Below are 57,671 nucleotides of genomic sequence, written 5' to 3' on the forward strand. Positions count from 1 at the left end.
CATCCAATTATTGAATTGGTGTTTAGGCGCAAATAACTCGTGTCCCAGTGCGGTAGCAAACTAACATTATTTTCAATGAACTTTTTGACTCGTTACAAACATACGAGGCGCCAAGACGCTAAGCTTTGCGTTCTTAACTGTTAAAGCCGCAAAAAATCGAAAATTTGCATCAGCAAATTTTCTTGATATAAGTCATTGTAACACTTTGCGGCTTAGCAGCCTTAGCGGTGAATTCATTCGTTATTAATTTTCAACGTTCGGCAATATTTCCCAAACCACTTCACCTCAGTATAATCCGGTTTACCTTTTGGCCGGTATTCGTCTCCCGGTTTTGAAAGGTAATTTTTTTTTGCGTACCATTCCAGCTTCTGCGGTCGGCACCCCGCGTTTTTTCACTAATTTCGACGCCGACAAATCTGAATACATCCATGAAAAGATTTCAAACCTTTATGGCCCACGAGGCCCTGAACCTCTCCGTGGGTTACCTGGCGGGATTGCTCGCCTCTACCCTGGTCTCCAAGTTTTTCGTCAAACGCGGACTGGTCAACCTCTGGGGCCTCACCGCCAAGCGGGAAGCCCTGAGAAAGGACGATTACGAATGGCTGATGTTCGGCGCATCCTACTTTATCGGCCTGATCGTGCTGGTGGCGGTGCAGTACGGTATGCGTCGCCTCCGCGGTCAACGCACGGAGACGGAGGTGGAATAAAGAGCAGTGTTCCTCTTCGTTTAAACGCCTTCCAGAATACGGATGTAATTCGCCCGTTCGAAAGCGCTCGGATCGGCGATATTGCGCTGACTCATCAACCCTTTGAAGGCCTCAACGGATTCGAATTTCATCCGGCGCATCCAGGTGCGCAGATCATCGTGCATGGTTTCCAGATAGCCGATGCCGTATTTGTAGAGGGCGGAAGCCGTCATGGTCACATCTGCGCCGGCCAGCAGGTATTTAGCTACTTCGGTCGCGCTTTGCACCCCGGTGGTAGCCGCCAGGGAAGCATTGACCCTTCCCGAAAGCACGGATAACCAGAGCAGCGGTAAGCGGATCTCGCTCGCGTCACTGAATTCCAGACTGGGATTGACCTTTAGCTCGTAGATATTAAAATCCGGCTGGTAAAACCGGTTGAACAGAACGAGACCGTCCGCACCGGCCAGTGCCAGTTGCCGGGCCATATTTCCCATGGCGGAAAAGTACGGATTGAGCTTGACGGCTACCGGTATCTGCACATTGGCTTTGATACGCCGGACAATATCCAGATAGCGTTGTTCTACCGCCACTCCCTCCATTTCCAGGTCGGCTGGAATGTAGAATACATTGACTTCCAGGCCGTCGGCGCCGGCTTCTTCCATCAGTTGGGCGTATTCGATCCAGCCCGCATCCGTGATCCCGTTCAGGCTGCCGATGATCGGCATATCCACCTGTTCCTTTGCCTGCCGGATGATCTCCAGGTATTGATCCGATCCTACCCGGTAGTCATCCAGCCCGGGAAAGTAATCCTGGGCCTCCGGAAAGGAATTGGAGGTAGCGGCCAGCACCGATTCGTAATACGCCGACTCGCGCTTGATCTGCTCTTCAAAAAGGGAGAATAATACCACAGCGCCGGCTCCCATATCTTCCATCTGTACGATGTTGTCTACGTTTTCGGACAACGGACAGGCGGATACCACTATGGGGGAACGCAGTTTTAAACCGAGATAGTTAGTTTGTAGGTTCATTGTTTTATCGTGTTGTAGGGTTGAAGTGATCCGGGATTTCACCACCCAGGATCAACTCAACACCATTTTTTTAGGCTACCGGCGTAAATGAATCCGCCGTCCAGCTGGCCATATCTTCGTAGCTCTGCCACCGGATATTGACCAGCTCCTGGGCCAGTTTCATCAGTCGTTCTGCTTCTTCCGGATTGGTCCGACTCAGGATCTGATAGCGCAGTTCTTTGTAAGCGTATTCCTTCAGTGGAATGCTGGGTCGCGGAGAATCCAGCACGAACGGATTTTTACCGACTTTTCGCAGCGTGGGATTGTAGCGGATCAGAGGCCAGTGACCGGATTTGACGGCCAGATCCTGCTGGTCCAGCCCTTTATCCATCCGGATGCCGTGGGCAATACAGTGGCTGTAAGCCAGAATGAGCGATGGCCCGGGATAAGCTTCGGCTTCCCGCATAGCCAGCAGGGTCTGTTGTGGATTGGCGCCCATGGCGATCTGAGCGACGTAAACGTTACCGTAAGAGATCGCCTGCATGGCCAGGTCTTTTTTACCGACCCGTTTCCCGGCGGCCGCAAATTTGGCCGTTGCCGCCGTCGGAGTAGCCTTGGACATCTGCCCGCCCGTATTGGAATACACTTCGGTATCCAGCACCAGGACGTTGATATTTTTACCGCTGGCCAGGGCGTGATCCAAACCGGCGGAACCGATATCGTAAGCCCATCCGTCACCCCCCACCAGCCAGACCGACCGGCGAACGAGGTGATCGGCTACCGACAGCAACTGTTGAGCTTCCGAAGTCCCCATTTTCAACAAGGCAGTTTTAAGCTTACCGACGCGGTAACGCTGGGCCTGGATCTCCGATTCCAGTTCCTGCGAGCTGTGCAGAATGCGATCAACCAGTTTGGCATCCAGCAGATCGGATAGGCCTTCCAGCAGGTTGCGGGCCAGAGCGGTATGTTTATCGACCGTTACCCGCATGCCCAGACCGAATTCGGCATTGTCTTCGAAGAGCGAGTTGGACCAGGCCGGTCCCTGTCCGTGCCGGTTGGTCGTCCAAGGCGTGGTGGGCAGGTTGCCGCCGTAGATGGAAGAACAGCCCGTGGCGTTGGCCACGATCAGTCGGTCACCGAACAGCTGAGTCAGTAAGCGGACGTAGGGCGTTTCTCCGCAACCCGCACAGGCTCCGGAAAATTCGAATAAGGGTTCCAGGAACTGCGCCCCGCGGACCAGAGAAAAATCGATCTTGGCCCGGTCGTTCATCGGCAGGTTCTCAAAGAACTCGATATTTTCCCGTTCCCTTTCCAGGATCGGCGCTTTTTCCTCCATATTGATCGCCCGCTTTTTGGGGTCCTCCGGATGCACTACCGGGCAGGCTTCCACGCAAAGATTGCAACTCGTACAATCTTCCAGATAGACCTGTAGCGTATAGCGGGTTTCGGGAAATCCCCGGGCGTTGATCGGAGCCGACGCGAAGGCTTCAGGTGCATCTTCCAGATGGGTACTGTGGAAGAACTTGGCCCGGATCACAGAATGCGGACAGACGAAACTGCAATTTCCGCACTGGATACAGGCCTGGGCATCCCAGACAGGAATCTCATCCGCGATGTTCCGTTTTTCCCAACGGGTGGTGCCGCTGGGATAGGTGCCATCTTCCGGCAGCATACTAACCGGTAATTCGTCACCCCGGCCCTCCATCATCATCGCGGTCACTTCCCGCACGAAAGGAGGCGCTTCCGGAGCAACGATGGGCGGCAGCTCGCGCTTACTGGTTACCGCCGCCGGGACCGGCACTTCGTACAAATGACTGAGCGCCAGATCTACGGCCTGGAAGTTTTGCTCAATAACCGAACGGCCTTTTTTGAAATAGGTCTTTTCAATTGCCTTTTTGATGTAACCGATGGCTTCGTCTTTCGGCAATACCCCGGACAGCGCAAAAAAGCAGGTCTGCATGATGGTGTTGATCCGGGCGCCCATCCGGGCCTGTTGGGCCACTTTGGAGGCATCGATCACATAGAATTTCAACTGTTTTTCCAGGATCGCCGCCTGCACGGATCGGGGCAACTGTGCCCATACCTCATCCGCACCGAATGGGCTGTTCAGCAGAAAGGTTGCGCCCGGTTTGGCGAAAGCCAGCATTTCCACCTTATCGATGAAGTTGTACTTATGGCAGGCGATGAAATCCGCCCGGCGAATGAGGTATGGCGAACGGATCGGGTTTTTCCCGAATCTCAGGTGGGAAACCGTTTTGGCGCCCGATTTTTTGGAGTCGTATACAAAGTAGCCCTGAGCGTAAAGATCGGTATGGCCGCCGATGATCTTGATGGAATTTTTGTTGGCACCCACCGTTCCGTCGGCCCCCAACCCGAAAAAGAGGGCCTGCGTCATGGTCGGATCGACGAGCTCAAATTCCGGATCGTAGGGCAGACTGGTATGAGTGACATCATCCTGAATACCGATCGTAAAATGATTTTTCGGTTGTTCTTTATTGAGTTCTTCGAAGATCCCCCGCACCATTGCCGGAGTAAATTCTTTGGAAGACAGTCCGTAACGGCCACCGACGATCCTCGGGATCGCGGTAAGTCCTCCGTCCTGCATATCCTCCATATAGGCTGCGAGTACGTCCTGGTATAGCGGCTCGCCGATGGCTCCCGGTTCTTTGGTCCGGTCCAGCACCGCAATCTTGCGGACGGTGGCGGGTATTGCCTCCAGCAAGTGACGGATAGAGAATGGCCGGTACAAACGTACCTGCACCACTCCTACTTTCTTGCCTTTCGCCGCCAGGAACTCAGCCGTTTGGGCAGCAGTGTGAGCGCCGGAGCCCATTAAAATGATGACTCGTTCTGCATCCGGCGCTCCCGTATACTCGAAAAGATGATAAGATCGTCCCGTCAGATCGCCGAAACGCTGCATGGCATTCGCTACGATCCCGGGCGTTTTTTCGTAAAATGGATTGACGGTTTCCCGGGCCTGGAAATAGACATCCGGGTTTTGGGCAGTACCCCGGATGAAAGGCCGGTCCGGATTGAGCCCCCGCTTCCGGTGATCGAACACCCACCGGTCGTCGATCATGTCGCGGATCTGCTGGTCCGACAACAGGTGGATCTTGCTCACTTCGTGCGAAGTCCGGAATCCGTCAAAGAAATGCACGAAGGGGACCCTGGCTTCCAGGCTGGCTGTCTGACTAATAAGGGCCATATCGTGCGCTTCCTGCACCGAAGCCGACGCCAGTAGGCCAAAGCCCGTGGCGCGGGTGGCCATGACATCACTGTGATCGCCGAAAATAGACAGCGCCTGGGCCGCCAACGAACGAGCGGCAACGTGAAACACAGCCGTGGTCAATTCACCGGCGATCTTATACATATTTGGCAGCATCAGCATCAGTCCCTGCGAAGCCGTGAAGGTGGTCGTCAGGGCTCCCGTCTGTAAGGCGCCGTGGACGGCGCCGGCCGCCCCACCTTCACTTTGCATTTCCACCACCTCCGGCACATCGCCCCAGATATTCTTGATGCCTTTGGCAGCCCATTCGTCTGCATGTTCGGCCATCGGTGAGGACGGAGTGATCGGGTAAATTGCACATATTTCGTTCACCCGGTAAGCCACGTGCGCCGCCGCCTCGTTGCCGTCCAGGGTGACCATTTTATTTTCAGTTGTTGCCTTCATGATTTGAAGATTAGAATGTTCGGTAATTGGGACGCATCCCGGGACCACAGATCGGCTATCCGGCCAATTCGGTGATCATTTCAATAGCGTGGCAGGGGCACTGTTCGGAGCAAACCGCACAACCCGTGCACAGATCGTAATTGAACCGGTATTTGTTCCCCGGCCCCAACTTGATAACCGCCTCTTCCGGACAGGCACCGTAGCAGCCGTCGCATTCAAAGCAGTTACCGCAGGACAGACAGCGCATTGCTTCGTAGCGGGCCTCTTCTTCGGTCAGCCCGGCCACTACTTCCCGGAAATCCCGGGTGCGTTCCCGCACTTCGGTTTCGGCCTGGATGGCGTGCGGAGCGTAAGTCTTATACCAGAGATGAAGGCGTTCGTGGCCGATCAGGGGATTGGAGGCCGGTTTCCGATAGGGTTCGCCTCGCAACCAGCCGTCGATGAACCGGGCCGCTTTTTTACCGTGCCCGACCGCTACGGTCACCGTGCGTTCACTCGGCACCATATCGCCGCCGGCAAAGATGCCGGTGTGGCCGGTCATCATATCCGGTCCTACTTTGACCGTTCCGCCCCAGTCGAATTCGATGCCCGGTATTTTTTTCAGGAAATGTGTATCCGTATCCTGCCCAAGAGCAAGGATGAGCGCATCGGCTTCCAGGGTCTCAAATTCCCCGGTGCCTTCCGGACGGCCCTGCTCGTTGATCCGCATGACCTCTACCCGGAAGGAAGTCTCATCAATTTCCTTGATCGTTCGCAACCAGTTGATCTTTACGCCTTCGGCCAGCGCTTCGTCCGCTTCAAACTCGTGCGCGGGCATGTGTTCCCGGTCCCGGCGGTAAATGATCAGCGGATCGTAACCCAGGCGCTTTGCCACCCGGGCCGCATCCATGGCCGTGTTACCGCCACCGTAAATGGCCACCCGCCGGCCCAGTTTGGGCGCCTGGCCGGCCTCTACATCCTTCAGGAAGGTAAGGGCATCCAGGATCTGCCCCGCATCGCGGGCCGGGATGTCCACTTTTTTGGATAGGTGAGCGCCGACGGCGACGAACACGGCATCGAAATTACCTTCCTTACGGCGCAGCAGCACATCGTCTATTTTATCGTTCAGGTGAATCCTGATCCCCATTTCCACCAGGCGGTCCACTTCGCGGTCCAGAACGTTGCGCGGTAAACGATAGGGCGGTATCCCAAAATGCATCATACCTCCGGCGACCGGACCTGCCTCGAAGATCTCCACTTCGTGCCCCAGTCGGCGTAAATGATAGGCTGCCGACAGTCCACTGGGCCCCGCACCGATCACCATCACTCTTTTTCCGCTGTCCGGCGGCGGTACCGTCACCGACCAGCCCTCTTCGATCGCTTTATCCCCCAGGAAGCGTTCAATGGCGTGAATACTGACGGTCTGATCGATATGGGCCCGGTTGCAGGAATCTTCACAGGGGTGATAACATACCCGGCCGTGAATAGCCGGGAACGGGTTCTCTTCCACCAGCCGCTGCCAGGCTTCCCGGTACTTTCCGGACTGAGCCAGCCCCAGCCAGGCCTGAATGTTCTCCCCGGCCGGACAGGCGTGATTGCAGGGGGGTAAAAAATCCATATAGACCGGATGTTGCGTGCGTTGGGGCCCGGTACCCTTTTCGTGGGTGATCAGATCGGCCGGTGCCGTTAGATCGGGCCGGTGGGAATGATTCATATCATATTTCAATCAGTGAAAAAATGGAGTAGGCCACCCAGTAAGAGATTTCCCTGCCGGATCAGCCGGTTTGACCTCCAAGTTCTCAAATATGAATGGCCGATCGGATGAAAGCCATCAGTGAGTGGAGTGATTTAGATCATGACGGAGTGAAATTATTGCCAGTTTCGGTACTGATTGTTTCCGGTCTTTCAGCGCGAATAGAAGTGTGTACGGCCGGCCGATATGACCAAAATCCTGAGTGAATGGGCGGTTATTTTGAGTTCGACGCCTGCCTGCTAACCGGAGCGGGTGTCGCGGCACTTTACTCAGGGAAGTCCTCGATTCCCTACGCCAGCACCGGTATCCGATCAACCGGCGTTTCCCGCTGCCGGGATTGTCCCGAACATTGTGCTATCAACATTTCGAACCTATCAAAAACCTGTTTCATTTATGAAAACCTCATTTTTCAAATCCGCAGTATTCGCGGTACTAAGCCTGGTTATTTTATCCGCCTGCTCTGATAAAGACGAATATGTAGGCCCCACCGAAACCAATGATTCCGTGATCACGATCCCGTTCTTTGTACGGAATGATGCCAATGAGATGCCGAGTTCCGCCACGGACCTGATCTACGAAAGTCGCCTGAAGAACCCCGTAAACGCACCGGACGGTCACCAACTGACCTGGGGAGAATTCAGTACGGTCAGCGGCGTAGCCGAAGCCATTTGTCGGGAGAACGGCATTGAAGTACAGCTATCCCTGAGCGGACTGATCCCGAACGGCGTGTACACCATCTGGAACGTATTGTTCGAAGCACCGGGCATGGACCCAACGGATCCCATCCTGGGTCTCGATGCCCTCGGAGCAGCCGGTAAAGGTGACGGATCCGACAGTAAATTCGTAGCCTCCGCCACGGGGGAAGCCCAGATCACGATCCACTCACCGGGAGGTGACCTGTCTATGGTGAGCAACATTACTATAGGGAACTGCCCGCTCACGGACAATTTTGAATGGCATGTAGTCGGTGCGTACCACATTGACGGACAGACCTACGGACCGGACCTCGGACCGATCGGCACCGGCGTGGAGCAATTCGGATTTATTTTTAAGAACCAGAATTAAGCATCGAAGTCTAAAAACCGGTGGGACACAGCGTCTCCATCATCCGATACCTGATGGACACATCGGGAGCTAGCAAAAGAAATGTATCAGTAGGGTTTGTTTTATCAGTCAAAAAGGGAGCGTGGGTTGTTAAACCCACGCTCTGACTTTTTTTAGCAATTATGTGCTTTATCTTAAGGCACGATCACATCGGACTGATTCCGCAGGTTGATCTGCGGATCGTTAAACTCCGAGACGATCGCGATAATGTCTACTTCACCGGAAGGCACTTCATTAGCGGAGAAATTGGCCGCACTGCGGGTATAAAGCGCGATAGAGCCGGTTTCGTCCGTTACGGTAGTAGTGCCGGAAAAAGTACTACTGCCGCTGATCGTCGCCGTTTTGATCAATACCAGGGTCGATTCCCAGCTTTGGTCCCCTTCCATATTGTTCAGGATCTCATCGATCGTTACTTCGCGGGGCGTAGGCAGGGTGCCGTTACCGAAGCTGACGGCCTGACTGTTCGGTACGTTATTCACCTGCAGCAAGCCACTGTATTCCGATAATTCCTGATTGGAAACATTGATCTCCACTTCTTCTCCGAGTGCGAAGTCGTGGTTATCCGTAAAGCGGATCACGATACCGCCGCTGGTATCCTGCAGCACCAGGTTACGTCCGGTAATATTGTCACTGTCCCTATCCGAAATAACAATGCCGCGAATGGTTTTACCGGCCGGTGCCAGGGTAGCTCCGTTGGCGAAAGCTTCCCGCAGGGCCAGAGCCGTAGTGGCCTCCGGATCGCCACCGCTGTTGGTACCGCCGATCACGTCATCCAGGTTACGAATGATGATCTGCGGATCTCCAAATTGAGAAACTACGGCAATCACATCAACGGTTCCGGCAGGTAGCGCGGATCCCGAGAAATTGGCCGCACTCCGGGTATACATCTCAACACTCCCCGTTCCGTCGGTCACGGTAATGGAACCGTTGAACGTGCTGGAACCGCTCAGGGTGACGTCATTCAGGCGAACCAGGGTCGATTCCCAGGCTTCCGCATTGGCCAGCAATTCACTGACCGTGACTTCCCGCGGATCGGGCTGACTGGCCGGACCGATCAGCACCGCATTACCCAGCGGTACATTATTGACCTGCAACAAGGATTCAAACTCCGAAAGTTCCTGACCGGAAACGGTTACTTCCAGTTCATCGCCCAGAGAGAAATTATGGTTATCGGCAAAACGGATCACGATACCGGCGGTACCGTCCTGCAGCACCAGGTTGCGCCCCGTCCAGTTACCGGCATTGCCGTCGGAGATCACGATACCGCGGATCTTGGAATCATCCGGTGCCGTGGAACTACCTCCGTCAAATGCCGCCCGCAGAGCGCTGATGTTCATCAGTTCTCCACCGGTTGAAGCACCGCCGCAGCGTTCGCCGGTCATCTGAATATCGCTAGGATCCCGCAGTACCAGCTGGCGCGTGTTGCCGAAAATAGTCAGGATCGCGGTCAGGCTTCCGTTTCCACTGGGGCTTAATTCGTTCGCAAAATCAGCGTAGCCGCTGGTACGGACAATGATCTCATTGCCGTCACAATCCGACAGGGTCAGGTTAACGGACTGGCGATTGGCAATATCCGCATAGGGTACATCCGTATTGGCGTCGATGAACTGGACATTTTCGAATTTCACCAGAGTAGCCAGCAGATTATCCAACGTAGCCTGATTGTACAGTTCGTCAATCGTCACCACGGTCGGTTCTACCGTCAGTCCGCGCTCCGCTACGAAAACGTGCTCGGCGATCAGGTTCTCCTCAATGCCACTGTCCGGACTGCCGTTAAGCTGGTACAGGTTGTTGTAATCACCGATATACAGTCCCTGGCAATCCACCACCAGGCGCGTACCTACCGGAAAGTCGTTGAACAGACCGGTCGCATTCAAACGCAGAATGATCCCGCCGCTGGCATCCTGGATGGCGATCTGGCGGAACAGGTTACCGGATTGATCATCCGCGGCCACCACCCCTTCGATCAGCAGGGATTCTGTGATCAGCGTCGGATCGGCACCGAGCGTGTGCAGGGCCTTGAGCTCATCAATGGTCGCATTGGCCCGCAGATCGGTGAGGCCACCGACCGGCGGTTCGTCGAACTCGTGATCGACACAGGCGGCAAAACCGACCAGCAGGGCCGCCAGAAAGAGAAAACGGAAAGATAAAATGGAACGAATCATATATTTTGTTTTTCAGTAGTCTATAATGAATTTTGAGGTCGGGAGAATGTACGAAACCTCCCTCCGGCTCTTAATACCTGAACGCCAGGCTGATGAAATAATTCCGTCCGAAGCTGTAGAAATAGCGGCTTGGGAAACGGTTTACATCCTTGCCCTCGAAGTCGAAGCGAAACTGCTCATAGCCTCCGGTTACCAGATCGGTATTATCGAGGATATTATTTACCCCGACATTGAGGTACAAAAATACGTTATTGATCTTCCAGGATTTACCGCCGAAGAAATCCAGCGTATAGCCACTGTCTGCTTTTTCCTGGTAGATGATATCCTGCCAGAGCTGGGATTCGGGATCCACTACCTGCTGCTGGAATTCCGGGTTTTCCGTGTAGGAAACCGCTTCCAGGCTGCGGCGTTCGGGGTAGATATCGATGAAAGTATTGTTGAAGAAATTCAGGTTGAGGTTCGCAAACCAGTACTCTTTGCCTTCGTAGTTCAATCCGAAGGTATAGGCCTGCTGCGGACCGTTGGCGACGTAAAAGTTCTTCAGGTATTTGGTGCCGGTAGTGAACTTGGTACCGGAATTATCGATATAGATCTCCGTCGTGGGCCGGTTGGTGTAAATGTACTCCCCGAGCGCCGCCACCGCAGTGGTTTTCAGGCGAGGCAGTACCCGGATCTCGGCCGCCAGTTCCAGTCCCATGTGACGGGTATCGACACCGTTCATGATGTAATTCACGAAACCGCTGTTCGTCTCATCGTTACTCGGCGTGGGATCATCGAGGAACAGACTGCGGTTATATAACTGATCGCGGATCTGGGTGTAGTAACCCACCGCCCGTGCTTTCGCATAGGGCGCTTTCAGCAGGTAACCACCTTCCACCGCCAGGATCTTTTCGGGCATGAGGTTCTCCACCAGGTCATTCCGGGTACGCGGCGACTGGAAAGTGTAGCGGGCAAAAGGCGCCCGCTGCTGGTAGCTGCTGTTGGCAAACAGGTAGTTTCGTCCGTCAAGCTTGAAGGTCAGACCGCCCTTGGCGGCGTATTCCGTAAAGCTGGCGTGCTCGGATTCGCCCTGGGATCGATCCGGGAATTTACCGTTGCGGATCTGTCCGTCCCGCCAGATCTCGGATCTGCCCACCTGGCCGGCCAGAAAAAAGTCGATGCGGTTAAATGTAAAATCTCCCTGCAACCAGGCATTCGCCTTAGACACGTTGATGTGGTAATCATAACCGAACACATCTCCCTGGCGTACCAGTCCGTTGGGCCGATCCAGGTCATTCTGAATAAAGCTATTGTCACCCGTATCTTCGAATTCGGCAAATTTGTCGATGTTGACGTAAAAGTCGGCACCCAGCAGATCATCCAGCACCTTGAAGGACTTGTTGCGGAAAAACTGGTAGGTTACCCCTCCGTTCAGCGTCAGGTTCTCGGTGGCGGTGATCTCCAGGATGGAATTTAGAGTGGCCGTTTCGCTATCGTAGCGACGCTCTTCCACCACGTATTGTGCCCGCTTGCCGGTCACATCATTCCCATCGATACCGTCTACATTTTCGATGGTTTCGATATTGCTGCGGTTTACGTCGTAAAAACGGTGCCAGTCCAGCTGGCGGGCCGATTCATCGCGGCGCAGCACATCTTCCACCGCTACCGCCTGCTCATTGTCGATATAGCTGGGCAATTTGCGGTAGTAATCCGGCCGTGGGTCCCGGGCATTGTACCAGTCGAGCGCCGAAGAACCGTAGCGACCAAATTGGTAGGACATTGCCGTAGTGATGTGCGTTTTTTCGGACACATCCAGATCGTGGCGCAGGATCACCATCGGCTGGTGGGCATTGACCACCCGTGAATTGCGTTTTTCGCCGTTCTGGTAGCCCCAGTAGGAGTTGTAATAATTGGAACCGGCCAGATCGTACATCTCGGGCGTTGCCGCTCCGTTACGACCGCGGATCACCGGCGCGCCGAAAGCGGTCAGGTTGATCGAATGGTAATCGTTTATCTTTTTATCTACGGAAAGGAAATAGGAATAAGCATCGTAGAATGTGCCGTCTACATACCCTTCCTGTGCCCAACGCCGGCTGGCGGACAGCGAGACCGCCCAACCTCCGGGTAACAGTCCCGACGACCAGGTACCCATGATCCGGTTCCGGTAAGCACGGTTGGACAGGGCGTAGGAAACCCTCAGCTGTTTGCGCTGCCCCGCGGCCCGGGTATCGACGTAGTTGGCACCGCCGGCTCCGCCGAAAGCGAAACTGTTGGCATCCATACCCACTACCAGGGTCTGGTTGCGCAGCACATCGTTCAATCCTCCCCAGCGGCTCCAGAAAAGCCCGCCGCTCTCCACGTCATTGACGGGAGCGCCGTTGATCAGCATGGTGGTGTGATCCGAGCGATACCCGCGGATATTGAAGCGATAGGGGCCGAAATTATAGGCCGCCGCCGAAATAAAAACATCCCGGGAAGCCGTCAGCAGGCCCGAGATATTCTGTACGACCGCATCTTCATCGGTGGACAGGGTAATGGTCGGAATGATGTCCTCCGCTCCGATCTGGCCGATATTTTCTTCGGTATTCAGATAGAGGGTTCCCAGGTCGATCGCTCCCAGAGCGGGAATGTCCATACTTTTCTCCAAATCCCGGTACGAAGGCGCGGAAATGGAGATGGTCAACACCTTTTCGCTGGTAAGTACCGTGAATTCAAAAGCGCCGGTTTCGTCGGTATCGGTTTCCTGGGAAAACGCCCGGACGGTAGCCTGACCGATGGGCTCATTGGTTTGTTGGTCCACAATTTTCCCTTTGACGAGGACGGACTGGGCCCCGATCTCCGGGATCAGACCGAACGTCAAAAGAAAAAACAGTGCAGTGAGGAAATGTTTAGGCATAAAATAAGATTATCAGCCTACGGCAGGTAGGCGATTGTTATAGAATGAAAATCTTGGTCGATGAATGTTGCACAAGTGCTTGTATTCCAAGTCTGTTTAGCATTTGGAACGAAGACACTCGCGTTTACAGGATGGGAATTGATGGATCGCAATCCTCAATCTTTTTTTAAAAAGGCAGCCCAAAGGTAAGATTTCTTTTTAGCTTGATCCAGCAGAGCCCGTAAAATTTAACATAAACTTATTACCGCGCATCTTTCATTTTTTAGTCTAATGGTCCGACCTTTGCGTACGCAACACAGACTGCTGCCTATTTCCTACCCTATTCTGAAATACCCAAAAATATTCTGGTGTCGATCTTTTCGGAGATCCACGTTTAGCACATTGATTAAAATGATCCGAATGAAGTTTCTCAATAGTCTTTTCCTTTTTCTTGCCATCAGCAGCATTTCTCTGGCCCAAAAAAGCGTAAAAGTTGGCGCCATCGGTTTTTACAATTTCGAGAACCTGTTCGATACCGAGGACGAGCCCGGTAAATTCGATGAAGAGTTTACCCCGACGGGCAAACGCCTGTGGACCGATGATATCTATTGGGAGAAGCAGACCAATCTGGCCAAGGTAGTATCCGAACTGGGCACCGAGCTGAGCCCGGACGGCCTGGCCATCCTGGGCGTAGCCGAAGTGGAGAACCGCAAGGTGCTCGAAGACTTCGTGCAGCAGGACGCCATCAAAGACCGGAATTACCAGATCATCCACTACGAATCCCCGGATCGGCGGGGCATCGATGTGGGGCTGTTGTACCAAAGCAAATACTTCCAGGTAACGGAGAGCAAGGCCATCCCCCTGATGATCTACAACGATGCCGGTGAACGGGTATTCACCCGGGACATTTTGCTGGTTGGCGGTACTTTCGATGGTGATCCACTCTACGTTCTGGTCAACCACTGGCCTTCCCGCAGCGGGGGGGAAAGCGCCACGCGGGCCTTCCGCAACGCCGGTGCGCTGCGCAACAAGGAGATCAGCGATTCGCTCACGACCATCAATCCGGCCTCCAAAGTGATCATCATGGGCGACCTCAACGATGATCCGGTAAGTCCGAGTCTCAAAAAAGTGATCCGGGCGCAGGCTAAAGCCGACCGGGTGCGTCCCAAGGGATTTTACAACCCCATGTACGAATACTACAAAAAGGGATTCGGTACCCTGGCCTATCGCGACGCCTGGAGTCTGTTCGACCAGATCCTGTTGAATTACCCCATTGTGAGCGGTAAGGCCGATGGATACCGCTACTACCGGGCCCATATCCACAACCCGAGTTACCTGATCCAGAAAAAGGGGAAGTACAAGGGTTATCCGTTCCGTACTTTTGATTTTGATAATTACATGGGCGGCTATTCGGATCACTATCCGGTCTATGTGTATCTGGTCAAAGAAGTGGAATGATCGCGACGGGCGGAGGTGTGCTTCGGGCCGTTATCCTGAAAATTAGCCGGCACCTCCGCCCGCCCATCTTACTTCAGAAGTAAATCCACTAATGAACTACCAGTTTCTCCACGTGCCGCACCCCATCGGTGATCACTTCCAAAAAATAGATCCCCGGAGCCTGCCGGCTCAGATTGATCGGCGCTGCCCTCGAATCGGTGATGTCATCGGTCAGGATCTGACCGGCGGCATTGAATACCCGGATCCGGAAGGGCGGGTTCCACTCATCACTGAACCGAAGGCTGAACCATCCGCTGCTTGGATTGGGGAAAAGCAAAACTTCATTTGATCGGCCGGCGTCTTCCGGCAACTGATCGATCCACTCCGCGAGGGCATCCACATAAACCTGATCTACCAAGTTGCTGGCAATAGGCGGCATGCGGTGGACATCATCGCTGGCGTCCCGGATCCAGATCTCGGAGGTTGCGTGCGAACCCGGCTCCACAATATTCCGGCTGGGGTCCGAAAAGGAGCTGGCCGTCGGCGCATTGATCAGGTTCTGCAGGATCAGCGGGATATTGAGGCGCAGATCCATGTTGGTGGTAGCTACGCCCTGCAAGCGATGACAAAACGAGCAATTGGCATCCAGGTAGGATCGAACGCGCAATTGCAGATCAGCCGTTCCGTCATCAATTGCAAATGCTTTCGGCAGATCCTGCACAGCACCGACTTTATTCTGAAACAGCCCGAGCTGATCGAAGTATTCCAGCTGGTTCATACTCCGGTTCAGATGATCGTAATAGAACGTTCCGTTTAGCTGGTGGGTTTTAACTCCAAGCACGAAACCGGCGTTGGCATTGTGACAGCTCATACACTGCTCCCGGCTCGGAAAATCCCAGCGCTGGGAAAAAGAAGCGCCGTCTTCCTGCTCCACCATATAGTCTTCCGAAGTTCCACCTCCCAGCAGAAAGGCATCCGTACCCTGATCATTCCAGCGGTAGGTCAAACCGTACCCTCTTCCTCCTCTACCAATGATGAAAAAACGGGTTTCCAGTCGGGTGGAAGGGCCACCCTCCGTGGTAGTGCGCGGCAATTCAAAATGTTTAACAAATACCGTTCCTTCGGGAAAACTCCATTCCGTGCTTCGGTTGAAAAGAATGCGCTCCTGGTCCGTATCAAATGCACCATCGTTGGGTACGGCCATCCAGCGCTGCTTGCCGGCCCGGTCCGACCAGAGCGGGGCATTTACCCGGTAGGGAATGAGTCCCGGTGCGGGTGTTAGTTGTTGCAGGTCAGAGAAAACACCCAATTCGGAAAGTCGGGCCGGTGGTTCGGCGACTTCTGCCTGCCGGGTCAGCCGGAATATCTTTCCGGTATTGGACAGGTCATCTCCTTTAACGGTGATGAGAATTTCACCGTCGGGCATGGGAAAAATGCCCGAAATGCCCAGTCCGTCCGGCAGTACTACATCCTGCACCCATAGTGAAAGGAGAATATCCAGGGTCGGTTTTTCATTACTGCCCTTCAGAGTGATGGCCATCACTTTGTTTTCCACAAAATCCGCCAGCAGGTATTTTCCGTTCAGTTCCGGAAAAAGTGTACCGTGGTAAACGTTGCCGCCGATCACGCAGGAGCCGATCCCCCGTTCGTAAACGTAGAGAGGGGGCTTTTCCCGACCGATGAAATCGGCCGGCCGCTGCATATCATCCGAAGGCAATTCCCCTTCCAGGTAGGGCCACTGGAGGTTATCTCCCTTACTGACCATGCTAACCTCTTCCTGTTTGCCGCCGACATCAGCAAGCCATATCTTTTGGGTAAGCGGGTCATACTGCATACCGAATGGACTGCGAACCCCGATCGCATAAAATTCTTCCAGTATTCCTCCGTCGGGATCCTGCCAGGGATTGTCATTCGGAATGGAATAGCCCTGGGTAAAGGTTTCGCCCCATCCGGCGGGAGCGGCCTGATTGGGTACCGGCTGCCGCCGGATCGGATGGCTGCGGGTTGGGTCATTGTCGACATCGATGCGGATAATGCCGCTGAACAGGCCACCGTCGAGCCGCTGGGTAGATTCAGCCCGAAAATCGCCGTGCCCTTCATCGCCCAGCGAAACGTACAGAAAGCCGTCCGGGCCGAAGAACATTCCGCCACCGTTGTGCCAGGTACTACGGTCGTAATGCTGGATCAGTATTTCCTCCGAAGCCAGGTCAAATTGCTGCTGGTCCGCATCCCAGCGAAATTTGGATAAACGGTTAAAACCCCGCTCGTCCCAATCATCCGGTTCGGGTTTGGAACGATAGAACAGGAACAGTAACTGCTGGTCCGGCGCGGCGGGATCCCCGAATTTCGGGTGGAGTACCATACCGACCGTTCCGGCCTCCCCGCCTTTGAAGGCGCGGTCCTTGATATCCAGGATCATGGTTCTGGTCTGCTGTTCCACGGAGACCCGCCAAACTTCGCCCATCTTGCTCAGCACCAGGATATCTTCGCTGCCCGGAAAAGGCAGGATGCGCACCGGCGACTGGAAGGTAACGTCCGGCATGGGATCTTCCACCTTCCAGCCCAGGCCCACGTGGGGAGCTGATTCGGGGAAAACACCGTTCAGATAAGGCCCGATCGGGCCGGGTGGAGGAGCACTGGTTTCCAGGGAAAGAAAGAAGGATCCCAGTAAGAGCAGGACAAAAAGAGCGGTTACTGATCTTAACATGACAAAGCGGATGTATTGATCAAAAAGAGCAGGGGATAAAAACCAGCGGGCTATGGCAAGTAACTAATCCTGGCCGGGTAGAGCCAGCATTTCAAAGTGTTCCCGTTGCATCATATCTTCCCGCTTGATGGGAACTTTGCGACTGCCGGCCTCAAAATCTTCTATATAATACAACTGATAACCGAAGCGGGTTATTACATCGTACAGCTCTTCCCGTTCCTCCTGGTTAAGGCGTTTGTAGCATTCGGCCATGATAGCGGGGCGGTACTCCTCGATCAGGCGGGGAATCGTCTTGAGGATCTCTTTATCGTAACCTTCTGCATCTACTTTGATCAGCTGTAGGTTTTTTAACAGATCCGGATAGTGTTCAAACAGGTAGGATTCCAGTTCGATGCCTTCCACTTCGAGGGTATAATTGTGGTGGTGGCGACTGTTCTCGATCTGAGAAAGAAAACCTCCATTACAAAAGGAAGCGTCGGAATAGTTGAACTCAAATTTTCCGGCTTTTTCCGTAGCGGCGTAAGGCAGGGGAATGATATGGGTCAGATCGGAATTCAGACCGGCATTTTTCTGCAGGATCTTATAAACGTAGCGGTTGGGTTCCAGCGCCAGGACGGCTCCTTCCGGACCAACGGCCAGAGCCATCGGAACGGTAGTATCACCGGTGTGGGCGCCGATATCGATGATCAGACCACCGGGTTTTGTCAGCGAGCGGTAAAAGGCCAGATTCTCCGGAGTGATGGATTTTTCTTCTTCGAACGGATGTTGCCACTGCGCGTATTCAACGGTTCCCAGACCATCCAGCTCAAACTGCTTCAAGGTATAACCGTATTCCTGAAAAGTCTTTTTGAGCCGTCGCTTCTCCAGCTTCCGTTTGATAAATGATAGCATCTTCTTTGGATTTGAAGGGGCAAAGCTACGAAATATTTGGAGGTCTGGAACGGGAAATGAAGGGGAGGTTTGTATCCCAAATTGCACAGGCAGTTGCAGCGCATTGGACTATTTTCGGATCAATGGGATGAAAACACCTTGCGCTACCGTGTACCGATCTAATTAACCGATACGCAAAATAATCAGAACGGTGCGCTGCACCTGGGAAAATCCGGCCCCTCCTGGGCTGGAGATATGGCGGTGCGCTGCACCTAATTACTACCGCGTAGCGTCCTGGTCAAACGATATGAAAAATATTCAGGACGGTGCGCTGCACCTGGGAAAATCTGTCCCCTCTTGGGCTGGAGATATGGCGGTGCGCTGCACCTAATTACTACCGCGTAACGTCCTGGTTAAACGATATGAAAAATATTCTGGACGGTGCGCTGCACCTGGGAAAATCTGTCCCCTCTTGGGCTGGAGATATGACGGTGCGCTGCACCTATTACTACCGCGTAGCGTCCTGGTCAAACGATATGAAAAACCTTCAGGGCGGTGCGCTGCACCTGAGAAAGGCGGTCCCATACTGTTTTGTAGCTATGACGGCGTGCTGCACCTATTACGGAGCAATAGTTGGTAAAAGGAGGTGCAGCGCACCGTACTATTTTCAGCCCAAAGGGATGAAAATAGCTACAGCTACAGCGTAGCGTCCTAATCAATCAATTTGGAAAATATTCAGGACGCTACGCTGCATCTAGCGTTGTGTATTGGTTGGTAAAGTTAAGATAAACCCAAAGGGAAGCAATCTCTCCACTATACGCTACCCATTTACTGTCGCATAGCCACCACCGGATCCATATTGGAAGCCCGCAGGGCGGGGATAAATCCGGAGACCACTCCGATCATCACCGAAATGAATAGTCCCAGCATGATGTTGCCCGTATCGACATACAATTCAAAATCAATGATCTGGGTAAGGATCTTGGTGATGATGTAAACGAAGGTCAGCCCAATGAGTCCGCCGATGATACAAAGGATGATGGATTCGATGAGGAATTCCAGCAGGATAATATAGCGTTTGGCACCCAAAGCTTTTTTCACCCCAATGATCCCCGTACGTTCTTTAACGGAAACGAACATAATATTGGCGACACTGACCACGCCGACCAGGATAGCAAAAAGACCGATCACGATACCGAGCAGGTTCAGAACGCCGAAAAAGCTATCGAATACCGATGAGATCATGGAGAGTTCGTTCAGGGAGAAATCGTCGTCCTCGATGGGTTTCAGCCGGCGGTGTGCACGCAGCAGGCCGCGAGATTCGTCCTTAACGTCCACCAGATTGACGCCGTCCTCCGCTTTGATCGTCACGGTGGCGTCCCAGACGTTGGTGGCCTTCAGGTTGGCGAGACTGCGCCCGGAATTGTAGGAAACCAGGATACAATCGTCAAAATCCAGCGGGTTGATCAGATCATCTCCCGCCTGTTCGATCACGCCGATCACCTCGAATTCTTTACCCATCAGCTTGACGCGCTTACCGGTAGCTTCCAGGCCGCCGAAGAGTTCTTCCGCCACCTTAAAGCCCATGATGATCTTATTGCTGCCGTAATTGTATTCGGCCGGAGAGAAATAGCGCCCCGTTTCAAATTCGAGCTTGAACATATTGTCAAACTCCTGAGAGGCGGCGATCAGCACGGCCCGATCGACACTGCTGGATTTATACTTTACGGTCTTGAAACCGAGTACCACGTGGTAGGCGGTCAACTGGGCCAGTTTGGCGCGATCGTTCAACAATTCATAATCCTCGTAGGAAGGGTGCGGCCTTTTGATATAATCCCACCATTCTCCGCTCACATCCCGCCACGGCCACTTTTTGACGTAAATGACGTCATTGCCCAATTTGGCCATACTGCTCCGGACATTGTCTTCCAGGGAATCTACCGCCGAGAGTACGCCGATAATACAGAAAATTCCGATGGAAATACCCAGCAGCGAAAGGAAACTGCGCAGTTTATTGCCCCGCAACTGCCCTAACGCCTGTAATATACTTTCCCGGATTACTTTGAGTAAAATTTTCATAGGCCTTTTATTGACGGGCTGAAAGTAGAAAAACATCCAGCAACGAAACAAACCTTTCGATCAACATATCTATTTTATCTGCCAAAAATGTTCTTTTAATGGCCTTATAAACCTAGAAAATAGCGGATAATAATGGTAAATTCTTATTTTTGCCGTCCATTTCTGAAAATACAGTGAAATAATGAGGACAAAACTGTCGCACTTTGCTTTTGATCTTCCCCAGAAACTTATTGCTAAATATCCCGAAAAGAATCGTGATGAGTCGCGCTTGATGGTGGTACATAAAGACACTGGAAAGATTGAACACCGGATCTTTAAAGATATACTCGATTACTTTGATGACGGAGACGTCATGGTGTTTAACAACACAAAAGTTTTTCCGGCCCGTCTGTACGGCCGGAAGGAAAAAACCGGTGCCAAAATTGAGGTATTCCTGCTGCGGGAACTCAACAATGAAGCCCGTCTCTGGGACGTGCTCGTAGATCCGGCCCGGAAGATCCGGGTGGGCAACAAGCTGTATTTCAGTGACGAACACGACAATGACATTCTGGTAGCCGAGGTAGTGGACAACACCACCTCCCGCGGCCGTACCATCCGATTCCTGTACGACGGGACGGATGAGGAATTCCAGAAAGAACTGCACACCCTGGGCAACACGCCGCTGCCCAAGGAGATCGGCCGCCCGGCGGAAGAATCGGATAAGGAGCGCTACCAGACCATCTTCGCCAAGGAGTTGGGTGCCGTAGCTGCGCCGACTGCCGGCCTGCACTACAGCCGCGAACTGATGAAGCGCCTGGAGATCAAAGGGCTGGAATTTGCCGAGCTCACCCTCCATATCGGTCTGGGTACCTTCCGAAGTATCGATGTAGAAGACCTCTCCAAACACAAAATGGACGCGGAATACTACAAGATCACCCAACCGGCCGTGGATGTGGTGAATAAAGGCAAAGAGGGTAAGAAACGGGTGTGCGGCGTCGGCACGACGACCATGCGCGCGGTGGAATCTTCCGTATCTGCCGAATCCCTGCTGAAACCTTCCGAAGGCTGGACGAATAAATTCATTTATCCGCCTTATGACTTCCACATTGCCGACAGTATGGTGTCTAACTTCCACCTGCCGAAATCCAGCCTGCTGATCATGGTCTGCGCTTTCGGAGGTTTTGACCTGATCATGGAGGCTTACCAGGAAGCGATCAAGGAAGAGTATCGCTTTTTCAGTTACGGCGATGCGATGTTGATCATTTAAGTGCCTTTTCTTATACATCCGGTATTTGGGAAAAGCCGTTTGTATAATATTGGTTTGAAAACATATACAATAAAATACTAGGGAAAGCGTATCATAACTGGTACGCTTTTTTTATTGATTCCGAAAAGATTTCCGGATATGAAAAACGCCGGTTTACTGGGCTTACTATTGATTTCACTGATCCATTCAGTTCAGGCTGATCCTCAGATGGGTAATGTTCAGATCAATTTCTTCTCCGAGGAATTGTCCATTGCCTACCCGAAGAATATGCTGGTTCCCCTGCCCGCTCACCTTAAGGAGCAGGACATGGTGGCTTTTTACCAGATCATGGAGCGGACGGACTACCAGTTGTTGCTGGACGCACTCCTGGAGAAGAAGTCGGCCTTTATGCTCAACGACTGGCTGTATTACGACCTGATGAGGCGAACCGTCAGTGCCATGATCGGCGCCGGAAAAAGTTCCAATATCGAACTCACCTGCTGGTTTCTCCTGACTAAATCGGGATTTGAAACCCGCCTGACCTACCTCAAGGATCAACAGTTCGTTTACGTTTACACGGAAGATGAGGTGTTCGAAGTGCCGATGATCACGGAGAAGGGTCACAATTTTGCCAATCTAACGAGTATCCCCAATAGCCGCAAAACCAACGAAGCGCTGTACATGCTGAATTTTGTACCGAAATCGGCGGGCAAACCTTTCGGCTTTTACCTGACCAAGCTCCCCCGCCTCAAGAGCGACATTGAGCGCAAGCGGTTTTCGTTCCGGTATAAGGAAAAGGATTACGAGATGGAAGTAGATGTCGACAAAACTTCCGCGGAAGTAATGAACGCCTACCCTTTTATCGAGGAACAACAGTATCTTCAGATCCCGCTTTCGCCCTCGATCGCGGCCAGTTTAATGCCGAAGTTTAAAAACTGGACCAACGGACTCTCTAAAATTGAAACGCTTGAACTTTTAGTTGCGTTTACCCGTTCATCATTTCAGTACAAGGAAGATAAGGAGTTCTTCGGGCGCAGTAAACCAATGATCGCCGATGAGGTATTCATCTACCCCTACAGCGATTGCGAAGACCGCTCAGCACTGTTTTTCTGCCTGGCCAGAGAGCTCGTTGACCTGCCGATGATCATTGTCGCTTTCCCGGATCACCTCACCGTCGGGGTTGCCCTGGAGGAGGAAATTGGGGCCGCAATCCGGTACGAAGGCAGGAATTATTACATCTGTGATCCCACCGGACCTGTCAATTCGACAGATATCGGCGGTTTCCCCTACGGATACGAGCGTTCCAAATTCAAAATAATCGGCCAGTACAAGTAATTGACTGCCAATTATATAAAAATCCGCATTTAGCTTTTTGGCAGCAAAAATCTGGCCCGTAATTTGTACGGGAAAAACCTGTGTAAAAAACTGTTGAAAGTCTAAATCAAGTTTATTACATTTGCCGAAATGTGAAACGGGATGTTTTCCGGCTCCATTCTGCAAAAAATGACGATCTTTTCGAACAAGATCACCATTTACCGTTTTATATTATTTTTCCGGAAGCTCCGGAAATTAAATTTTTATTCAAACTATGTATTGGACATTAGAACTAGCTTATCACCTCGAAGATGCTCCATGGCCAGCCACTCGTGACGAGTTGATCGATTACGCCATTCGATCCGGTGCTCCTCTGGAAGTTATCGAGAACCTTCAGCAAATGGAAGATGAAGGTGAGATCTACGAGGGTATTGAAGATATCTGGCCGGACTATCCCCGGAAAGATGATTTTCTCTTCAATGAAGACGAGTACTAAAGGGGACGCATCTCGCAATTGACGAGAGCCGATCCATTGCGAGATATACTTGCCTTAAGTTAAAATAAACATGCAGGGTTTTGTGCAATACGCGCGCAAAACCCTTGACTTTTTAAGACAGGCAGTAGCTTCGCTCTTATCTTCCACCACCTTCCGGTCATTCCCTTTAATTTCGTAGTTTTACCCCAAAACCGCCTGACCTTTTGGAAAGAATCACCTATCCCCTGCTCTATTTCGATATCGCGCCCCAGGTCGTGCTCGGCTTCCTGGTGGGTACGGACCTCCAGGTCGTTGAGAAGGACCTGGAACGGGTGAAACTGAATCTGGGGAATTACCTGCAGCGCCAGTACAAGAAATACGATGATTATCCCTTCGTTGATCTGATCGATCCCAAACTGCGGATCATGGATTTTGAAGTGCGCCCCACTTACCGCGATGACGGTGGTTCCTATCCGCTTTCCCAGGCCGTAAAGGTGCCGGTGGCCATTATTTACGGAGCGACGGAGCAGGATAATTATGCCTGCCACGTGCCCAGCCTGAATGGAAGTTTTTATTACTATGAGCCTAAGCAGTTCGAATCGCTGGTGCAGTATTTTGTGACCAATGCGCTCAATCAGCTGGACCCGCCGGCCGTATACAAACTCCTGCGGTACCGTAAACCCAAACTGGACAAAGTGATCCTGAAAGTGAATGCGGATCGTGACTTTTTCCGTTTCGGCCGCGTACGTCCCCGGGACTATCCTACGCTGAAAAGGTTAACCGAACCGTACCCCTTCCCCCGCAACAAGCGCAAGCAGCAAAGCCACCTCCCGGAAGCTGCCTGGGAACTGGAAATGGCCGTTGCCGACGTATTGGACAAACTGATCAACACGCGTTCCAATGTATTGCTGGTGGGCAAACACGGCGTCGGCAAAAGTGCGGTACTCCAGCAGGCGATCCGCAAGATCACTACCCAGTCTCGTAAGCAACAACTCGATTTCACGTTCTGGCGGATCATGAGCCAACGCATTACCGCCAGTGCCAAATACCTGGGAGAGTGGCAGGAGCAAGTAGAAAGCCTCGTCGACGAACTGCAATCCGCCAACGGTATCCTCTGGGTAGCGGACCTTATTCAGCTGTTGCAGACCGGTGGTGAAGGTGCCGAAGATAGTGTGGCTGCCTTTCTGCTGCCCTTCCTGCAAACCCATAAGATGCAGATGATCGGCGAAGCTACGCCCGAGCAACTGGAAAGTATGCGCCGGCTCCTGCCGGGCTTTGTGCAGACCTTCCAGATCATCCGCATCGACGAACTTTCTGAGGATAAGATCCGGTCCGTGCTGACTCAGTTCGCGCAGTACGTGCAGACCCGGCTCCAGATCACGCTGTCGCAGGAAGCCATTGATCAGTCTTATCGCCTGTTGCTGCGCTACTATCCCTACGAAAGTTTCCCCGGAAAGGGGATCAAGTTCCTGAGTCGCTGTGTCAACAAGGCCCAACTCGCCAATCGATCGAAGATCGAGCGAGCGGATGTCATTCAGGAATTCGTGTATCAGACGGGGCTGCCCGAACTATTCCTCCGGGATGACCTGCTGCTGAATACCCGGGACCTGGAAAACTATTTTCACGAACGCATTATCGGTCAATCCGAAGCCATCGCCCGACTGATCGAGATCGTAAAGATCTACAAGGCCGGGATCAACAATCCCTACAAACCCATTGCCACCCTGCTGTTTGCGGGGCCGACCGGGGTCGGTAAAACGGCAAGTGCCAAAGCGCTGGCGGATTACTTTTTCGGACAGGGGCAAAAGAAATCTCCGCTCATCCGGATCGATATGAGTGAATTCCAGCACCCCGGACAAATGGGGCGGCTGATCGGCAGTGGTAAGGAAGTGGGACAATTGATCAAAGAAGTGCGGGAGCGGCCCTTCGCGGTCATCCTGCTGGACGAGATCGAAAAAGCCGCCCGCCCTATATTCGATGCTTTACTGACGCTGCTGGACGAAGGACTGCTGATCGACAATTTTGGCCGGCAAACCGATTTTCGGAATACCATTATCATTATGACCTCCAATCTGGGGGCATCCGTGCGTTCTTCCATTGGTTACCAGGAAACGAGCACCGAATCCAGTGCCTACCTTTCCGCCATCCGCAAACATTTCCGGCCGGAATTCATCAACCGGATCGACAGTGTAGTCTTTTTCAATGCCATCGACAGCGACGACCTCCGCAAGATCACCCTGAAGGAACTGAAGGCGCTAACCGCCCGCGAGGGATTTGCCAAACGGCAGTTACAACTCCTGTTTGACGATTCGCTGGTCGATCACCTCGTCAACATCGGGTTCGACAAACGCTACGGTGCCCGACCGCTTCAGCGGGCGATTGAGCAGACCATCGTTAAACCGATGTCCTACTGGCTGCTCGAAAACGGCCAGAAGCAAAAAGTGCGACTGAAATTAAGCTGGGAAGGGAAGCTGGTGATCTCCATGAAATAAATTGCACCCAGCAATTGACAAGCCTGCAACCAAACCGAAAAACCGATGCCGGTAAGGGAAGTAAAATTGAATAAAAATGGCGGACTGCCGAAGTCACAAATAGATCTTTTCGGCGGGGAATATTCCTTTACAGAAAAGTTGAGAAAATTCGGAACAGGCTCTCCCAAACTTATCTATGAATCGGGAATATCAGAATTCGATCAGTTAGATCGAGGCTCTGCAAGTGAACTTGGTTTTGTAAATCTCGAACTTTTGAAGAACGGCCTGCTTTTCTGGTTCAACCAAAATCAGCGAATAAAATGTGTGGGAATTAAACTTACTGAGATCCAGGCTATAAATTTAGTCGCCTTTAGGATTGAGCTCAAATACCGGCGGCAATACGGCAAAACGATCAAAAGGATCGTCTATAGAGGTGAACTGGAAATTCTTGACACAACGCGCGATAAGATCATCATGAATGTGATCGTGCAGAATTTTAAGGGCATACTGAAGTTCTTTCAAAAAGAGCCGTTTGATAACAAATTCAGTTACTCACTCAGTCTGGATCCACCGGAAAAAGATTATGACTATCTGATTGACTGGCTGGGCAATCTCCTTTAATTTAACAGTCCTTTACTGCTGCCCAAAATACCGGTCACCCGGCCTCCGCTGCGCTCCCGTAGTTCGATTAGCGCCAAATTTGTGTATAAGACCCAAAAAGTATCCAGGTTTCGAAATTGTGTATAAGACCGCAAGGTGAATGTTTATTGAACTTTGTATCGACAAAATTCGAGCAAAGATGAAGACAACACCATTTGGCAAACAGGGTTGGACACCCGATATAATAGAAAATATAAACGACAAGACTTACCTGATCACCGGTGCGAATACCGGCGCCGGTTTCCAGGCGGCCAGGATACTTTTAGGTAAAGGCGCCGAAGTCGTAATGCTGAACCGCAACCGCGAAAAGTCGAACCAGGCCATTGCTGAACTGAAGACAGAATTTGGAGCCGGAGCAAAGGTTTCATTCATAAAAATGGATTTGTCGGAGCTGGCTTCCGTACGTGAGGCAGCGGCCGAGGTAGTAAAGACTGTGCCCAAAATTGACGCCCTGATGTGCAATGCGGCCATCGCTCAGGTCCCCAGACAAACATTTACCAAAGACGGCTTCGAAAGCCAGTTGGGCGTTAATCATTACGGCCATTTTCTATTGTGCGGATTGCTTTTTGACCGCATAGAAGCATCGAACGGTCGCATTGTAGTTGTGGGTAGTGAAGGCTACAAAATGGGGATCAAAACCATTCAGTTTGAGGACATGAACTGGGATAAAAATTACCACGCGATGAATACCTACTGCCATAGTAAACTGGCCCAGATCCTGTTTGCCTACGAATTGCAGGATAGAATTCAGGCAGCCAAAAAGAACGTGTAGGTATATGTGTGCCATCCAGGGTCATCGGCTACATCCTTAATCAAAAATAGTGGTGGTTTAAGAGATCGGATCATTTTTGGCTTGATGTCGTTGACGCCATTGGTTCAATCCGCCGAAAAAGGCGCTTATCCCGAAGTGATGTGTGCTACCGAAGCAACGGAAAACCTGAACCAGAAGGCGTATTATGGTCCAACCGGAAGGATGCAATGGACTGGCCCGGTCGGCGAGTGTAAACTGGAGCCTTTTGCCCAGGACAAAGCGGTACCCACTCAATTGTGGACTGTCTCAGAAAAAGAAACAGGGTTTAAGTGGAACCTTTAACTTAGCCAAGCATGCAACACTTTAAAACATTATCGGCGTATCTGGACTATTTGGAGCTTCCCCGGCCGGAACACCCCATGTTGAGCGTATTTTCGGCAATTGGTGAAGGTACTTTGCCTTGCCCAAAGGAAAGCTCACCGCCCATTACCAACGACTGCTATTCGATCAGTTTGAAGAAGATGGTGAAGGGTGATTTAAACTATGGAAGAACAAAATACGATTTTACCAATGGCGCGCTGTTCTTCATTGCGCCAAGGCAGGTGCTACAGTGGGATAGCAGCATGGTATTTGACCAAAAAGGTTTTTCGATAAACTTCCACGAAGATTTTCTGAAAGGAACGGAATTGGCGCAACAGATTAAGCGATATGGGTTCTTTTCGTATTCAGCCAATGAGGCCCTGCATCTTTCTCCCAGAGAAGAAAAGCAGATCGAATCGATCGTGGAAAGCATTGATCTGGAATACCGGAACAATCAGGATGAATTCAGTAAAGATATCATTATTTCCCAGCTGAGTACGCTTTTGAAATACGCCAACCGCTTTTACGAAAGACAGTTTATCACCCGAAAAGCGCTTTCGAACGATCTCTTAGAGCAATTTAATCAGCAGTTGGAAAATTATTTTCGTTCCGGGCAACTGGAAGAAAAAGGGATCCCCAGCATTGAGCAAATTGCCGATCAACTATCGGTTTCCCAGCGCTATCTGAGCGATACGCTTAAAAAAGAAACCGGCAAAACCACCACCGAGCATTTGCAGCTCTTTTTGATTAACGAGGCCAAAGAGATTTTGTTGAACCCCAACAAAACGATCTCCGAAGTGGCCTATGAACTGGGCTTTGAATACCCGCCCTATTTTTCACGCTTATTCAAAAAGAAAGAAGGGATTAGTCCATCAGCGTACCGAAAAAAATACAAAATGAACTGAGCATGGAAATATTGAAATTTGCCACCGAATGGGCCAAAGCCGAAGTATTTTCGGCGCGATTTTTCATCTTTTTTGGGATCTTGTTTTTGATCGCAAGTATCGGGTTCTGGCAGTTGGGTAAAACCGAAATGGCCAGGGCTTACATCATCCCAAACCTGGTAGCCGGGATTTTAATTTTAGCGGTTGGCCTGGGTATATTTTTCACCAACAAATCGCGCATTACCAGCTTTGCCGAGGCGTACCGGGAAAGTCCGACCGAGTTTGTACAATCGGAAATAAGCCGCACCGAAAAATCGATCAGCGAATTCAGAAACATCGTTTTCAAAGTTATTCCGTTCCTTATCATTGCGGCTGCGCTGCTGATCGTTTTTGCTCCCCAACCAATCTGGCGGGCAACGGCCATCACGACCATAGCCATGATGGTGGTAATCATGCTGGTAGACAGCAATGCCAATGCGCGGTTGCTTGCGTATCGGGAACAACTGGAATTGGTGGATAAATAAAATAGGGCATTTAATTTGGTTAGCATGCGTGATGCGTTGATGGTTCTCTAGATCGATGAGGTGTTGATGAGGGTCTTTCCCCAGCCGTTAAAGCAATTGCCCGCAAACCGTTCATACCCAGACACCTTACTTTCTAAAACCGTACAATCAAACCCGCACTCGGCAATACCGGCAACTGGTTCACCCGCCGGTTCGTCATCCGGTCTACGTAAAAGACATTATCGCGATTGTAGAGATTGGTCACGCTGACGTTGGCTTCAATTTCCCCGTATTTACCCCAGGTCCATTGCCGTTTCAGGGAAGCATCCAGGCGGTGGTAGTAGGACAGGCGGCCGTCGTTACGCTCCTCACTGAGGATGGTACCGATATCAAAATTACCGGTCAGGATATCGGTCGTGAGCAGGTCGGTGCCCAGGGGCGCCTGCTCGTAAAATCCCTGCGTCCGGGTAAACGGGAAGCCCGATCCGAGGTTCCAGCGTAGACTGGCGGACCACTGCCGGTCTGCTCCGAATGCGTAAGTCAGCAGCGCATTGACGTTGTGCCGGCGATCAAAGATAGTTGGATAGACCTGCTCTCCGTCGTCCCGGTTCACTTTGGCCAGCGAATAGGTCAACCAGGCATACCAGTTGGCGCGTTCGTAGCGTAGGGACAGATCCACACCGTAAGCTTCTCCGGTTTCGGTCTGAAAATCGGGATCCTGGCCCCGCAGCTTATTGCGGTTGATACTGATCAACTGGGTAAAACCCTTGTAGTAGGGTTCTACGTTGAGTGTGGTGTGGTTGTTCAGATCCACCTCCACCCCGGCAATCCCGTGAAATGCCCTCTGGATCCGGTCCTTACTGGTCTGGGCGGAATTCGGCAGGAACAGCATCTGCTCGGGACCAGCCAGAAAACCCACGAAAAAGTTGACCACATCCTGCTCGCTCACGGTGCTGATGAGGTTTTGGGAATACAGACCACCCGCCATTTTGAACCGTAGATGATCCGTGGCATTGTATTTCAGACCAAAACGCGGTTCGATGGATAGTTTCGATTGTGAAGCGTAGTAATGAAACCGCAATCCCGGATCAATGACCAATCGGCCCAATTGCTGCCGGTATTTTACATAACCGGCGATCTCCGTGGTAAAATCGCGTTGCTGAAAAGGAATATCGAATACATTGGTAAAGGAAAAATCGGTATTGAAACCGGTAAATTCGAAACCGTAATCAAACTGATTATTCAGTCCGTAGTAGGTAAAGTTCAGGGCAGCGGTATAATTGACGACTTGGCTGTTCTTCGGTCGGCCGTCGGATTCCACGGACGTGATATCGTATTTGGAATAAGCCACCGTACCGTCCATCACAATATCCGAATTGGGTGGCACCAGAATAAAGTGGGCTCCTCCCCCACTGTTCGTCCAATCGACCGTACTGATGCCCACAAAATCGAAACGGTCCCGAAAGTTCATACCAAAAAGATCCAGCTTACTGCCGCCGCCACCCACAAAGGACACTTTGCCGTAAAAGTCGGTATACTGGAATGGTAGTCCCAGATCGGCGATGTCCTGCAGACTGGTATCCCCGGCTGCAAAAGCGTAGTAGGTCGTGTCGGTGGCATAGGGATAGAGCAGGGCGGAAGTTTCGTTCAGATAGGAATGTTTCGCGGTGAAGAGGAAGGAAATACTGTTTCCCGTTTCCGGATCGAGTTTTTTAATGGGGCCTTCGATCAGGGCCTTGGCCTGAAACGGGCTGGCCGATACCAGTCCGCCGAAGCGCTGTTTATTCCCCTCCCGGGTTTTGATGTCTACCACGGCCGAGATACGGCCACCGTACTGTGCGTTGAAGCCGCCCGTCAGTACATCGATACTGCGCACGGTCTCCGTTTCGAAAACAGAAAACAACCCAATACTATGGAAAGGATTGTAGATCGTCATACCGTCCAGCAGGATCTTGTTCTGCACCGGAGAGCCGCCCCGAATGTACAACTGCCCCCCCTGATCTCCGGAAGAAATGATGCCCGGAAGGATGGGCAGGTACTGGGCAATATCCGCTTCGCCACCGGCCGACGGCAGGCTTTTGATCTCTTTAGGGGTCACGGTGAGCGTGGAAACATTTACTTCGGATCGCGCACGTTCCCGCTGTCCGGATATGTCTACGGTAGTCAGGTTGATGGCGTTGGGCGTCATAACGATCCGCTGGTAATTGATGCCATCGCCGGCCAGGGTTATTCGCTGGGCGGTGCTATCGTATCCCAGGTAGGTGGCAATCAAGGTATAGCTGCCGACGGGCACATTATTCAAACTGAAAAAGCCGTTATCATCGGTATTTGTTCCCAGCGGGGTATCGGCCAGTCGGATATTGGCAAACAGGATAGGTGCACCGGTTTCCTGATCGTATACATTTCCCCGTATCGTACCGGTCTGGGCCCAGACGCTCCCCGCAAACAACAGGATGCAAGCCAGTGCAAAGTAAAGTTTCATTTTCATACATGATCTTATTGGCCCAAAGATAACGGATGTTAGATGGGGAATCATACACCGGAAAGCCGGGGGAAGCAATCTATAAGACCAAAATCAGTAGTTTTGTCCAGCCTCCCCTCCTTTTGGCCCGTAAAAAATCACCCAGGTACAGAAATCTTCGGTAAAGTCCTCGAAGCGGTGTTCGACTCCGGCCGGCACGAACAGGAAGTCTCCGGGACCAAAAGTCGACCGGTTGCCACCATTCAGGAAAGTGCCGCTACCGGCGATCACGACGTAGACTTCATCGCGCTCGTGCGGTTGCTGGAGGTCCACTTTATCCGGCTGGTAGATCTCAATCGACAGGGTGCCGTGGGTAAACAGTTCAAGAAAGACGTGGTTGGCGGCTTTAAGATCGGCTAAAGCCTGGGTCGGTGTGATTTGCATACGGGAAGAGTTGGCTTGTTGAATAAATACTTTTAATAAAGTCCTTAGGTATACCCACGGAGCAATGGGTCGATCGTTCTCTTTCTCCCATTAATAATCGGTCCATCAAACACTCAAAGGCTCACGCTGGTAAAAAGCTATTCCTCTGCTATCTCTACCTGCAGCGTTTGCCGGTCTCCGGCCAGATTTTCGATAATAAGCCGGTACTGACCGGGAGCTAAGACCAGGGTATTTTCTCTAAAGTCCGGATCAATTTCGATAATGTCTACCGGAACGGCCAGTTCCGGCTCCGTTTCCGGATAGGCCCGCACCTGACAGGGGCAATTCAAGGTAAGCTGTTCCGGGGCTATGGTATACGCCCGATGAGCTCCATCGCGGTATAACCAATGCGGCCGTCCGTTAATCAGCCGGGCCGGTGGATGATAAACCAGCAGATCAAACTTATCGTTCCGTTTCCCGCCGTTAAAAACCCGTCCATCTTCGTTGAGCAGTACCGCCGGTTTTTCACTTTTGATGAGTGGATAATACGGACTATTGGCTGCCGGAGAGCGGTCGGTCAATATTTCCTGATTGACGGTCAACGGATCGATGCCGGTCAGTTCACGCAGATAAGAAGCCATCCAGCGGGACCGGCCGTAGTTACTTTCCGGGTCAACAGCATTGGATTCTACCAGATGGGCGTAACCGCAGTAAAGCAGTATTCTTGCATCCGGATCTCTGGCCAGGATCCGGGCCACATTGAGGGCCTCCGCCGAATCCCGGATCATTTCCTGAAAGGAGGGGTTGCGCTCGTAGCCGAACAGATGAAATCCGTTGTTGATCGCCTGCCGGATGAACAGCCCAAATTGGGGTTCCCGCGTATAATTCCCGGTATATCTCGAATTCAGGGGATAGCCGCGCTCATTCAGTGAGGTATCCAAGCCCAGCGCCTCCGGATCATCAAAATTCGGTGTTAGGGCTTCCAGTCCGAGATAGGCGTATCCCCTCTGGGCCAATCCCTCCAGTAAAGCGGAGGCAAATACCCGGTGTTCCGGCCGGTGGTGTGCTTCGTTCAGAATGATGATCTGCTCGTTTTCCGCCCGCTCCAATAGATAGGATATGGCGTCCGCTACCCGAAAAGTCTGAAAATATGCTAATTCCTCTTCGGTCAGGGGATCCACCTGCTCTCCGGCCAGGCGCCGGGTTTCCTCCTCCAATACATAGGTGGTATCGGCCTGCCAGTAGGCACCGATATTCGCGAATGCCTCGGCCTTCAAAGTGGGAAAGCGGTTCATTTGCTCGTTCACCTCGATCTGGGAATGGAAGAGATAGGGCTCCATTTTTACCTGCTGAGCGGACACCAGGCCGGGGCACAGCAATAGAGCACTAAGATGGGTAATACAAGCTACCGCCCCGATCAGGCTGCGGTTCCTTTGGGACAGCGCGCGAAAGATCATATTAGAATGGCTTAGGGTTTGCGTTCAGGCATCGTTTGCCTCCCTAAAAATGGATCGTTTTGTCCAGATCTACAAGCCTGCACCAACATTATTAATGGACCGAACCGAAGATTATCATCAGAAAACAGCATGATGGACCCTTTCTTCCAGATACCGGAAAGAAAATGAATATCCGGCCAGCCTACACCGGCACCCTTTCTGGCCATTTACGCAAAAGTCCCGGAAAACTCGGATCGGGATCAGGCCCATTCGCCCGCGCCCGCCCGCAACAGGGCCGGGACATCGTCCGTACAATCGATTACCGTTGAGGGCACATTCCCGCCGATACCGCCGTCGATAACGATATCCACCAGTTTTTTGAAGTCTTCATAAATGTCGATCGGATCGGTAAAATATTCGAGGATCTCGTCGTCCGATTTGAGGGAGGTGGTCAGGATCGGATGACCAAGTGCCTCCACGATGTCCAGCACGATCTGGTTATTCGGAACGCGTACGCCGATCGTATGTTTGCGGTTTTTGAAGAGTTTGGGTACCCCGTTACCGGCCTTCAACACGAAGGTGAATGGCCCCGGCAGATGCCGTTTCAGGAGCTTAAACACATTGTTATCGATCTGCGCAGCGAACTCGGATATCTGGCTGATGTCCTTACAAACAATGGAAAGCATCGCTTTTTTCGGGTCCAGCGAACGCAGCCGGCAGATCTTTTCTACGGCTTTCTGATCAAATATATCGCAGCCCAGACCGTATACGGTATCTGTAGGGTAGATAATTACTCCTCCGTCCTGGAGGCTTTCCACTACCTGCCGGATCTTCCGGCCTTCCGGGTTTTCGGAGTTTATTCTAAGTAGCATGGGTATGTGGTTGAGGGTTAAGTGACGGTTGACGGTTGATGGTGGACGGTAGACGGTCGACGGTGGATGGTAGACGGCTCCACCGGAAAAACCACCGTCGACCGTCAACCGTCTACCGTCCACCGTCTAAATCATTCATCATCAAAAAGATCATCATTCAGCATATCGGCCAGGAGATCGCGGAAGGATAGTTTGGATTCCAGCATATCCTTATTGATCACGTCGAATTCGGCCAGGCCGTGCAGGGCCAGTTCCATGAAGGTGTAGGCTTCTTTGCCCTTAACGTCGAGGGTTGATTCAACAAATTTGCGTAATCCCGCCACTTCGTCCAGTGCCTTATGGAATTGTTTATCGCTGGCATCGTTCAGCAGGTCCACGGTATTTCCTCCGGAGAACCAGGCCCGGATCGTTCCGTAGGGATCACGTTGACGCCCCTTTTCCAGTTTATCCGGATTCGGAAAATGGTTGAGGAAAGTTTTCTTTACGGCGCTGTTCAGCAGGTTCAGGGCTACATTGTAGGGACCTTCCTGCTCTCCTTCGTACACGAGCTCGACCTTTCCGGTAATGGCCGGAATGACGCCCCAGAAATCGGTGATGCGCAGTATGGTCTTTTTCTCCTTATTGATCAGCATCCGTCGCTCGGCGGTACTCATCAGGTTCTCGAAAGCAGAGATGCTCAGACGGGCCGAAACACCACTTTTCTCGTCGATGTATTCACTTTGCCGGGCTTCAAAAGCGATCATTTCCAGCAGTATTGCGAGCAGATCGGGCACCTCGATATTGGATTGCTGTTCGGCGGCGATCTGTGCCTCCTGGGTAGTGATCTGCTGGGCGATCTCGATGGTTTTCGGGTAGTGGGTCAGGATCTGACTCTCGATCCGGTCCTTCAGCGGCGTAATGATGCTACCGCGGTTGGTATAATCTTCCGGGTTGGCCGTGAAGACAAACTGGATGTCCAGCGGCAAGCGCAGTTTAAATCCGCGGATCTGGATATCCCCTTCCTGCAAAATATTAAAAAGAGATACCTGGATACGCGCCTGCAGGTCCGGCAACTCATTGATCACAAAGATGCTGCGGTGAGAACGGGGCACGAGGCCGAAGTGGATCACCCTTTCGTCCGAATAGGGTAACTTCAGCGTAGCGGCCTTGATCGGATCCACATCACCGATGAGGTCGGCCACACTTACATCCGGCGTAGCCAGTTTTTCTACGTAACGCTCGGAGCGGTGTACCCACTCGATGGGCGTGTCATCACCGTGCTTGGCGATCAGGTCCTGCGCTACCCGGCTGATGGGTTGCAGGGGATCGTCGTTCAGTTCACTGCCCGCCACGATTGGCATGTATTCATCCAGCAGATGAACCAGCAAACGCGCAATACGGGTCTTTGCCTGTCCGCGCAGTCCCAGCAGCAAAATGTTGTGCCGGGACAGGATGGCTCTTTCGATATCGGGTAAAACGGTATCCTCAAAACCTAAAACTCCCTCGAATACTTTTTCCTTATTGGAAAGCTTGCGGATAAGATTCTCTCTAAGTTCTTCTTTGATCGATCTGGACCGGTAGCCGCTGTCTTTCAGGGCCCCTAGTGTTTTGATGTCCTTCATTTAGGATATTCTATTTTCAGGTATGGGGTGACAGGTTACCGATACCTGTCACCGCTAATTATAATCTATGAAACGAATATCCTCTCAGATAGTTTTCTAAACTTCTTCTTTTTCCTCGCGGAACATGAGGCCGAAGAAAATCATGACCGCAACCGCCAGACCGGCCGGTATCAGCCAGAATGATTTCCACTGATCCAGCGTCAGAGCCGAGGCACCATCGAGGAAACTGTTGAACACCATGCCCGCTACCTGAGCGCCGATAAACATGCCCACCCCGTAGGTGACCAGCACGAGAAATCCCTGCGCCTGTCCGCGTACGGCCGGCGTGGATTTTTTATCGACATAGATCTGACCGGTAACGAAAAAGAAATCGTAACATACACCGTGCAGGAGAATACCCAGCAGGATCATCCAGGTGACGGAATCCGGAGCGGCCATAGAGAACAGTCCGTAGCGCAGCGCCCAGGCGCCCATGCCGATGATCAGCATCCACTTCACGCCGAAGCGCCGGAAGAATACCGGGATCAGCAGCATGAAGACCACTTCGGAGACCTGCCCCCAGGACTGGGTGGCGGCAATGTTATCAAAGCCCGTTGCACCCAGGAAGATCTGGGTGAAGTTGTAATAGGCGGCCAGCGGAATACAGATCAGCAGCGAGCTGATGATGAAGATGTAGAAAGACCGGCTGCCCAATTGCTTCAGGGCATCAAGCCCCAGAATAGTTCTTACGGAAACCTCCTCACCCGCGCCCTGCGGAGGCGTATGCGGCAGGAAGAAGCAGTAAACCCCTAGGATCAGACTGACGATACCCGTTGTATACAGGGGCATGGCCGTGCTTTCCGGCACCACTCCTTCCTCGGTGAAAACCCCCAGGAAGAAACTTACGAACAGACCGGCTGCGATCCAGCCGAGGGTACCAAATACCCGGATCACCGGAAACTGTTTTTCCTGATCGTCGATATTGTGGAAAGACAAAGTATTGGAAAGGCCCAGCGTGGGCATAAAACAAAGGTTGTAAAGCAGTAACAGCGTAATGAAAAGGACCGGAGTGCCGGTAGTCTGCGGCACCAGCAGCATCAGTACGCCTCCCAGCAGGTGTAATACCGCCAATACCTTTTCGGTAGCGAAATAACGATCCGCTACCAGCCCCAGAAAGAAGGGGGCCACAATGGCGGCGATCGGGTTAACGGTGTAGGGCCAGTGCGTGAGGGTTTCCATACCTTCGCTGGTCATGAAAACGGCGATGGTTGTATACCAAGCTCCCCAGACAAAGAATTGAAGGAACATCATGGTAGACAACTGTACTTGGATCTTGGTGTTCATTAGTTGGTGTTTCGTAAAGTACCCGAAGTGCCGGGTACAAATAAGAATAGCCCACCGGAAACTGGCAGGCTAATGATATATCTTGCAGCAAAATAAAAAGAATTACTTAAAGTCCCAAGTCGCGACTCTTCTTCTCTTTATAAACTGCCTTAAGGATTTGGTTGCGGCGTTGTACAGAAGGTTTTTTAAACTCCTTACGATCCCGCAATTCCCGAAGAATTTTCGTCTGTTGTACTTTACGCTTATAGCGTTTCAAGGCGCGATCGATATTCTCGCTTTCTTTTACTTCGATAATTAGCATAAATTCTATTTTTTGCGGATGCAAAGATACAATACCTATTTGAAATTAGGAAGCATGTTATCATTTTTTATGCATAAAAAAAGCCCCGCCGGTTTTTGGCCGACGGAGCTCTCGTTCATGGGATTAGGAGGGGGTTCGGAATTTGGGGATTGATCTAGCGTCCTCCGCCCTTGACAAACTTCTGCGTCACCGCTCCCGCTTCACTGATCAGTTGCAGCGCATACACACCCGCAGGCAGGTCTGCGGTACGGATCGAGAACCGGCCTGGACCGCCCGAAAGTTCTTCACGGCCCTGGTCAACGACCTGGCCGCTGAGGTTCAGAATACGCCATTGTAGAGGCCCGGCGGGGTGCTCTTTCAGGTCCAGCCAAAGCTCCGTAGTAACCGGATTGGGGAATACTTTGACGGATAGAGCGGGCGTGCCGGGTTCTTCCACATCGGTAGTCGTGCGGAAAGCATAGGCCGGGCTGGCGGTGAAACTCGCACCGGCCAGATTGATCGTGGCCGTATAGGAATTCGTACAGCCGTTCGCCGTTACCACCGTAAGGGTAACCGTATAGCTGCCGTTCCCATCGTACACATGGATGGGCATCAACTGGCTGCTGGTGGTCCCGTCGCCGAAATCCCAGTGCGTTTCCACCACATCCTGTGAGGAGAAATTGAGGAAGAACACCCGATTGGAGTCCGGGATGATCACCGGCAGGAAGGATGCGTAGCAATCCGGGTTGTACACGATGTCATCATCCGTGGCGACCAGCATGCTGACCAGGCTGGTGCAACCGTCGGACGCCGTTACGGACAGACTGACGATATAGATACCCGCCTGTTCGTAGCGGTGTTCCGGAGTCGGTTCATTACTGGTGGTCCCATCACCGAAGTACCAGCTCCAGGAAACGATATCCCCAAGGGAGCGATCGTGGAACAGGAAGAAATAGGGATCATCCGGGTTTTGTTCAAAGTGGAACATAGCTTTACAATCCTCGATGGGTTCATCCAGGCCGACTACTATCTGCTCCCGGTGGGAACTGGTGCAGTTATCGCTGATCATGGTCAGGGTGACCGTATAGACCCCTTCTTTCGCATATTCGTGGAACGGATGGGCCAGGTTACTGGTCGTACCGTCGCCGAAATCCCATATCCATACGATACCGAGGCTATCGGCGGGGTAAGAGCGATTGTAGAACTGCACGCCCAGTTCTCCCGTATTCGGATGTTCGGTCTGAAAGCGGGCCTGACAGTAGGAATCTTCGCACTTCACCCATACCGATTCGTCGTATCCGGCACAGCGCGCTTCACATGCATTGCCAAAACGCAATACCGTTCCTCCCGGTGTGTAAACACATACCGGATCGTAAACGGCGGCATCGCAGCCACAACCATTACCACCGTCACATCTGAAAAGGTCCTCGTCTGTGAATCCGGCACAGAGCGCCCGGCAGATGTTTCCGAAGGTCAGCGTGTCCCCCTGAGCACTGATCGCGCAGATGGGATCGTAGAGATCATCCGGACATTCGCATTCCTCCGGACCGCAGCTCTCGTACTGATCCGGACCAAATCCGGCGCATTCCGCCTCGCAGGCATTGATAAACCAGTAGGCCGGACCGAAATCCGTCACGATACAGACCGGGCTATAGACTTCCGGACAGTTGCACGGCCCCGGCTCACAACGGAAGAAATCCGCATCGGTAAAGCCGGCACAACGGGCAAAGCACTCATTATCGAAAGTTCGGGTCACCCCGTTCACTACAACACAGACCGGATCGTAGTATTCCGGACAGACGCATTCCTCGGGCTCGCAGCGAACGATCTGATCTCCAAAATAGCCGGCACATTCCGCCTCGCAACGGTTACTGAACTGGATCTGCTCTCCGCTGGCGGTGTACACACAGACCGGATCGTAAACGGCCGGGCAGGTACAATTGGCATTACAATCAATAAAATCTTCCGCTTCGTAGCCTCGGCAATTGGCAATGCAGGCATTCTGGAAAGTGATGATCGCACCGTCCGGACCAACTGCGCAAACCGGTTCGTAAGTATCCGGGCAGTCACACCCGCCGTCCGGATTGCAGGAAAAGACATCATTCCAGGAATAGCCGTCGCATTCGGCAAAGCAGATATTCGGGTAGGTCAGCGTATCACCGTTCACCACGATACAAACCGGATCGTAGTATTCCGGACAAACGCAGGGCCCCGGTTCGCAGGAGTAGTACTCGTCCGGTCCGAAACCGGCACATTCGGCCAGGCAGGCATTGGCAAAGCGCAAACTATCACCAACGGCGCCGATCACGCAGACCGGGTCGTATACCTGCGGGCAAATGCAATCGTCGGGAGGATCGCAGAAAAACATTTGATCCTGCGTATACCCGGCACATTCCGCCAGGCAGGGGTTGGAAAAGAGCAGGGTATCTCCCGCTACCGCCACACAGACCGGATCGTAATCATTCGGGCAGATGCAGTTGATGTTGCAGTCCACGATGGTCGATTCCGGATAACCCGCGCACCGGGCCAGGCAGGCGTTGGCAAAGCGCAGGATCTCGCCGGCGTCGTTCACTACACAGACCGGGGCGTCTATCGGTGCACAATCACACTCATTGATCGGATTACAGGGAAATACCTGATCGGGAGCGTAACCGGCGCATTCGGCAAAACACAAGTTGGAAAAGGTCAGCGAATCACCGGCGGGACTAATGGTACAAACCGGATCGTAAAACTCCGGACAGCCGCATTCGTTCGGCTCGCAGGAACTCCAGTCGCCTTCCTGGAATCCGGCACAGCTCGCTTCGCAGGCATTGGCAAAGGTGATCACCGAACCGTTATCCAGGGTCACACAGACCGGATTATATACCGCCGGGCAAACACAATCCAGGGAATCCCGCAGGATCACGTTATTGACTACCCGGCTCGAGCAATCGCCGGACTTTATCGTGAGCAGGACCTCGTACACTCCCGTAGCGGGGAACTCGTGCGTGGGCGCCGGTTCGGAGCTGGCGGTGCCGTCGCCAAATTCCCAGAGGTATTCCACTTCGGGGTCGGCGTGGTAGGACAGGTCGAGGAAAACGGCCGCGGGCGGATTTACACTGAGTTGCTCGTAAGTAAAATGCGCCTGACAGCCCGGTGGCGGTGGCGGCGGATCAATGCCCTGACAGAGTTGAAAATTGGCGACGTAACTGCTGTCGGCGTTCGGTAAACGGATCGAATGGATCTCTCCGGTACAAAGGTCAAGTACATCCACCCGGGCTTCCAGGATCTCGGCGCTGGTCCAGTCGAAGGTGGCTTCGTAGTCGCCTTTACTATCCGTGAAGACGGTGTAGACCTGATCGTGGACAGGCAGGTAAACCGTCACATCGTAGTCGGGTACCGGTTCCAGTGCTTCTCCAAACGCGACCTTGCCGGAGATCCTGAACTGCGCCAACAGGCCGGGACTGGTCACGCCCAGGCATAGCAGTAGCAGGACAATTTTTGGGATCAAGATTGTTTTCATAAGAGATTTTAGTTGTAATTGGTGCTCGATTTCGGTGATGGATCAGCCGGGTGTCAAGCAAATGAAGGTGAATTATTCGATTAAGATCTCACGGGAGCTGATACCTCCCTCGGTCTGTACCTGCAGGAGGTACAAACCGGGGGGGAGGTCCATTACAGGCAATTGGATCTCGGTAGAATCCAACCGGGATTCTACCAGCATTGGCCGACCCAGCAGGTCGTACAGAATGATCTTCTTAATGATTTTTTGGGCTTCGATCCGGAGTTCTTCCTGCACCGGATTCGGATATACGGTGAATAATCGTTCATCGGGATCCGTGACCGGGTTCGTCTTAGCATCAGGATGATAAACGGTAAACTGATAGTCGTCCCCGCCAATGGGAATGGGTTCAAAATTTTTGCCAATGCCCCGGATCTTTTTGATGGAAACGATCACATCGATGGTATCGGTGGGTGCCGGTAACAGGCCGATCAGGTCGTCCTCGATGATGATGTTGACCCGTCCGAGTAGTCCCCCACCTATGACCGGATTATCGCCAAATCGGGTAGCTGCGATATCGAGCTGGGGTTCATCCAGCGCTTCCGGCACCTGCAAACCGTACCAGCTGCTGTCCGCCCGGAACCAGTCCATGGCCCATTCCAGCCGCACCTCCTTAACTACCTGCTCGTCGTATTCGAAAGAAAATGCCAGACCGTTTAATTCCAGCGGATTATTGACATCGTTCAGGTAGATCGGAATGGAAAAGGATGTCCCGGGCTGAATGAGATCCGGTAGCCCGTCTTCCGTCATATACAGTTGGGAACCGCCATCCGGTGGTTCGGGAAAATCATCCGGGATAACCGGAGGCCGTGTTGCCCCGTAGTTCCGGAAAACCGTAAGCAGGTCCTGCGTACCGATCAGTCCGTCCCCATTCGCATCGGCACTGGCGTAGCTGGTACCGTCGGGAAAGAAATCGGACCAGGCGGCTGCAGCCTCCTGGGGTTCAAAATCGGTATCCGTCAACACCCGGGATGGCCCGGGGGTACCGAAACTGTATCCAATGTAGAGTACGTCAATATTGTTGACGATCCCGTTGTCATTGGCATCCCCCGGATATACCGTGATCTGCGCCGGCAAAACCGGAGTAAAAATTACCAACAGGCCGATCCAACAAAGCCAACGGTAAAGGTTTATGTTCATGAATCCTGGCATTATGCTTACAAATGTAAAAGCCGGAACAGGAGATATCAATTACAATTTATTAAATTTATCCATCGTTATTTTGTAAGTTTCAATACACCATATAAAACAATTAACTGTATATCAGTCAATTAATAGTTATTCAGCAATCTAAAAATCCATTTATATCCTCATTCAATATCCCTGAACGCCCATTTTTTCTCCAGCAAAACATGAAAAACACCAAATTACTCCGTCTGCTTGCTACCTTTTCCCTGTCGGACTGGCAAAAGTTTGGCTTATACCTTCGTTCTCCATTCTTCAATCAGACCGACCACCTGATCGTGCTGTCGGATGAACTGGAAGCCCTCTACCGCGCCGGTGAATGGCCCGAACCGGATGTAGAAAAGCAGGATCTATACCGTAGCGTCTTTCCCGGACAGCCTTACGATGAAATGGACTTTAACCGCCAGTGCAGTCGCCTGCTCCAGCTGGCTGCTGATTTTCTGGCTCATCAACAATGGCAAAATGACGGCATTATGGCCAACTATTATACCCTGCAGGCTTTTATGGAAAGAAAGCTGGATAAACACTTTCGCTTCACGCTGCGAAAGACCCGGGATCAACTGGAAAAAGAGCCCTACCGCAATATCCAGTTTCACCACCAAAGCTACCTGCTGGCAGAAATAGCGGAGTGGCAGGTTTCGGGCAGAAAGGCCCAGGCACTGGGACCGGAAGTACAACAGACCGCCGACAACTTCGATCAGTATCTCGTCGCCCAGAAGCTACAGCACCTCTGCACCATCGCCGCGCTGAATAATCTGCAGCCGGGCACTTATCAGTTGCAGCACAGTCAGGAGATCGTGAGCATGTCCGAGTCCCTGCAGCATCTGCCGATCGTTGCCATTTACCGGAATCTGTTCATGATGATCACCGGAGAGGAGACGTCCCCCTATTTTCAGCAATTGCGGCAACTGGCGATCCAGCACGAGGACATCCTGGCCCCCCGGGAATTGAAATTCATTTACCTGAGTCTGGTTAACTTCTGTATCGGCCGGATCCGTTACGGTGAAAAGACCTACGCCAGCCCCCTGCTGGAGCTCTACGAAACCTCCCTGGAAAAAGGCTTCCTGATCGACAAAGGGCAGATCTCCCCCTGGACTTTTAAAAATGTGGTCAAATTGGGTCTTGGGTTGCAACGCTACGATTGGGTGGAAGGCTTCATTCACCAATACAGCCCACTGCTGGCCGAACGGGAAAAGGCCGAGGCCATGCATTTTAACCTGGCCGACCTCTATTACCACCGGCAGGATTTCGAAAAGGCCCAGTTGTACCTGCGGGAAGTAGAATTCTCGGATGTGCGGTATTATCTGCACGGCCGTATTCTACTGGCCAAGATCTACCACACCACCCAGTCCTGGGAATCGCTGGATTCTCTCCTGGCCGCTTTCCGGATCTATCTGATGCGCAGCAAGAAGATGAGCCGGGAAGAGAAAAAGCCCTATCTCAACTTCATCCGTATCCTCGATAAATTACTGAACAGCCTACCGGAAAAACGGCCGAAAATCCGCCAAACGATCCGGGATACCCCCATGCTGACGGACCGGACCTGGCTGCTCGAGATCGCTGGATAAATAAATGAAAGTGAGATATTTACCAAAGCGCAAAATACTGAAACAGCTTTTGCAATACAGGTGACATTTGGGGACAGGCAATTTGTTGGAGCTTATAAAAGCTTCTATCTTAGGGCCTTTGTAAAGCGCTCCGCAATTGGTCCCTATAAACGCGCCTCACTACCCCACCGCTTTTCGGTACAATCATTTCCCCCCCAACTTTTTCATTGGGAGAATTTCTCCGCTTAAGGGTGAATGTTAGCCAATAAGATCTGAGTATATCCAAAAAAAAGACCGATGAACCTGCCTGTGGCAAATCCATCGGTCTTCCGCATTTAGAGCCTATCCAGAAACCGTTTTTGGATAGGCTAGGCGGATCGGATCAGGCTTTTTCCTGTTCCTCCCAGCCCATCGTGCGTTTGATGGCTTTCTTCCAGCCCTTGTAGAGATCGTTGCGCTCGGAAGCCTGCATCTCCGGCTGAAAACGCTGGTCGAGCTGCCATTTCTGTTCGATATCTTCGCGGGTCCAGAATCCGGAAGCCAGACCGGCCAGATAAGCGGCTCCGAGGGCCGTCGTCTCGGTGATCTTCGGCCGCTCCACCTCAACATCCAGAATATCCGACTGGAACTGCATTAACAGGTTATTTGCACTGGCACCACCGTCCACGCGCAGGGTTTTAAGCGGCACCCCGGAATCCTGCTCCATGGCTTCCAGCACATCTTTGGTCTGATAGGCCAGTGATTCCAGCGTGGCCCTGATCAGGTGGGCTTTGTTGGTACCGCGGGTCAGACCGAAAATGGCGCCGCGAGCGTACATATCCCAGTAAGGTGCGCCCAAACCGGCGAAAGCCGGCACCACGTAGACGCCGTCCGTCGTGGGCGCTTTCATGGCGTAATATTCGGAATCGGGAGACTCGTCAATGAGTTTAAGACCGTCCCGCAGCCACTGGATCGCCGCTCCGGCGATGAAGATGGAACCTTCTAGTGCGTAGTGTACTTCCCCGTTGAGGCCCCAGGCAATCGTCGTTACCAGTCCGTTTTTGGAATGTACAGCTTCCGTACCGGTGTTGAGGAGCATAAAGCAGCCGGTACCGTAGGTATTTTTGGCCATGCCCTTTTCCAGACAGGCCTGCCCGAAGAGCGCCGCCTGCTGGTCGCCGGCAATCCCGCCGATGGGAATACTGCCGTCGAAAAGCTCCTCGATCGTATCTCCGTAGATCTCGCTCGATTCCTTCACTTCCGGCAACATGGAAGCGGGTACCGACAGGATGTCGAGCAGGTGCTTATCCCAGTCGAGATCAAAGATATTGTACATCAGGGTGCGGGAAGCATTGGTGTAATCCGTTACGTGTTTTTTCCCACCGGTCAGTTTCCAGATCAGCCAGCTGTCGATGGTGCCGAAACAAAGATCCCCGTTATCGGCTTTCTCCCGCGCACCGGGTACCTGCTCCAGCATCCATTTTACCTTGGTGCCGGAAAAATAGGCATCGATCAGGAGGCCGGTATTTTCCCGGATGTATTTTTCGTGGCCGCCCGCTTTCAACTGATCGCAGATACCGGCGGTACGACGATCCTGCCAGACGATGGCGTTGTAGATCGGTTTGCCCGTGCGGCGATCCCAGATCACGGTCGTTTCCCGCTGGTTGGTAATTCCGATCGCCGCAATCTGATCGGCGGTCACCGAATTATTTTTCAGAACGTCCTGCGCTACTTTCAATTGGGTATTCCATATCTCTTCTGCATTGTGCTCTACCCAGCCCGGTTTAGGGAAAAACTGTGTAAACTCTTTTTGCTCAACCGCTTTGATATCTCCATTTTTATCAAATAAAATGGCTCTGGAACTAGTCGTTCCCTGATCAAGGGCTAAAATGAATTGCTTCATCAATTTAGGATTTCTGGATTTTGTGAAGGAAAAAATAGGTTTTAGCTAAACTTATCCGGCTTAGGAAACATTTATACCGACATGGAGTGTTAAGTTATTTGCAGAACTGACACTCCGTTTTAATATCTGTCGACAGGTTTTTTTCCCTGACCGATGTCTTTTTTAAGCCGGCCTTTTTTATAGGCGAATACCGTAAATATAAACAAAACCTTAAAGCTTGCAATGACGATCCAACGTATACCTTTTCAGGAAGTACCTCAACTATCTTCCAAAGATACAGCCTACGCAACCGCCAAACCCGAACTCCGTCCTTTCTTCAAATACCCCGTCTCCATAGAAAGCTTTGCCCAGGTAATTGCCGATAAAAAACAAGCCGAGATCGATCGCGAACTGCTGGTCTCCGTGCTCAAAAAGCAGTACGAAAAACTGGATCCGTCACCCCAGGTGCTGGAACAGATCGACCGCCTGTCCGATCCCCAAACCTTTACCATCGTGACGGCCCACCAGCCCAGTCTGTTTACCGGTCCGCTCTACTATATTTATAAGATCATTTCCACGATCCATCTGGCCCGAAAACTCAACGACCAGTATCCGGACCAACACATCGTACCGGTTTTTATTACCGGGGGGGAAGATCACGATTTTGAGGAAATGAACCACGCCAGCATCTTCGGTAAAGAGATCGTCTGGGAGAATGAAGAGTCGGGTTCGGTAGCCATGATGGGTACCGGATCTCTGGCCGGTGCGCTGGAACAACTGAAAGATATCCTGGGCAGCAGCCCGAAGGCCGAAGAGATCGGTTCGCTGATCGAAGCCTGTTATACCCGTCACGAAAAGTACGGGATGGCCAGTGTAGACCTCGTCAATGAGCTGTTCAAATCCTACGGACTGATCGTGTTGGACATGAACAATCCCGAGCTTAAAAAGCGCTTTATTCCCATTATGGAAAAAGAACTGTTTGAGCAACCGAGCCGGGGGCTTATCGAAGCGACCACCCAGGAACTGGAAAAAGTGGGCTTCTCCCAGCAGGCCTATCCGCGGGAGATTAATCTGTTCTATTTGCGGGATCAGATCCGGGAACGGATCGTGCAGGAGGGGGATAAATTCCAGGTACTGAATACCGATTATACCTTCACCGAAGCGGAGATGCGGGAAGAACTGCACCAGCATCCGGAGCATTTCAGCCCCAACGTGGTGATCCGCCCGCTCTATCAGGAATATATTCTGCCGAACCTGGCCTATATTGGCGGCGGCGGCGAGATCGCCTACTGGCTGGAACGAAAAACGCAGTTCGAGCACTTCGGGGTTAACTTCCCCATGCTGATCCGGCGTAATTCGGTGCTCTGGATCGATAAGGGGAATGCCAAGAAACTGGATAAACTCGGTCTTAAGGTCAGTGATCTTTTTACCGAGACGGAAACGCTGATCAAGTCCTACGTCAAAGCCAATGCCGAAAACGAACTCAGTCTCAAAGAGGAGAAAAAACAACTGCATACGATATTTAACGGGATCGTGGAAAAGATCAAAGAAGTAGATCAGACCCTGGTTAAAACGGTTAAAGCAGAAGCTGCCAACCAGATGAACAGCCTCCAGGGACTCGAAAGCCGCCTGCTTAAAGCCGAAAAGCAGCGCCACGAGATCGAACTGAACCAGATCCGCGGGATCAAGGATAAACTCTTCCCCGGCAACGGCCTGCAGGAACGAACGGATAATTTCCTCAATTTCTACCTGCGCTACGGCCAGGATTTCTTTGAAACACTACTGGCGGAACTCGATCCTCTGGAAGAGGGTTTCATTGTAGTTGTGGATGAATAATCCTATAAGGTCCTTCACCGCGACTGTGGTTTACGGACACCTTGAATAATAACCTTGACCGGGCAGTACGGAATGTTCCTGTACTGCCCGGTCTGGTTTTCCGTTAATCCTACACTGCCGGGACCATAATCCAGATCCCAGCTCCATTTTTCATTCCCACATCTAGCTATTTTCTTAAAGGAACCTTCCGGGCTAAGCTTAAAGCCATTGCAACATATATCACGTTGATTATCAGACCCTAGCCTGGTTTTCAACTGTTTCTATGAATCATATCTTCCAATCATTCCCAGCACAATGATCCAATTTGGCCAATGGTTGAGCGAAACCCCCTACCCACCAACGGGCCTTTACATCTATGTTTATACCATCCCGGGTTAATCTGTCTCCCGGGTGGTTGAGCCCTCCCATTTAGAGCGCAGGGCTCCTCTTCGGACCTTATTACTAAACACCATAAAATTCAATTTATGCGACATCTGAAACTCGGAAGTTCCATCTTATTCCTGGCCGGCAGCCTGTTCCTTTTTATTGCCTGTCAAAAGAACAGTTTGGCCGATGCAGCGAACGAATTAAGCGTAGTCCATACCCCAGACCAGGTTGATTTGGATCGGGACCTGCTCCAGTACCGTCACGGAACCCACGAAATTCCCTTCAAAGCTACTTTTTACACCAACAGAGTACCCGAATTACTGGGGGAAGTAGACTGTCTGCTCCCGGAATATCAGGACCCCAATTATCAGCGGGGAGGAGGGCAAGGCACCCATTTGGGGAAATTTAAAACCGTTTTGACCTTCTGTTCTACTGCGGGTGGATTTTACGGCGGTGGTTCCGGTTACCTGGAAGCGGCCAACGGAGATCGTCTGTATATCAAGATCCCGTCCGGCCAGGTGAAGTTACCCCTGCCGGAGCCTCACCCCGTATACGACGCTTATTTTAAGGATGAATTCCTGGTCGATGGCGGTACCGGACGCTTCGCAGGTGCCAGCGGCAGCGGTACTACGAATAGCCTGGTCGACCTCTGGAATGAGGACTATCCTCCCGGCCCCGTCATTATTCCCGACCACCGTACGGATCACGTCTGGACCGGTACGCTGATCCTGCCGAATGCCAATAAACGCAAAAACTGATCGCAGGCAGAACTTTTGACCGGGAGCAGGAGTCCGGCTCCCGGAACTTTCTCTGATACTTATCGCGATTAGCGATAATCTTCCCGTACCGGACGGAAGATATCGATCACGTAGCAGTCCGTCAGGGCTACGGCCGAATGGGGCGTGTTGCCCGGAATGGTAACCACAGTGCCCGGGGTACAGGCCAGGGTCTCCTCTCCTACCGTCAGTTCCAGCGTACCTTCTATGATATTGGAGACCTGTTCGTGCGGATGATCGTGGAGCGGCAATATACAGCCCTTTTCGATCCGGAAATGAGCGATTGTCAGACCGTCCGTATGGACCATGCGGGCGTGAAACCCGGGAAAAAGGGTTTTGGATTCAATCTGATCGGTATGAATGAAGGGACTCATAAAGTTGTTTTATCTGACTAATACAATACTACCTTTCTTGGTGAGTACCGGCTTATCACCCTGTTCAATTTCGATAAAGTAGACATACACCCCGGAAGGCAGCGGTTTTCCGTTAAAGGTACCATCCCATCCCCGGTCTATATCCTGCGACTCAAAAAGCATACTTCCATTGCGGTTAAAAATACGCATGGAAAAGTTGATGGCGGAACCCCCGGGACTGTAGACCCTAAATTCCGGGTTGGCGCCGTCCGGAGCAAATGCGTTGGGAACGAAAACGGCAAGATCCGCCACCGGACATACCTGGTTGGAAAAGGTAGTCGTATTGAAAAAAAAGAAGCCATTCCTTTCCAAACGCGGTTCGGAGATGATGGTATAACAATTCGTCCCGTCATCTGGCCCGCCCGGATCTGGCTGTTCCGTATGCATAAGTACGTCCGACGGATAAACGGCCTGCGGCGATTGAAAGTCAATGGAGCCGGGAAAGACATCCGTCAGGACATGATACTCCAATCCATCAAAATAATATTCATTCTCATAGGGTGTCCATTCGAGAACGGCCACGCCCGCATCGTTGACCTCGCCCTGCAGGAAAATGGTAGTCACCCGGTTAGAGGTCAGCACATTTCCACATTCGTCTATACCTTCAATCCGATAGCTTACCGGATAGAGATGCGCATTTGCCAGACTATCAAAGTAAAATGGGAAGGTAGGATCCAATTGTGCGATCGGTTCAAAATCCCCGCCGTTCCTGGAGCGGAGAAGAGTAGCGCTGCCCAGAGGGAGCAAAGGTTGCGTTTCCCAGATCAGTTCGACCATTCCACTGAAAGCGCCGTTCTCCGGTATCAGCGAAGCTGTGTTGATAATGATACTTTCGGGAAATCCGATGATGGGTACTTCCAGGCATTCCTGGTTCGAACGAACCGTATCGTTTTTTTCCGAAGATATGGCCAGGATCTGCAGACAGTGTTGGCGTCCGTCTTCCGCAAAAAAACTAAAAGTAGTAGTATTGCCACCGACGGAATCCACCAGGGCGGCAGGCCCCGGGAAATCACTGGCCGGGCTCTTTACACTGGCCCATACCTCATAGTGATCTACTCCTCCGGGCCAGTCCGGAAATGCTTCCCAGGATAGATCCAGGGTTTGGGAACAGGGGTCAAAGTCCCCCAGTTCCAGATCGAAGTCCTGGGAAAACAGAGCGGAGGGAAGAGCGACCATTACCATCAAAAGAAAGCGTGCTTTGTACATTGTTCCATTTATTACTCACTGAAGCGCTGCAAATAGTATTTTTCACTTGAAAGATAACTATTTTTTACTACCCTTCCTACGGATCTTACCCCGGTTACTGCCGCTTTCGTGCAAGGCAAAATACTTTTCCAGCAATGCCGCCCGACGCGGTTGCTCCAGGTCCACCGGATCGTAGGCGCCATCCAGTTCCCGTTGGCGGTAGGCTTCGTAGAGACTGACTGCACAGGCTACTGAAATATTCAGGCTTTCGGCCATGCCCATTTGGGGAATAATAAAATTTCCGTCGGCATGCTGCATAGCTTCATCCGAGAGGCCCAGCATTTCATTGCCGAACATCAGGGCAACACGGCGGGTTAGGTCGAGGTCGTAAAGGCTTTTGGCCGAACGGCTAAGGTGAGTAGCGTAGATGTGGTCGTAGCGCTCCCGCACTGCGCTGAAACAGGCTTCGGTATCCGTATAGTAGTGGACGTCCAGCCATTTGCGGGTGCCGGCCGTGGTGCGTTTACCCAGTTCCAGGTATTCTTTCTGCAACTGCGGCTCGTTGTACAACACAAATATTTCGTGGATACCTACCGAATCGCAAGATCTGAGAACCGCCCCGATATTGTGATGATCGTGTACGTTTTCGAGGATCACCGTCAGGTCGAACTGCCGGTGGGCAACGGTCCTTTCAAATTTTGCTTTTCGTTTTGGAGTCAAAACTGATGATTTGATGGTCCGATGATCTGATCATTTGATTCTGTGCTCAATGGATCATCGAATCATCAAATAATCAGATCATCATTTTAGTTGTCTTTCTGAAACTGATAGTTCTCGAATTTAAGAATATTCACGAACTTATTCTCAAATTGTTCGATCTGACTGGTCTCAATGCCCGAAGTAGTACCCGGTCGAACTACCCGCTCGAAAGCAAAATGGGTGTGAAGGGCATCCGCTTCCTCTCCTTCCAGAGCGTACTGGAATTTGGTCCCGTATTTCTTCAGCATCCGGCCGAAATACAACATAACGTCATAGCCGACAAATGCTTCTTCCGTGGGGATGGCGCCGTACAGATCGTAATATTGTTCCTTGAATAGTTTGACCTTCGGATCCAGAGAATTGACGAAAACGCTGGCACTGATGTGTACCCTCAACTTTTCGTAATAGTCGAAATCGATCTTTTCAAAATCTTTCCACTGCGGCATTCCGTAAACGATGACCGTAGAATACGGATCGCGACTGACGTCGATCTTCCGAAGCAATGCGTATACGAAGGTCTCTTCCCAGTTGGGTACAATGAACACCGTCGTATCCGACCGCTGGAGCAGCGGGGCCATGTTGACCCGTTCCATGCTGGCGGCTTCATTTTCGGGAATCAGCAGTTCGTTGAGCGGCGTAGCCGGACGGCCCCGGTTCCAGATAGCGTATTCGTCCCGGAAGTAATTAAAACGGCTTACCTCATTAGCTACGTCCTTACTGACCAATACGATATTACGGGGATCGTGGTTTTCCAGAGCGTGGCGGATAATGGCCCGACTGTGGGTTTCGAGGGTCGGATTGACCTGCACGTAGTTCGGGTTGAGGTTACTGATGCCCGAAGCTGCACTCTGGGGAGATACGAGCACTTTTTCCCGTTGCTGGGCGTATTGCGCCAGCAGTGCCACATTATCCCGGCGGTAAGGACCGACGATCAAGTGAGCATTGCCCAGATCCTCACTCCCGCGGATCAGTCCGGAAGTAGTGGAAGGCGAGGCCCCGCTATCCATGGCGGACACCGTAGCGTTCAGTCCTTCGTTCGCCAATACCTCCAGGGCCATTTTGGTACCGTTGTAGTAGTTGATCGCCCAGAGGGAATTGTAATAGATATTCGGATCCATGGCATTGAAGCGATCCGTCAGCCAGGGCAGTACAACCGAAATATTGTAGTTATTCAGGATCTGCGATCCGAAATCCGTTACGTCGATCACATTGGACTGGTTGCCCGTAATGGGTGATTCTCCCGTAGATGTAATGGGAGGATCATCAGTGGTGGGCACCTCCTGCCAGGCAATGGTATCCATCTTCTCCGTAACCGCTTCTTCGACCACCACCCAGGTTCCCGTTTCGGGGTCGTATACCCTTCGGCCCTGAATTGGCTCGAGTTCATCGCCGGTATCGACGGTAGTATCATCATCGTCCTGGATCTTTTTGAACAGATCACAGGAAGAGAGGCTGATTAGTAAAAAAGCAAAGAACAAGATGGTTTTACTCCCACTCAATGGTCGCAGGAGGTTTCGTGCTAATATCATAGACTACCCTATTGATTCCTTTAACGTTATTGATAATCTCACTGGACACTGTAGCTAGGAAATCGTACGGTAACTGACTCCACTCCGCAGTCATTCCGTCCAGTGAATTAACGGCTCTTAAGGCAACGGTCTGTTCGTAGGTACGTTCGTCTCCCATGACACCTACCGATTGTACCGGCAACAAAATAGTACCGGCCTGCCAAACCTCATCGTATAATCCGAATTTTCTCAAATTGTTGATATAAATGGCGTCCGCTTCTTGCAGCATAGCCACTTTTTCGGGTGTAATGCTGCCTAAAATACGGATACCCAGGCCCGGGCCCGGGAAGGGATGCCGACTCAAAATATGATTCGGAACGCCCATTTCCTTGCCTACCCGGCGTACTTCATCCTTAAACAACATGCGGAGGGGCTCGACGATCTTAAGTTTTAGTTTTTCCGGCAGCCCACCAACGTTATGGTGCGATTTTATCGTTACCGAGGGACCGTGCACGGATACCGATTCAATAACGTCCGGATAGATCGTTCCCTGGCCAAGCCAGCTTACTTCCGGATGTGCTTCCGATTCCTCTTCAAAAATTTCAATAAACAGCCGGCCGATTATTTTCCGTTTGGTTTCGGGACTACTTTCACCGGCCAGAGCGTCCCAGAAGCGTTGCCGGGCATCGACTCCTTCGATGTTCAGCCCCATCCCCTTATAACTGTCCAGTACTTCCTGGAACTCGTTTTTCCGCAATAACCCATTATCAACGAAAAAACAGTGTAGTCGATTGCCTATGGCTTTGTGCAGAAGCGTAGCGGCAACGGTAGAGTCCACTCCGCCGGAAAGCGCCATCAGCACATGATCATCACCTACCAGTTGGCTCAACTCCTCCACCTTTTCCTCCACGAAGGAGGCTGGTGTCCAGCTTCCGGTACATCCGGCTATGTCCATCGCAAAGTTGCGTAATAATGCGGCACCGTCCAAACTATGGGTGACCTCCGGGTGAAATTGCAGACAGTATACCGGCGCGGAAAAAGCATTTTTCTCCGAGCGGAAAGCCGCTACATAAATACTGTCGGTATCGGCCAGCAGTTCGAACTGCTCCGGCAACTCCATGATGGTATCTCCGTGCGACATCCATACCTGAGAACCCGGCGCTATGCCATTGAACAGTGGATCGTGATCCCGGTAGATCTCCTTCAGGCGTGCTTTGCCGTACTCGCGTTTTTCCGACCGCTGTACCTTACCACCGTAGTGATTGGCGATGTACTGCGCTCCGTAGCAGATACCCAGTACGGGCTTTTTCCCGATAATAGCGGAAAGATCGGCGTGCAGCGCATTCTCATCGGCGACCGAAAAAGGGCTTCCGGATAAAATGACACCTTTGATCGTATCGTCCAAAGGCGGTACCTTATTAAAAGGTACGATTTCACTGTAAATGTTCAGTTCCCGGATCCGCCGAGCGATTAGCTGGGTGTATTGGGAGCCAAAATCCAAAATAAGCAATTTCTCCTTCATGGAGCAAATATACTGGTTGCCGGATAAAATTACGAGTCCGAAGGTGGAAGAGTGAAAAAGTGTGTGAGCTGGAAGCTTTGGAGGAGGGAAAGCCGGTTGGAAGAAAAGCGTACAGATGCAAAATCAGCGATGGAATCACCCTGCTTTTGCTTCTGTACGTTTTTCACTCTGCGCTGGAAAATTATTCCAGATACAGATCAAATTCTACGCGCCGGTTCTGTTCCCGACCGGCTTTATAGCGATTGTCCGCGATCGGCTGGCTTTCTCCGTATCCGCGATAACTCATACGTTCGGCGCTGATCCCTTTGCTGAGGAGGTAATCGTAGCAGGATTTTGCCCGCCGTTCGGACAGCACCTGATTGGGCCCCGAACTACCGATACTATCCGTATGGCCGTTGATCCGCAATTTGTAATCCGGATAACGCTGCATAATGTCTACGATCTGGTCCAGAATGGTATTGGAAGTGCTGATCAAGGTTGCACTGGCCGTTTCGAACTGTACGGCTTTCATCGCAAAATCCAGGGTCTCCTGATCTTCTTCCTCAATTTCCGGGCAGCCATTGTTGGAAGCCGGCCCCGCCGTATTCGGGCAGCGATCCTCTTTATCGATGAGGCCGTCCCCATCCGTATCCGGGCAACCCTGGGTGGCAGCCGGTCCGGCGGCATCCGGGCATTCATCGTCGCGATCGGCCACACCGTCGCCGTCCGCATCCGGGCAGCCCTGAGCGGATATCGATCCCGGCTCATCCGGGCAGGCGTCCTCGTCGTCAACCACGCCGTCGTTGTCCCGATCCCGGATCGGGCATCCGCCGTTATCCTGCGGTCCCGCTTCGTCCGGGCATTCATCTTCATTATCAGCGATACCGTCTTCGTCCCGGTCCGGGCAACCCGCCAGCGAGGCCAGTCCCGCAACGGTCGGGCAGGCATCATCGCCATCGGTAACCCCGTCGCCATCCGCATCCGGGCAACCGTTCAAACCGATAACTCCGGCCACATCCGGGCACAGGTCTTCCCGGTCGGGTACGCCGTCGTTATCCCGGTCCGCCACTGTTTCGGGTGCGGGAGCCCCCGGACCGACCAGTATCAGGATACCGGCCCCGACTTGGATGTGGTCTCTCCGGTCGTCAAAACCGAGCCGGTATTCTCCTTTCGTGGATAAATATACATGGCGGCCAAGCCTGAAGTTAAGGCCGAGGCCCAGGGGAATTTCGACATCGAAATCTTCCAGGTCCCGGTACACGCCACCCAGGCCGGCGAAGATGTGCGGATAAAAGAATTTGGGTTCCTGACAGTATTTGAGATGGAGCAGGGCATCCAGCCCGATCACACTGCTGGCTTTGAGCGTACCCTCGTCGTCGAGCGGCAGTTTCACCTGGCTCAGGCGCAGCGGCAGGGAAAAATTCAGGCCTTCGTTGATGTGCCGCAAATATTCAAATTCCAGTCCCAGTCCGAAATCATCTGCCTTCAGGTCCTTACTGATCAGATACTGGTGATTGGGAGCGATCATGCGAAAGGAAAAGCCTTCCTCCGCTCCCTCGTACTGGGCCAGCGCCAATTGAGTGATACAACAAAAGAAAAGTACCAATAAAGTAGTAGGTGCTTTCATAACTCATTGGGTTTTTAAGTATATCGATAAATTATAATCTGGAACCTATGCTCCGGTGAGCCGGTCCGTATGATCTCAACTAATAAGTGAGGAGCCCAAATCCAGTTTGGGTCAGGTTACGGGGGGGGAAGGGATTATTCAAAGACAACCCACAAGGGTCGTCAGGTCGCCGAATAGATAAATTTTAATTAGTTGCTATAACAGATAGTGCAAAGGCACTTATAGAAGTGCGAAGGATGTCCTAAATGGATGACTGGTGCTTCGGGCACCGAAGTTTATTGGGACTTATGCAATATAAAAATTATTTGTAATAATCACTATAACTTTGTGGCAGAGTGCGGCTTTAGTCTACCAGCCCACGGCCACTTTTATTGATCTTTCCGTCCGTCTCCAGTTGTTTCATGAGGCGGTCCAGAATGCCGTTGATAAAATCCTTACTCTTTTCGGTACTATAGATCTTGGAAATATCGACAAATTCGTTTAGCGTTACCTTGGTCGGAATGGTCGGGAAGTACATGAGTTCACAAAGCGCCATTTTCAGCAGGATCATGTCGATCACCGCCACCCGGTCCGCATCCCAGTTGCGCAGGGTCGGCTCGATGATCCCCAGCAGTTCCTCGTCTTCGCGTACGACGCGGGACAGCAGGATCTCGCCGAAATCCTTCACCGTTTCGTCCGCCGGTTCGTAGGCTTCGTAAAAATCGGAGTCGGCCGGCAGCGCCTTGATGGTTTTCTTCATGGCGCCCACTACCAGGGACTTATCATCCGTCCAGGAGGAATAGTTATCGTCCAGGTATTCTTCGTAAGTTTCGCTGGAAATATTGTGTTTGAAGAGTTTGAGCAGGATGTCCTTGTAGTCCTCCCGGCGGTTGTTCTCCTGCCGGATGAAGGCCTGATAGTCCTCCGTCTTAGCAAAATCGCTGTAGAATTTCCGGATCATATCCTTATCGATCCGGCCTTCCAGCTTGTATCTTTTGTAGAGCCGGGTGAGTTCCTGATTGTTGACCAGTGACTCCACCAGGGGGTTCTCGCACAGCTTGGCGGTGAAAGCAAGATCTTCCTCGGAGGGCAAAAGCTTCGCCCGCTTTCTGGCGCGATCCTGTTTCGAATGGCTGGCAACGCGGCTTAATACCAGTAGGTTGAACAAATACAGCTCAAACGATTTATCGATATTACTGCGATATCTGCGCAATACCCCATCCAGGTCCAACTTACTATCTCTACTCATTGAATAGAGTACTTGCATCACTTTGATGCGTACATTCCGGCGGCTCAACATAATCTTTGCGGCATCATTTTGTGCAAAGAAAAACAAAAATTACTTATTTCATATACTCCTGCCGGATGGTTTCAAAATCAGGAAGCTTTTTATAGTGCCATTTGGCAATAATTTTGCCGTCCTTCATCAGCATTACCCCGGGATTAGAGCGAATGATCGTTTTTAATAAAATATCGTCTCCGGTATAGAATGGGAACGCACTTTGCGTCTCGTGACGGAAATCATCGATCCGGGTCGGATCGGCGTAAGCGGTCGCCGCCCGGATGGTGATGCCCGCCTCGTCGGCCGCATTCATGACCGGATTGACCACTTCGGTCCAGCGTTTGACGTAATCCGGATCCCAATCGTATTGCTCCACACTGGCCACCCGCGCGCTCACCTGCGGCACACGGTTGATGTTCATGGAATCGTTCACCATCACCGTATCTACCGTGTAAGTGGTATCACTCACGGTTTTTTCCATCATAGTGGTGGTGCCTTTCAGTTTATAGGCTACGATAAAGAAGTTGTAATCCGGATCCTGCAGAATGTCGTCCGCCCCTTCATCCCCGTCCGGGCTACTGAGGCTGAACTCACTGATCTTGGTATGGGCCACCGCCGGTTCGGATTTGATCTGCTCCAGATCCCACTCTTCTTTCGGATAGTCCTTATATTCCTTCATGTACTGATCGAACGGCAATTCCTTGGTCTCACCGGTGGTCTTATTGGTCACCTTGTAGCCCAGCACCTGCACATTGGCGGCAGCTTCCTCTTCCATCTGCTTCTGCTCAAAGACGTTCACTCCTTCCTTGAACGGACGAAAATCCGTGTGCGGCAGGTCCCAAACGTAATTACTCAGGCAATAAATAAAGATTCCGACCACGGTAACGCCCACGATCGCGGCGCGGGTGGTAGGCGTAAACAACTCGTGTTCTTTTCTCCAGGCCAGCACGAAGAT

39 protein-coding genes and 1 pseudogene (1 of these 40 running past the window's edge) are annotated in these 57,671 nt (G+C 52.0%); 14 read left to right on the forward strand and 26 right to left on the reverse strand.

Annotated elements, in window-relative coordinates; all coding sequences use genetic code 11:
* Positions 1 to 428 precede the first annotated feature (428 nt).
* A complete protein-coding gene (locus tag CRP01_RS04965; RefSeq protein WP_099148906.1) occupies positions 429 to 707 on the forward strand; it encodes a hypothetical protein in 279 nt (92 codons plus the stop codon).
* A gap of 20 nt (positions 708 to 727) precedes the next feature.
* On the opposite strand, the gene CRP01_RS04970 is transcribed toward CRP01_RS04965, so the two are convergent.
* The 3 genes from CRP01_RS04970 to CRP01_RS04980 form a co-directional block, all read right to left on the reverse strand.
* Positions 728 to 1,714: a dihydroorotate dehydrogenase-like protein gene (locus CRP01_RS04970; RefSeq protein WP_099148907.1), complete on the reverse strand. Its 987-nt coding sequence runs from the start codon at positions 1,712 to 1,714 to the stop codon at positions 728 to 730.
* A 70-nt stretch (positions 1,715 to 1,784) separates the two neighbouring features.
* Positions 1,785 to 5,363 carry a pyruvate:ferredoxin (flavodoxin) oxidoreductase gene (nifJ, locus tag CRP01_RS04975; protein ID WP_099148908.1) on the reverse strand — a complete coding sequence of 1,193 codons (3,579 nt, stop codon included), beginning with the start codon at positions 5,361 to 5,363 and terminating at the stop codon, positions 1,785 to 1,787.
* Between the two features lie 55 nt (positions 5,364 to 5,418).
* Complete coding sequence (locus tag CRP01_RS04980; protein WP_099148909.1) at positions 5,419 to 7,056, reverse strand: NAD(P)-binding protein; 1,638 nt, start codon at positions 7,054 to 7,056, stop codon at positions 5,419 to 5,421.
* Between the two features lie 432 nt (positions 7,057 to 7,488).
* On the opposite strand from CRP01_RS04980, the gene CRP01_RS04985 reads away from it, so the two are divergent.
* A complete protein-coding gene (locus CRP01_RS04985) occupies positions 7,489 to 8,160 on the forward strand; it encodes a hypothetical protein (RefSeq protein WP_099148910.1) in 672 nt (223 codons plus the stop codon).
* 173 nt (positions 8,161 to 8,333) lie between these two features.
* On the opposite strand, the gene CRP01_RS04990 is transcribed toward CRP01_RS04985, so the two are convergent.
* On the reverse strand, positions 8,334 to 10,364 hold the full coding sequence (locus CRP01_RS04990; protein WP_099148911.1) for a DUF5689 domain-containing protein: 2,031 nt from the start codon (positions 10,362 to 10,364) through the stop codon (positions 8,334 to 8,336).
* A 70-nt stretch (positions 10,365 to 10,434) separates the two neighbouring features.
* Complete coding sequence (locus CRP01_RS04995; RefSeq protein ID WP_143473276.1) at positions 10,435 to 13,239, reverse strand: TonB-dependent receptor; 2,805 nt, start codon at positions 13,237 to 13,239, stop codon at positions 10,435 to 10,437.
* 399 nt (positions 13,240 to 13,638) lie between these two features.
* Between CRP01_RS04995 and CRP01_RS05000 the strand changes: the two genes are divergently transcribed.
* Positions 13,639 to 14,676: an endonuclease/exonuclease/phosphatase family protein gene (locus tag CRP01_RS05000; protein ID WP_099148913.1), complete on the forward strand. Its 1,038-nt coding sequence runs from the start codon at positions 13,639 to 13,641 to the stop codon at positions 14,674 to 14,676.
* Between the two features lie 88 nt (positions 14,677 to 14,764).
* On the opposite strand, the gene CRP01_RS05005 is transcribed toward CRP01_RS05000, so the two are convergent.
* The 3 genes from CRP01_RS05005 to CRP01_RS05020 form a co-directional block, all read right to left on the reverse strand.
* Complete coding sequence (locus CRP01_RS05005; RefSeq protein ID WP_099148914.1) at positions 14,765 to 17,362, reverse strand: PQQ-dependent sugar dehydrogenase; 2,598 nt, start codon at positions 17,360 to 17,362, stop codon at positions 14,765 to 14,767.
* Between the two features lie 63 nt (positions 17,363 to 17,425).
* On the reverse strand, positions 17,426 to 18,253 hold the full coding sequence (locus CRP01_RS05010; protein ID WP_099148915.1) for an FkbM family methyltransferase: 828 nt from the start codon (positions 18,251 to 18,253) through the stop codon (positions 17,426 to 17,428).
* Positions 18,254 to 19,060: 807 nt separating this feature from the next.
* The gene (locus CRP01_RS05020; RefSeq protein ID WP_099149161.1) at positions 19,061 to 20,311 is read right to left on the reverse strand and encodes an ABC transporter permease; all 1,251 of its coding nucleotides are present in this window, start codon (positions 20,309 to 20,311) and stop codon (positions 19,061 to 19,063) included.
* A 181-nt stretch (positions 20,312 to 20,492) separates the two neighbouring features.
* Between CRP01_RS05020 and queA the strand changes: the two genes are divergently transcribed.
* The 8 genes and pseudogenes from queA to CRP01_RS05060 all read left to right on the forward strand — a co-directional run bounded on the left by queA (position 20,493) and on the right by CRP01_RS05060 (position 28,975).
* Positions 20,493 to 21,557 carry a tRNA preQ1(34) S-adenosylmethionine ribosyltransferase-isomerase QueA gene (gene queA, locus CRP01_RS05025; RefSeq protein WP_099148917.1) on the forward strand — a complete coding sequence of 355 codons (1,065 nt, stop codon included), beginning with the start codon at positions 20,493 to 20,495 and terminating at the stop codon, positions 21,555 to 21,557.
* 138 nt (positions 21,558 to 21,695) lie between these two features.
* On the forward strand, positions 21,696 to 22,871 hold the full coding sequence (locus tag CRP01_RS05030) for a hypothetical protein (protein ID WP_099148918.1): 1,176 nt from the start codon (positions 21,696 to 21,698) through the stop codon (positions 22,869 to 22,871).
* Positions 22,872 to 23,124: 253 nt separating this feature from the next.
* Positions 23,125 to 23,346, forward strand: a complete 222-nt coding sequence (locus CRP01_RS05035; RefSeq protein WP_099148919.1) for a DUF2795 domain-containing protein — start codon at positions 23,125 to 23,127, stop codon at positions 23,344 to 23,346.
* A 203-nt stretch (positions 23,347 to 23,549) separates the two neighbouring features.
* Positions 23,550 to 25,817, forward strand: coding sequence for an AAA family ATPase (locus CRP01_RS05040; protein ID WP_099148920.1), 2,268 nt, complete (start codon positions 23,550 to 23,552; stop codon positions 25,815 to 25,817).
* A gap of 45 nt (positions 25,818 to 25,862) precedes the next feature.
* On the forward strand, positions 25,863 to 26,417 hold the full coding sequence (locus tag CRP01_RS05045) for a hypothetical protein (protein WP_099148921.1): 555 nt from the start codon (positions 25,863 to 25,865) through the stop codon (positions 26,415 to 26,417).
* Between the two features lie 178 nt (positions 26,418 to 26,595).
* Positions 26,596 to 27,549, forward strand: a pseudogene (locus CRP01_RS05050) (SDR family oxidoreductase).
* A gap of 11 nt (positions 27,550 to 27,560) precedes the next feature.
* Positions 27,561 to 28,472 (forward strand): helix-turn-helix domain-containing protein, encoded by a 912-nt coding sequence (locus tag CRP01_RS05055; protein ID WP_099148922.1) that lies wholly within the window; start codon positions 27,561 to 27,563, stop codon positions 28,470 to 28,472.
* 2 nt (positions 28,473 to 28,474) lie between these two features.
* Entirely contained in the window at positions 28,475 to 28,975 is a 501-nt protein-coding gene (locus CRP01_RS05060; RefSeq protein WP_099148923.1) for a hypothetical protein, read from the forward strand.
* Between the two features lie 133 nt (positions 28,976 to 29,108).
* Here CRP01_RS05060 and CRP01_RS05065 read toward each other — a convergent pair whose 3' ends face one another.
* The 9 genes from CRP01_RS05065 to CRP01_RS05105 all read right to left on the reverse strand — a co-directional run bounded on the left by CRP01_RS05065 (position 29,109) and on the right by CRP01_RS05105 (position 42,031).
* Positions 29,109 to 31,442, reverse strand: coding sequence for a TonB-dependent receptor (locus tag CRP01_RS05065; RefSeq protein ID WP_233752632.1), 2,334 nt, complete (start codon positions 31,440 to 31,442; stop codon positions 29,109 to 29,111).
* A gap of 87 nt (positions 31,443 to 31,529) precedes the next feature.
* Complete coding sequence (locus CRP01_RS05070; RefSeq protein WP_099148925.1) at positions 31,530 to 31,859, reverse strand: cupin domain-containing protein; 330 nt, start codon at positions 31,857 to 31,859, stop codon at positions 31,530 to 31,532.
* Positions 31,860 to 31,996: 137 nt separating this feature from the next.
* Positions 31,997 to 33,295, reverse strand: a complete 1,299-nt coding sequence (locus CRP01_RS05075) for a hypothetical protein (protein ID WP_099148926.1) — start codon at positions 33,293 to 33,295, stop codon at positions 31,997 to 31,999.
* A 239-nt stretch (positions 33,296 to 33,534) separates the two neighbouring features.
* Entirely contained in the window at positions 33,535 to 34,146 is a 612-nt protein-coding gene (locus CRP01_RS05080; RefSeq protein ID WP_099148927.1) for an L-threonylcarbamoyladenylate synthase, read from the reverse strand.
* A 131-nt stretch (positions 34,147 to 34,277) separates the two neighbouring features.
* A complete protein-coding gene (locus tag CRP01_RS05085) occupies positions 34,278 to 35,747 on the reverse strand; it encodes a P-loop NTPase family protein (RefSeq protein ID WP_099148928.1) in 1,470 nt (489 codons plus the stop codon).
* A 96-nt stretch (positions 35,748 to 35,843) separates the two neighbouring features.
* Entirely contained in the window at positions 35,844 to 37,070 is a 1,227-nt protein-coding gene (locus CRP01_RS05090) for an MFS transporter (protein ID WP_099148929.1), read from the reverse strand.
* A 106-nt stretch (positions 37,071 to 37,176) separates the two neighbouring features.
* The gene (gene rpsU, locus CRP01_RS05095) at positions 37,177 to 37,371 is read right to left on the reverse strand and encodes a 30S ribosomal protein S21 (RefSeq protein ID WP_099148930.1); all 195 of its coding nucleotides are present in this window, start codon (positions 37,369 to 37,371) and stop codon (positions 37,177 to 37,179) included.
* Positions 37,372 to 37,525: 154 nt separating this feature from the next.
* Positions 37,526 to 40,852: a PKD domain-containing protein gene (locus tag CRP01_RS42740; protein WP_099148931.1), complete on the reverse strand. Its 3,327-nt coding sequence runs from the start codon at positions 40,850 to 40,852 to the stop codon at positions 37,526 to 37,528.
* A 72-nt stretch (positions 40,853 to 40,924) separates the two neighbouring features.
* Positions 40,925 to 42,031, reverse strand: coding sequence for a T9SS type A sorting domain-containing protein (locus tag CRP01_RS05105; RefSeq protein ID WP_170110231.1), 1,107 nt, complete (start codon positions 42,029 to 42,031; stop codon positions 40,925 to 40,927).
* A 212-nt stretch (positions 42,032 to 42,243) separates the two neighbouring features.
* On the opposite strand from CRP01_RS05105, the gene CRP01_RS05110 reads away from it, so the two are divergent.
* Positions 42,244 to 43,644 (forward strand): hypothetical protein, encoded by a 1,401-nt coding sequence (locus tag CRP01_RS05110; protein WP_099148933.1) that lies wholly within the window; start codon positions 42,244 to 42,246, stop codon positions 43,642 to 43,644.
* Between the two features lie 361 nt (positions 43,645 to 44,005).
* Here the strand turns inward: CRP01_RS05110 and glpK are convergent, their stop codons facing one another.
* Positions 44,006 to 45,505, reverse strand: coding sequence for a glycerol kinase GlpK (gene glpK, locus CRP01_RS05115; RefSeq protein WP_185154550.1), 1,500 nt, complete (start codon positions 45,503 to 45,505; stop codon positions 44,006 to 44,008).
* 222 nt (positions 45,506 to 45,727) lie between these two features.
* Here glpK and bshC point away from each other — a divergent pair, with 222 nt between their 5' ends.
* Both bshC and CRP01_RS05125 read left to right on the forward strand, forming a co-directional pair.
* Positions 45,728 to 47,320, forward strand: coding sequence for a bacillithiol biosynthesis cysteine-adding enzyme BshC (gene bshC, locus CRP01_RS05120; RefSeq protein ID WP_099148935.1), 1,593 nt, complete (start codon positions 45,728 to 45,730; stop codon positions 47,318 to 47,320).
* A gap of 464 nt (positions 47,321 to 47,784) precedes the next feature.
* A complete protein-coding gene (locus CRP01_RS05125; RefSeq protein WP_099148936.1) occupies positions 47,785 to 48,444 on the forward strand; it encodes a hypothetical protein in 660 nt (219 codons plus the stop codon).
* Between the two features lie 68 nt (positions 48,445 to 48,512).
* Here CRP01_RS05125 and CRP01_RS05130 read toward each other — a convergent pair whose 3' ends face one another.
* The 8 genes from CRP01_RS05130 to CRP01_RS05165 form a co-directional block, all read right to left on the reverse strand.
* Positions 48,513 to 48,836, reverse strand: a complete 324-nt coding sequence (locus CRP01_RS05130; protein ID WP_099148937.1) for a cupin domain-containing protein — start codon at positions 48,834 to 48,836, stop codon at positions 48,513 to 48,515.
* Positions 48,837 to 48,845: 9 nt separating this feature from the next.
* Entirely contained in the window at positions 48,846 to 50,081 is a 1,236-nt protein-coding gene (locus CRP01_RS05135) for a gliding motility-associated C-terminal domain-containing protein (RefSeq protein WP_099148938.1), read from the reverse strand.
* A gap of 57 nt (positions 50,082 to 50,138) precedes the next feature.
* The gene (locus tag CRP01_RS05140; protein ID WP_099148939.1) at positions 50,139 to 50,780 is read right to left on the reverse strand and encodes a TrmH family RNA methyltransferase; all 642 of its coding nucleotides are present in this window, start codon (positions 50,778 to 50,780) and stop codon (positions 50,139 to 50,141) included.
* Positions 50,781 to 50,866: 86 nt separating this feature from the next.
* Complete coding sequence (locus tag CRP01_RS05145; RefSeq protein WP_143473277.1) at positions 50,867 to 52,348, reverse strand: ABC transporter substrate-binding protein; 1,482 nt, start codon at positions 52,346 to 52,348, stop codon at positions 50,867 to 50,869.
* Positions 52,305 to 53,849, reverse strand: a complete 1,545-nt coding sequence (gene guaA / locus CRP01_RS05150) for a glutamine-hydrolyzing GMP synthase (RefSeq protein ID WP_099148941.1) — start codon at positions 53,847 to 53,849, stop codon at positions 52,305 to 52,307. The genes CRP01_RS05145 and guaA overlap by 44 nt, the downstream gene beginning before the upstream one ends.
* A 181-nt stretch (positions 53,850 to 54,030) precedes the next feature.
* A complete protein-coding gene (locus CRP01_RS05155) occupies positions 54,031 to 55,455 on the reverse strand; it encodes an OmpA family protein (protein WP_099148942.1) in 1,425 nt (474 codons plus the stop codon).
* A 343-nt stretch (positions 55,456 to 55,798) separates the two neighbouring features.
* Positions 55,799 to 56,683 carry a transcription antitermination factor NusB gene (gene nusB / locus CRP01_RS05160; RefSeq protein ID WP_170110232.1) on the reverse strand — a complete coding sequence of 295 codons (885 nt, stop codon included), beginning with the start codon at positions 56,681 to 56,683 and terminating at the stop codon, positions 55,799 to 55,801.
* 94 nt (positions 56,684 to 56,777) lie between these two features.
* On the reverse strand, positions 56,778 to 57,671 hold the 3' portion of the coding sequence (locus CRP01_RS05165) for a DoxX family protein (RefSeq protein WP_099148944.1). 585 nt of this gene lie beyond the right edge of the window; only the last 894 of its 1,479 coding nucleotides appear in the window; its start codon lies beyond the right edge, outside the window — the gene reads right to left on this strand; it ends in the stop codon at positions 56,778 to 56,780.

Source organism: Flavilitoribacter nigricans DSM 23189 = NBRC 102662, from assembly GCF_002646595.1.
Taxonomy (GTDB): domain Bacteria; phylum Bacteroidota; class Bacteroidia; order Chitinophagales; family Saprospiraceae; genus Flavilitoribacter; species Flavilitoribacter nigricans.

Coding starts and splice junctions, on each gene's coding strand:
- CRP01_RS04990 (WP_099148911.1), bottom strand. CDS start 10,364: ATGATTCGTTCCATTTTATCTTTCCGTTTTCTCTTTCTGGCGGCCCTG.
- nusB (WP_170110232.1), bottom strand. CDS start 56,683: ATGAGTAGAGATAGTAAGTTGGACCTGGATGGGGTATTGCGCAGATAT.
- CRP01_RS04985 (WP_099148910.1), top strand. CDS start 7,489: ATGAAAACCTCATTTTTCAAATCCGCAGTATTCGCGGTACTAAGCCTG.
- CRP01_RS05030 (WP_099148918.1), top strand. CDS start 21,696: ATGAAAAACGCCGGTTTACTGGGCTTACTATTGATTTCACTGATCCAT.
- CRP01_RS05105 (WP_170110231.1), bottom strand. CDS start 42,031: ATGAACATAAACCTTTACCGTTGGCTTTGTTGGATCGGCCTGTTGGTA.
- CRP01_RS04965 (WP_099148906.1), top strand. CDS start 429: ATGAAAAGATTTCAAACCTTTATGGCCCACGAGGCCCTGAACCTCTCC.
- CRP01_RS05045 (WP_099148921.1), top strand. CDS start 25,863: ATGCCGGTAAGGGAAGTAAAATTGAATAAAAATGGCGGACTGCCGAAG.
- guaA (WP_099148941.1), bottom strand. CDS start 53,849: ATGAAGGAGAAATTGCTTATTTTGGATTTTGGCTCCCAATACACCCAG.
- CRP01_RS05010 (WP_099148915.1), bottom strand. CDS start 18,253: ATGCTATCATTTATCAAACGGAAGCTGGAGAAGCGACGGCTCAAAAAG.
- CRP01_RS05080 (WP_099148927.1), bottom strand. CDS start 34,146: ATGCTACTTAGAATAAACTCCGAAAACCCGGAAGGCCGGAAGATCCGG.
- CRP01_RS05020 (WP_099149161.1), bottom strand. CDS start 20,311: ATGAAAATTTTACTCAAAGTAATCCGGGAAAGTATATTACAGGCGTTA.
- CRP01_RS42740 (WP_099148931.1), bottom strand. CDS start 40,852: ATGAAAACAATCTTGATCCCAAAAATTGTCCTGCTACTGCTATGCCTG.
- CRP01_RS04970 (WP_099148907.1), bottom strand. CDS start 1,714: ATGAACCTACAAACTAACTATCTCGGTTTAAAACTGCGTTCCCCCATA.
- nifJ (WP_099148908.1), bottom strand. CDS start 5,363: ATGAAGGCAACAACTGAAAATAAAATGGTCACCCTGGACGGCAACGAG.
- CRP01_RS05130 (WP_099148937.1), bottom strand. CDS start 48,836: ATGAGTCCCTTCATTCATACCGATCAGATTGAATCCAAAACCCTTTTT.
- rpsU (WP_099148930.1), bottom strand. CDS start 37,371: ATGCTAATTATCGAAGTAAAAGAAAGCGAGAATATCGATCGCGCCTTG.
- CRP01_RS05155 (WP_099148942.1), bottom strand. CDS start 55,455: ATGAAAGCACCTACTACTTTATTGGTACTTTTCTTTTGTTGTATCACT.
- CRP01_RS05135 (WP_099148938.1), bottom strand. CDS start 50,081: ATGTACAAAGCACGCTTTCTTTTGATGGTAATGGTCGCTCTTCCCTCC.
- CRP01_RS05005 (WP_099148914.1), bottom strand. CDS start 17,362: ATGTTAAGATCAGTAACCGCTCTTTTTGTCCTGCTCTTACTGGGATCC.
- CRP01_RS04995 (WP_143473276.1), bottom strand. CDS start 13,239: ATGCCTAAACATTTCCTCACTGCACTGTTTTTTCTTTTGACGTTCGGT.
- CRP01_RS05070 (WP_099148925.1), bottom strand. CDS start 31,859: ATGCAAATCACACCGACCCAGGCTTTAGCCGATCTTAAAGCCGCCAAC.
- CRP01_RS04980 (WP_099148909.1), bottom strand. CDS start 7,056: ATGAATCATTCCCACCGGCCCGATCTAACGGCACCGGCCGATCTGATC.
- CRP01_RS05090 (WP_099148929.1), bottom strand. CDS start 37,070: ATGAACACCAAGATCCAAGTACAGTTGTCTACCATGATGTTCCTTCAA.
- CRP01_RS05125 (WP_099148936.1), top strand. CDS start 47,785: ATGCGACATCTGAAACTCGGAAGTTCCATCTTATTCCTGGCCGGCAGC.
- CRP01_RS05145 (WP_143473277.1), bottom strand. CDS start 52,348: ATGATATTAGCACGAAACCTCCTGCGACCATTGAGTGGGAGTAAAACC.
- CRP01_RS05065 (WP_233752632.1), bottom strand. CDS start 31,442: ATGAAAATGAAACTTTACTTTGCACTGGCTTGCATCCTGTTGTTTGCG.
- CRP01_RS05060 (WP_099148923.1), top strand. CDS start 28,475: ATGGAAATATTGAAATTTGCCACCGAATGGGCCAAAGCCGAAGTATTT.
- CRP01_RS05110 (WP_099148933.1), top strand. CDS start 42,244: ATGAAAAACACCAAATTACTCCGTCTGCTTGCTACCTTTTCCCTGTCG.
- CRP01_RS05055 (WP_099148922.1), top strand. CDS start 27,561: ATGCAACACTTTAAAACATTATCGGCGTATCTGGACTATTTGGAGCTT.
- CRP01_RS05000 (WP_099148913.1), top strand. CDS start 13,639: ATGAAGTTTCTCAATAGTCTTTTCCTTTTTCTTGCCATCAGCAGCATT.
- queA (WP_099148917.1), top strand. CDS start 20,493: ATGAGGACAAAACTGTCGCACTTTGCTTTTGATCTTCCCCAGAAACTT.
- CRP01_RS05035 (WP_099148919.1), top strand. CDS start 23,125: ATGTATTGGACATTAGAACTAGCTTATCACCTCGAAGATGCTCCATGG.
- CRP01_RS05075 (WP_099148926.1), bottom strand. CDS start 33,295: ATGATCTTTCGCGCGCTGTCCCAAAGGAACCGCAGCCTGATCGGGGCG.
- CRP01_RS05085 (WP_099148928.1), bottom strand. CDS start 35,747: ATGAAGGACATCAAAACACTAGGGGCCCTGAAAGACAGCGGCTACCGG.
- glpK (WP_185154550.1), bottom strand. CDS start 45,505: ATGAAGCAATTCATTTTAGCCCTTGATCAGGGAACGACTAGTTCCAGA.
- bshC (WP_099148935.1), top strand. CDS start 45,728: ATGACGATCCAACGTATACCTTTTCAGGAAGTACCTCAACTATCTTCC.